This window comes from Kineococcus gypseus (genome assembly GCF_050871305.1).
GTDB lineage: Bacteria > Actinomycetota > Actinomycetes > Actinomycetales > Kineococcaceae > Kineococcus > Kineococcus gypseus.
Map to the genome: position 1 here is coordinate 1 of NZ_JBJLRD010000033.1, position 48,164 is coordinate 48,164.

Consider the following 48,164-nt stretch of genomic DNA (forward strand, 5'->3'; position numbering starts at 1 on the left):
GTGAGCGCCTGGAGGTGAGCGAGCGCTGGCCGATCCACCGCAAGGCGCCCAGCTTCGATCAGCTGGAGTCCAAGACGCAGATGTTCGAGACCGGCATCAAGGTCATCGACCTGCTGACCCCGTACGTGCAGGGCGGCAAGATCGGCCTGTTCGGCGGGGCCGGGGTGGGCAAGACGGTGCTGATCCAGGAGATGATCCAGCGCGTGGCGCAGAACCACGGCGGTGTCTCCGTCTTCGCCGGCGTCGGCGAGCGCACCCGGGAGGGCAACGACCTGATCGCCGAGATGGCCGAGGCCGGTGTCTTCGACAAGACCGCGCTGGTCTTCGGGCAGATGGACGAGCCGCCGGGCACGCGCCTGCGCGTGGCGCTGTCCGCGTTGACGATGGCGGAGTACTTCCGCGACGTGCAGAAGCAGGACGTGCTGCTGTTCATCGACAACATCTTCCGCTTCACCCAGGCCGGTTCGGAGGTCTCCACGCTGCTGGGGCGCATGCCCTCGGCGGTGGGTTACCAGCCCACCCTGGCCGATGAGATGGGCGTGCTGCAGGAGCGCATCACCTCCACCCGCGGCCACTCGATCACCTCGCTGCAGGCGATCTACGTGCCGGCCGACGACTACACCGACCCCGCGCCGGCCACGACGTTCGCGCACCTGGACGCGACCACGGAGCTCTCCCGCGAGATCGCCTCGCGGGGCCTGTACCCGGCGGTGGACCCGCTGGCCTCCACCAGCCGGATCCTGGACCCGCTGTACATCTCGCGCGATCACTACGAGACCGCGGTGCGCGTGAAGCAGATCCTGCAGCGCAACAAGGAGCTGCAGGACATCATCGCGATCCTGGGTGTGGACGAGCTGAGCGAGGAGGACAAGCTGACCGTCTCGCGGGCGCGGCGCATCCAGCAGTTCCTGTCGCAGAACACGTACATGGCCGAGAAGTTCACCGGGGTGGCCGGCTCGACGGTGCCGTTGAAGGAGACGATCGAGGGCTTCTCGAAGATCGCCGACGGGGAGCTGGACCACGTGGCGGAGCAGGCGTTCTTCAACGTCGGTGGCCTGGAGGACGTCGAGCGCAACTGGGCCCGCATCCAGAAGGAGACCGGCAACTGACGTCCCCGCGGCGCCAGCGGTCCCGGTAGTCCACGACAGCAGCAGAACAGGAGCGCGACGTGCCCTTGCAGGTCGATCTGGTGGCCGCCGACCGGACCGTGTGGTCCGGGGAGGCGACGCTGGTGCGCGCCCGCACCAGCGACGGCGACATCGGCATCATGGCCGGGCACCAGCCGGTGCTGGCCGTCCTGGCCGACGGCGAGGTGTCCGTCACCGGCACCGGCGGTGACGGCGTCACCGTGCGGGTGGACGGCGGGTTCTTCTCCGTCGACTCCGACCGGGTGACGATCGTGGCCGAGACGGTGCACGAGGGCACCGGCCCGGCCGGCGGCACCCGCTGACCGAGCGGGTCGGGGGGGCCTGACCGCGTGCGCGAGCTGCTGCTGTCGCTGGAGGTCGCGGGCGCCTGCGCCCTCGTGGCGCTGCTCCTGCTGCTGCTGCTCGTGCTGCGCCGGCGCCGCCTGACTGGGCGCCTGGGCACCTTCGACTGCTCGCTGCGCCACCCCGGGTCCCGCCGCTGGGCCCTCGGGGTGGCGCGGTACGAGACCGACCGCCTCGACTGGTACCGCACCTTCTCGCTGTCGCCACGCCCCTCGCGCACCTTCGCGCGGGGGGCGCTCGACGTCACGCGCCGGCGCGACGCCGAGGGTTCCGAGCGCCTGGCCGTGCAGCCCGGCGCGCTCGTCGTGGAGTGCCGGCACGCCGGCGACCCGCTGGAGCTGGCCATGGGCGCGGACGCCTACACCGGCTTCGCCTCCTGGCTGGAGTCCGCCCCGCCCGGTCAGAACGTCAACGTGGCCTGAGCGCGGCGCACCCGCGTCCCGGCGGTTCGCCGGGCCGTCGGCGGGGTCAGCGGTTAGCGTGACCGGGCCCGCCCAGGGGCGCCCCACCGACGGGTCGAGACCGACGGCCCGCCCCGAGCGACCGGAGCTCCCGTGACCGCACCCCGCCCCACGCCGCAGACGTCCCGCCGCGCCCTGCTGGGCGCCGGCGCCGGCCTGGCCGCCGGCGCCGGCCTGAGCGCCTGCAGCGGCTTCTCGACCGGCTCCGACGAGGCCCCCTCCGGCTCATCCGAGGAGCTGACCATGATCACCTGGGCGAGCGACGCCGAGCAGCCCGCCTTCCAGGCGCTCGTGGACAGCTTCGTCGCCCAGGGCGGGCCGCCGGTGCGGCTGCAGGTGGTGCCCTACTCGGAGGTGCTCACCGCCGTCGACACGGCCCTGCGCACCGACAGCCCGCCGGACCTCTTCCGCGTCAGCTACACCGACGTGGCCGCCTACCGCGCCCAGGGCGTGCTGGCCGACCTGCCCGACGCCGCCGCGCTGGAGCCGGCGTTCCTGCCGGCCTTCTGGAGCGCCGTCACCGACGAGGCGGGCACCTTCGGCATCCCGCACCACACCGACACCTCCATGGTGCTGCTCAACGACGAGGCCGTCGCCTCGGCCGGGCTGACCCTGCCCTCGCGCCTGGAGGACGCCTGGACGTGGGAGCAGTTCGCCGACGCGCTGCAGCGGGTGCGCCCGACGCGGGCGGACACCTACGCCGTGGCCGTGAACTGGCAGAACGCCGGCGCCTTCCGCTGGCTGAACTTCGTCGACCAGGCCGGCGGGCGCCTGCTCACCGAGGACCTCACCGGCGTCGTCGAGGACGACCCGGGGGCGCTGCGCGCCCTGACGTACACCCGCGACCTCTTCCGGGCGGGCCTGACCCCGCCGAACGCCAACGCCCGCGGGCAGGGCGCCAGCGACCTCTTCCTCAACCAGACCGTCGCCACGTGCTTCGCCGGCGACTTCCTGCTCACCGAGATCGAGGGCGGCGGCTTCCCCTACTCGGCCACCTTCCTGCCGCGCGACGTCAACGCCTCGGCCGACCTGGGCGGCAACGCGATCGTGGCGGTGCAGGACAGCAGCAGGCGCGCCGCCGCCCTGGACTTCCTGACGCACTGCGCGCAGGCCGAGCAGGTCGGCGCCTTCTGCGCGGCCGCCACCGTGCTGCCCACCCGCAACGACGTGGACGCGAGCTCCCTGCAGTGGAGCGTGCGCCCGGACCTGATGCAGCTGTACGTCGAGCAGGCGCGCGCCATCCGCACCCCGCTCGTCGAGCAGGTCGTCGTGCCCAGCTTCAGCGCCGTCAACGCGCAGCTGCGCGACCGCCTCGACGAGGCCTTCCTCGGCTCCGACGACGACCGCACGGCCCTGCGCCGCATCACCGACGGGGTGGCGTCGGTGGTCGGCGCGTGAGCGCCACCGGCACCACGACCGCCCGGGCGCCCTCGCGCCCCCCGGCGCGCGCCGCGCGCGCCCGCCGGCCCGTGCGCCGCTGGGCGACGTCGTACGCGCTGCTGGCCCCGGCGCTGGTGCTCTTCGGGGTGTTCGTGCTGTACCCGCTGGTGCAGGCGGTGCGCATCTCGCTGACGGACTCCACCGGCATCGGCCAGGCGCGCTTCACCGGCCTGGACAACTACGCGCGCATGCTCGCCGACCCGGTCTTCTGGCGCGCCGCGGGCAACACCGGCCTGCTGGCCCTGGTCTCCGTGCCCAGCAGCGTGGCCGCCGGCTTCGGCGTGGCCCTGCTGCTGCGCGACCGGCTGCCGGCCCGCGGCCTCTTCCGGGCCCTCTTCCTGGCCCCGTACGTGCTCTCCGGCGTCGTGGTCGCCATGGCCGGGCGGTGGATCTTCGACCAGAACGTCGGCGTCGTCGACCGCACCCTCACCTCGCTGGGGCTGCCCGCCCCCGACTGGCAGTCCGACGGGCCCGCCGCGGCCCTGGCGGTCTTCCTCGTGCTGTTCTGGGCCCGCACCGGCCTGGTGGTGGTGCTCTACCTCAGCGCGCTGCAGGGCATCGACCGCGACGTGCTGGAGGCCGCCGAGCTGGACGGCGCCTCGCGCGGGCAGCGGCTGCGGCACGTGACGTGGCCGCTGCTGCGCCCGACGACCTTCTTCGTCGTCGTGCTCATGGTGGTCGAGGTGTTCCAGACCTTCGACGTGGTGCGGGTGATGACCGGCGGCGGCCCGGCCGGCGCCACGGAGATCCTCGTGACCTACGCCTACGCGCAGGGCTTCCAGGCGCGCGCCGAGGGCTACGGCTCGGCCATCGGCGTGGTCGTCTTCGCCGTCATCCTCGTGGCGACGGTGCTCTCCTGGCGCGCCCAGCGCGCCGCGGAGGAGGTCGCGTGAGCGCCCCGGCGCGCGGCGCGGCACCCGGCGCCCCGCCCGCCCCGCCCGCCGCGCGCGGGCCGCGCCGCCCGCGCGGGCGGGCCCGGCTGCTGGTCGTGCTCGTGCTGGCGGCGGTGTGGGTCTTCCCGCTGTACTGGATGGTCGTCACCGCCCTGTCCTCGCGCGCGGACCTGGCCACCGGGCGGGTGGGCCTGGTGCCCACCGGCGTGGACCTGAGCGCCTTCCGGCGCGTGCTGGTGGACTTCCCGCTGCTGCAGTGGGTCTCGAACTCCGCGGCCATCGCGGTGGTGGCGGTGGTGCTCACCGTCGTCGTGGACGTGCTGGCCGGCTACGTGCTCGCCAAGCACCGCTTCCCGGGCCGCTCGGTGGTCTTCTTCTGCATCGTCGCCACGCTCATGATCCCGGTGCAGACGCTGCTCGTGCCGCAGTTCGACCTCGTCAACGACCTGGGCTGGATCAACTCGTACTGGGCGGTCATCGTGCCGCGCTCGGCCGAGGCGTTCGGCGTCTTCCTGGCCCGGCAGTACTTCCTGTCGCTGCCCGACGAGCTGATCGAGGCGGCCCAGCTCGACGGCGCCGGGCAGCTGCGCACCCTGGTGTCCATCGTGCTGCCGCTGGCGCGCCCGCTCGTGGCGGTGCTCGTGGTGATGACCTTCGTCTACCGCTGGAACGAGTTCGCCTGGCCGCTGGTGGCGCTGCGCGAGCCGGCGCTGTACACCCTGCCGGTGGGGCTGTCGTTCCTGCAGAGCCAGTACTCGACCGACTACCCGGCCCTCATGGCGGGGGCGCTGATCTCCGCCCTGCCGGTGCTGGTGCTCTTCGGCCTGGCGCAGCGGCAGTTCGTCGCGGGGCTCGCGCGCAGCGGCCTGCGCTGAGCGGGGCCCCGCGCCGGGCGGGCGGCTAGGGCAGGCGCTGCAGCACCGCGTTGGAGGTGACCAGCCGCACCCCCGCAGCGGCCACCGCCGCGTCGCCCGGGGCGCCCGGCTCGTGCGGCGTGCCGCCCAGCCACGCCCACGCCGCCGGGGTGCGCCCGCACACCCGCTCCAGGCGCGCCAGCGGCTCGAGCACCTCGCGCTCGACGTCGCCGGGCGTGCGCACGGCGGCGCTCGCGGCGTGCGTGGCGGTGTGCCCGCACACCTCGTGCACCTCGGCCAGCGCCGCGAGGTCGTCCCACGTCATCGCCAGCCGCTCGCCCTCGCGCGCGTCGAGCACGCCGTAGGAGTGGCGCACGGCGAAGTCGCGCTGGCCGGTGGCCGGGGCGTCCAGGAACGCCGTGGGCGGGTAGAACCAGCCCACCAGCCCCGTCTCGGCCAGCAGGGGGGCGGCCACGTCCACGGCCGAGGCGAAGCCGTCGTAGAAGGCCGGCACGATGCCGGGGCGCTCGCTGCGCCAGCGCCCGGTGTCCAGGAAGGCGTGCACGTCGTCGGCGGTGACCGGGTCGAAGCGCTCGGCGTACCAGGTCAGCTCCGCGCGCAGCTGCTCGCGCCCGGCGCGCGGGGTGTCGTGGTGGTTGACCACCCGCAGCAGCCGCCCGCCGGCCAGGGCGTCGTGCACCCGGCGGGCCTCGGCGCGCCGCTGCGGCCACGACGGGCGCACCCACCCGTCGGGGCGCCAGGCCGCCAGGGACGGTGCCGGCGCGCCCGGCGGCAGCGGCGGGGGCGCCGGCGCCGGCACGGGGCGCAGGTCCAGGTCGGCCAGGACCGCCAGCGCGTCCTGCACGGTCACGTCCGGGTCCGCGGCGGCCAGTACCTCCCAGCAGCGCGCCAGGCGCCGCGCCAGCAGCGCCGCGCCCGGCTCGGCGCCCGGTCGCGCGCCCGGTCGCGCTTCCGGCTCGCCCGCCGCCGCGCCGCGGCCCGGCGCGTCCTCCAGCGCCAGGACCATGCCCACCCCGGCGCGCTCCTCGTCCTCGGCGGCCAGGGCGCGCGCGGCGTCGACGACCTGCCGGGGGGTGGGCAGCGCGTCGTCCGGTGCCGTGCTCACGGGCGCCCGCCCGGCCCGGCGAGCAGCTGGCGCGCCAGCCCGGCCTCCTCGGGGAAGACCATCACGCGCGGGCCCTCCGTGGTGGGGGCCAGCGTGGCGCGGATGCCGGCGTCCTGCAGCGTGCGCCGCTGCACCTCCGCCTCCACGAACGTGGCCGGTGCGGAGACCACCTCCAGCAGGCCGTACTCGCTGCTGCTGCCGCTGGTGGGGCGCCGCTCCACCAGCGAGCGGCCGTGCGAGAACGTCCAGCGCAGCAGCAGCACCAGCACGCCCACGACGAGCAGCGCGACGACGGGTCCCACCGCGTAGTAGTAGCCGCTGAAGGTCACGCCCCCAGTGTCCCCGCCCTGTCCAGCACCTCCGGCCGGCACCCCCGGCCCGGCCGGTGCCCGGCAGGTCACCGTTCGGTGAAGGACGCGTCGACCCTCGCCGATCGACTGCGATGAGTGGCAGAGTCGGAACACAGGGTGTCCCGGACGATCGGAGCGCGGTGCAACCGGACGGCGGGCCCCTGCGTCCCAGCCGGTGACCACGACCGGCGTCCTCGGGGGAGGAACACATGGCGATCCAGGTCGCAGCGAGACCGGCGGTGCCCAGCGCCGCGGACGACGTGGCGGCGCGACGCGCCGCCCGGGCGGCACCACCGGGCGGTGCCAGCGCCGTCGAGGAGGAGCCCGGCAGGCTGGTGCGGGTCTCCGGCCGCCTCGACGTGCACTCCGTGCCGGAGGTGAGGGCGGCCCTGCACGGGGCCGTCGACCGCGGCAGCGGGGCCCTGGTGGTGAGCCTGGACGGGGTCGTCGTCGCCGACGCCACCGGCCTGGGCGTGCTGCTCGGGGCGCACCGGCGGGCCCAGCGCGCCGGGCGCGAGATGGTGCTGCGCGACGTGCCGCGCCCGGCGCTGCGGCTGGTGCGCGTCACGCGGCTGCACCGGGTGCTGCGCCTCGACGGCGAGCCGGCCCGGGCCGCGGCGCCGGGCGCGCCGCGGCGTCAGAACAGGCGCGCGGAGGAGTCGTCCACGCCCCGCAGGGCGTCGTAGTCCAGGGTCACGCAGCGGATGCCGCGGTCGGTGGCCAGCGTGCGCGCCTGGGGCTTGATCTCCTGGGCGGCCAGCACGCCGGCCACCGGCCGCAGCTGCGGGTCGCGGTTGAGCAGCTCTAGGTAGCGCGTCAGCTGCTCCACGCCGTCGATCTCCGCGCGGCGCTTGATCTCCACGGCGACGGCACCGCCGCCGGCGTCGCGCGCCAGGATGTCCACCGGCCCGATCGCCGTGGGGTACTCGCGCCGCACGAGGCGGTAGCCCTCGCCCAGGGTGCCGATCTGCTCGGCCAGCAGCTGCTGCAGGTGCGCCTCCACGCCGTCCTTGACCAGGCCGGGGTCCACGCCCAGCTCGTGGCTGGACTCGTGCAGCACCTCGTGCACGCGCACCACGAGCCGGTCGTCGCTCTTGAGGTGCTGCACCGTCCACGTCTCCACGACGCCGTCGGCGTCCCCGGCGCCCCCGGCGGCCGGCTCGACCGTCAGGCGCGCCGGCGGGCTCATCCAGTTCAGCGGCTTGTACGAGCCGCCGTCGGAGTGCACCAGCACGCTGCCGTCCGCCTTCACCAGCAGCAGCCGCGTCGCCAGCGGCAGGTGCGCGGACAGGCGCCCCGCGTAGTCGACGGAGCAGCGGGCGATCACCAGGCGCACACCGGGAGCTTACGTGCCGCACCCCACCGCCCGGTCCGCCCCGGCCCGTGCGCGCGTCCCCCGCAGGGGGGTCTGTAACGAAAAGCGCCCCCGCCACGGTTGAGGGGGTGCACCGGGCGCGCCACGGTGGTGTGGAGGGGACCCCACCGCGGCGGCGCCCGGTTCTGCCGCCCGGTCCCGGTGGCCGCCGCCGCGCTGGGAGACTGGGCGCGTGCCCCGAGCCAACCGCCGCCGCCCCGACCCGCCCCCGCGCGGTGCGCTCGGGCGCGGCGTGGACCGCACCGTGCACGCCGCGGACGGCTCCTGGGTGGTGCGCGAGCTGCGCGGGGACACCTCCACCAAGACGTACCGCTGCCCGGGCTGCGCGCAGGACATCCCGCCGGGCGTGCCGCACCTGGTGGTGTGGCCGTCGGTGGGCACCTTCAGCCCCGGCGACGGCGCCAGCGAGCGCCGGCACTGGCACGCCGCCTGCTTCGCCGCGCGCGGGCGGCGCGGTCCCCGCTGAGCCGGGCGCGGCGCGCGCGCACTACCGTCGCCGGGTGACCGGAACCGCCACCGACACCGCCGCCGAGCCCGCGCAGGACGCCCCGCGCCCGCGGCACGACCCCGCCGTGCGCGGCTTCGCCAGCGACAACGCCGCCGGCATGCACCCGCAGGTGCTGGCCGCCGTGGTGGCCGCCAACGGCGGCCACGTCGGCAGCTACGGCGCCGACCCGTACACCGCCGCCCTCGAGGAGGTGCTGCGCGCGCACTTCGGCGCGCAGGTGCGCTCGGCCGTGGTGCTCACCGGCACCGGCGCCAACGTCGTGGCCCTGCAGGCGCTGACGCGGCGCTGGGAGTCGGTGCTGTGCTCCACCGAGGCGCACGTCCTGCACGACGAGGGCGGGGCGCTGGAGCACGTCGGCGGCACCAAGCTCATCCAGCTGCCCACCGAGGACGGCCTGGTGGACCCGGCCGACCTGGAGCGGGCCGTGCGGCGCGCGCAGGGGCCGATGGCCGCCCCCGTCGGGGCGCTGACCCTGACGCAGAGCACCGAGCTGGGCACCGTCTACTCCGTCGAGCACCTGCGCGAGCTCGTCGACGTCGCCCACGGCCTGGGCGTGCGCGTGCACGTGGACGGCGCCCGCCTGGCCAACGCCGCCGTGGCGCTGGGCGCCGGGCTGGGGGAGCTGACCACCCGCCTGGGCGTGGACGCCGTCTCCCTGGGCGGCACCAAGAACGGCGGCGGGCTCGCCGAGGTCGTCGTGGTGCGCTCCGAGGAGGCCGCCCCCGGCGTGGACCGGCTGCGCAAGCAGTCCCTGCAGCTGGCCTCCAAGGCTCGCTTCGCCTCCGCGCAGCTGCTGGCGCTGCTCGAGGGGGACCTGTGGCTGCGCAACGCCGCGGCCGCCAACGCCGCGGCCGCCTCGCTGGCGCGCGGCGTGCAGGACCTCGGCTCGCGGGTGCGCCTGACGCGCCCGGTGCGCGCCAACGCCGTCTTCGCCGCCCTGCCCGCCGACGTCGCCGCGCGCGCGGCGGCCCGCACGCCGTTCCACGTGTGGGACCCCCACCACGGCCCCGACCGCGTCGAGGCGCGGTTCGTGGCCAGCTTCGACACCACCGGCGCGGACGTGCTGGCCCTGCTGGGCGTGCTGCGCGAGGAGCTGGCCCGGTGAGCGGCGCCCCGGGGCCCGGCGCGCCGGGGGAGGAGGGGCAGCCGGGGCAGCCGGTGCAGCCGGTGGAGGTCCGTTCCGACGTCGTGCTGCCCGCGCGGCGCGAGGACGTCGAGCTGTACACCGCCGACGGCCTGACGCTGGTGGGGGAGCTGGCGCTGCCCGCCGAGCGCGAGCCGGTGGCCACGCTGGTGACGCTGCACCCGCTGCCCACCGCCGGCGGGTTCATGGACAGCCACGTGCTGCGCAAGGCGTCCTACCGGCTGCCGGCGCTGGCCGACCTGGCCGTGCTGCGCTTCAACACGCGCGGCACCTCCAGCCCGCGCGGCACCAGCGGCGGCGCCTTCGACGGCGGGCGCGCGGAGCGCTTCGACGTGGCCGCGGCCCTGGAGCTGGTGGAGTTCCGCGAGCTGCCGCGCGTGTGGCTGCTGGGGTGGTCCTTCGGCACCGACCTGGCGCTGGTGCACGGGCGCGACCCGCTGGTGGAGGGGCTGCTGCTGCTGTCCCCGCCGCTGCGCTGGTCCACGCCGGAGGACCTGCGCGCCTGGGGCGAGCTGGGCAGGCCGGTCACGGCCCTGGTGCCCGAGCACGACGACTTCCTGCGCCCGGCCGAGGCGCGCGAGCGCTTCGCGGCGCTGCCGCAGGCGGAGGTCGTCGCGGTGGAGGGCGCCAAGCACCTGTGGGTGGGGGAGAGCTCGGTGCGCCGCGTGCTGGACGAGGTCGTCGCGCGCGTGAACCCCGCGCGCGCCCCGCTGCCGACCACCTGGCCGCCCGCCTGAGGCGGGCGGCCGGGCGGCGGGACGCACCGCGCGAGGGACGGCGCGAGGTGCCGCGCGAGGGACGGCGCGAGGTGCCGCGGGAGGGGCTCAGCCGACGGCGGTGGCCCGGTCGTCCTCGGTGCTGCGCCGCTCGCTGAGGTCGACGACCCCGGGCTCGGCGCCCGCCGCGCCGGGAGCCGGGGCCAGGCCCAGCAGGCCGCGCAGGTCGTCGAGGTGCTCGGTGATCTCGTCGCGCTGGTGCATGAGCTCGTCGACCTCCGCCTGCGCGGAGGTGCGGCTGCGCTCGGCCTGCTCGCGCGCGGTCTCCAGCATCCGCCGGGCGTGCTCGCGCGCCTCGGTGACCATCTCGTCGGCCTGCCGGCGGGCCTCCTCCGCGCGCAGCGCAGCCTGCGCCGAGGCCTCGGCGCGGATGGACTCGGCGGCCTCGGCGGCGTGCTGGGCGCGCTCCTCGGCCTCGGCGGCGCGCTGCTCGGCCTCGGCGATGCGCGCGGCGGTGCGCGCGGCGGCCACCTCCAGGCGCAGGCGGTCCTCCTCGGCGGCGCGCTCGCGGGCGGCGGCCAGGGCGAGCTCCTGCTCGCGCACCGCGGCCTCGGTGCCGGTGCGCAGCTCGAGGGTCTCGCGCTCGGCCTGCGCGCGCAGGGCCGCGGCGGTGCGCTCGGCGGCGGCGATCGCCTCGGACGTCTCGTGCTCGGCCTGCGCGCGCAGGTTGGCCGCGGCCCGCTCGGCGGCGGCGGTGGTCTCCGCGGCGGTGCGCCGGGCGGCCTCCACCAGCCCGTCGGCCTCGCCGCGGGCGCGCGCGACGATCTCCTCGGCGTCGCGGGTGGCGGCCCCGGTGCGCCGGTGGGCGTCCTCGTCGGCGCGCGAGCGCGTCTGCAGCGCCTCGGCCCGGGCCTCCTCGCGCAGCCGGTCCGCGTCGCGGCGCGCCGAGCGCAGGATCTCCCCGGACTGGTCCTCGGCCAGGCGCAGCAGCTTCTCCATGCGCGCGCCCAGCCCGGAGTAGGTCGGCTTGTCGTGCTCGCGCAGCTCCTTCTGGGCCTGGCTGAGCTCGGCGGCCACCCGCAGGGCGCGCGCGTCGCTCTCCTCCACGCGGGCCCGCGCCTCGCGCAGCGCCTCCTCGAGGTGCTGCAGGCGGGCGTCGACCTGGCTGCGCTCGTAACCGCGCACGACGATGCTGAACGCGTCGTGGGACTCGTGGGACACCGGGAGACCTCCGGGCGCTCGGGGACGGGCGCGGCCGGTGGGCGGCCGCGGGGCCCAGGGTAGTCGCGGGCCCCGCCGCCCCGCGGCCGCCGCGCGGGTGCGCGGGCCCGTGGCGGCACCTAGCGTGGGCGCGTGCTCGTCGCCTTCTCCGTCTCCCCCTCCGGCGGCCCGGCCCCCGCCGGGGAACCCGACTCGGTGAGCGCCGCCGTGGCCGACGCCGTGCTGGTCGTGCGCTCCTCGGGCCTGCCGCACCGCACCGACGCGATGTTCACCACCGTCGAGGGCGGCTGGGAGGAGTGCATGGACGTCGTGCGCCGCGCCTGCGAGGCGGTGGGCCGGCACGGCCCGCGCGTGTCCCTGGTGCTCAAGGCGGACATCCGCCCCGGCCGCGAGGGCGAGCTGACCGGCAAGCTGGAGCGGCTGGAGGCGGCCGTGGAGCGCGCGCAGGGTGAGGCCGGCCGCGGCCAGTGAGGCGCGGCCGGCGGTGGGCCCGCGCGTAGGCTGTCGAGCCGAACGGCCGACGGCGGCGCCCCCCGCGGCCGGTGCGGAGCGCGCGCGGGCGGCCGGGACGGACCGACCACACCCCCCGGAGGACCCGTGCGACGCGCGATCGCCTGGCTGCTGCTGCTGGCCGGCCTCGGCTGCGGCGTCGCCGGCGCGCTGCTGCTGACGGTCCTCGCCCCGCCGCGCACCCTGGCCGTCGCGGTGGAACCCGGACCCGGCTCCGCGGCCGTCGTCACCGCGCCGGGACTGCTCGACCTGACCGGCCCGTCCGCCACCGTGCGCGCCGACGCCGGCGGGGCGCCGGTGTTCGTCGGCGTGGCCACCGCCCAGGACGCGCGGGCGTGGGTGGACGGCGCCGGGCGCACCGAGGTCACGGGCGTGGCCGGCTCCCTGGCCGAGCCCACCGCCCGCACCGGCACCACCGGCTCCGGGCCCGCCGCGGACCCGCGCGCGGCCGACGTGTGGCTCGCCTCCGCCGACGGCGCCGGCGGTGCCCAGCTGACGTGGGACACCGCCTCGGACGCCGCGCTGGCCACCGCCGGCGGGGTCGTGGCGGTGGTGACCACCGACGGCACCGCCGCGGCGCCGCGGGTGCGCCTGTCGTGGCCGCTGGACGGCGCGGCGGCCCGGCACCCGGCCGCCGTGCCGCTGGCCGTCGGCGGGGCGGTCCTGGCCGTCCTCGGCCTGCTCGGCCTGCTGCTGCACCGCGGGCGCGGTCGCGGTGCGCGCCCGGCGCGGGGGACCTCGTGACGCCCCGCCCCGCCGCGCCCCGTCCCGCCGCGCGCCCCGCCGCGCGCCGCGCCGGCGCCCTGGCCGCCGCCTGCGCGGGCGTGCTGGCCCTGGGCGCCTGCGCGCAGCTGCCGCAGGCGCGCCCGCCCGCGCCGCCCGCCGCCGGCGAGCGCGCCCCGCTGGCGCTGCAGCCGGCGCAGGCCGAGGCCGTGGGGGGGGGGGCGGCCGCCCCCCCCCCCCCCCCCCCCCCCCCCCCCCCCCCCCGGCCGGGAGCGGCGCCGGTGCCCGGGGACGCTACCCGGACCGCTCCGCGCCGTGCCCGGAGTTTCAGGGGATCGGCCCACCGCGGGCCGCGGCGATGACTCTCCGCACCGGTTGCGTGACGCACCTGCTGCGCCGTCCGGTGGACGCTGCGGTACGACCAGCGCACGCTGCGCGTACGCTCGGGACGGGGCCGGCGGCAGCCCGCGCGAGGACCCCTCCCGCGCCCGCCGCTCCCGGTACATTGCTCCCGCCACCGCACACCCGAACCCGCCACGACGGCGCCCGGCCCCGCCGCGCCCGGGAGCGCCGGGGCCGGCACCCCTTGGAGACGCCCGTGACGACACCCGCCCCCCGCAGCGCGCCCGCCGAGGGGACCGGTGCCCCGCGCGTGGCCGTCGTGCTCGCCTCCGCGGGCCGGCCGGACCTGCTGGGCGAGGTGGCCACCGCGCTGCGGGAGCAGACGTGGCGCGACTTCACGCTCGTGCTCTCCGTGCCGGACGCGGCCAGCCTGCCTCCGCGGGTGCCGCAGGGTGCGCTCGTCGTGCACGACCGCGGCCTGCCCGCGCAGCGCAACGAAGGCCTGGACGCCGTGCCCGACGCGACCCACGTGTTCTTCTTCGACGACGACGCGGTGGTGCGCGAGGACTACCTCGAGCGCGCGATGGCGTTCTTCGCCGCCCACCCGGACGTCGTGGGCTTGACCGGGAGGGTGCTGCTCGACGGCGCCACCGGCGACGCGATCGCGCTCGACGAGGCGCTGGGCGCCTTGAGGAGCTCGTGGGACACCCCGCTCACCGGCGCCTGGCGGCCCGGCCGCGAGCTGTACGGCTGCAACTTCGCCTACCGCCGCACCGCCGCGCCCGCCGAGCGCTTCGACGAGCGCCTGCCGCTGTACGGGTGGCTGGAGGACCACGACTTCGCCCGCCGCCTGATGCGCCACGGCCGGCTGGCCCGCGTCGACGACTGCGTCGTGGTGCACCGCGGCGTGAAGTCCGGCGGGCGCACCGCCCACGAGCGCCTGGGCTACTCGCAGGTGATGAACCCCTCCTACCTGGCGCGCACCGGCAGCTTCCCGCTGTGGCTGGCCGCCTACGAGATCGGCCGGCCGCTGGCGAAGAACGTCGTGCGCTCCGCGGTCCACGCCGAGAAGGGGTGGCGGCGGGAGCGGTTGCGCGGCAACGCCCGTGCGTTCGGCGACGTGGTGCGCGGCCGGTTCACCCCCGAGCGCGTCCTCGACATCGCGGTGCGCCCGTGAAGCGCCTGAGCGTCGTCATCGCCAACTACAACTACGCCGACTACGTCGGGCGGGCCCTGGACAGCGCCCTCGCGCTGCGCTGGGACGACGTGGAGGTCGTGGTCGTCGACGACGGCTCGACCGACGCCTCGCGCGAGGTCATCGCCGGGTACGGCGACCGCGTGCGGGCGCTGCTCGTCGAGAACGGCGGCCAGCGCGTCGCGCTGAACCGCGGGTTCGCCGAGAGCACCGGTGACGTGGTGGTGTTCCTCGACGCCGACGACGTGCTGCCCCCGGACCTGCCGGTGCACCTGGCGCGCGCCTGGCGCGACGGCGTGAGCAAGGTGCAGTTCCGCATGCAGCGCATCGACCGCACCGGTGCGCCGATCGGCGCGCCCTTCCCCGCCTACGACCCCGTCCCCTCCCCGGTGGACGTGCGCCGCTGGGCCGCGACGACCTCGGCGTACCCCACGCCGCCCGCGTCGGGCAACGCCTACGCCCGCTGGTTCCTCGAGCGCGTCTTCCCCCAGGGGCCCGAGCTCGGCGACTTCGCCGACTCCGGCTGCCTGGCGGCCGCGCCCTTCCTCGGCGACGTCGTCACGGTGCCGGAGGTGGTCGTCGGCTACCGCCAGCACGGCGCCAACGACAGCGACCTCCTGGCCGACGACGGGCGGTTCTCGCGCGAGGTGCGCCGCGCCCGGGCGCGCTGGCGCTTCGCGCAGCGCCTCGCCGGCACCGGCGCCGGGGACGGCGCGCTGCGCCGCAGCCGCGAGCTGCTGCAGTTCCGGGTGGCCGCCGGCCGGGTGACGCCCGGGGCCGAGGGCCTGCCCGGCGACGGGCGCGCGCGCCAGCTGCTGGACGTGCTGCGCTCACCGCTGCAGCCGGGACCGGAGCCGTGGCGCGACCGCCTCGTCGTCGCCGGCTGGTGCCTGGGCGTGCTGGTGGTGCCGCGCCCGGTGGTGCGGCGCCTGCTGGTGCTGCGGTGGGGCCGCGTGCGCGGCGCCACCCCCGCGCCCGCCGCCGCTCAGGTGTAGAGGCGCACCCTCAGGTGTAGACGCGCACCCAGTCGACGTAGAGGTCGGTGGTGCCGCCCGTGGCCGACAGGTCCACCGGCCAGCCGCCGCCCAGCGCCAGGTCGAGCATGAAGTAGAACGGCTCCTCGTGCCGCCCCAGCCCGCGCAGGTCCGCCACCTCCACGCCGTCGACGTAGAACACCGCGCCGTCGGGCAGCACGCGCATGCCGTACGTGTGCCACGTCGTCGTCCAGTCGGAGAAGTCGCCCTCGGTCAGGCAGCGCCCCTCACCGCGCTGCCCGCCCTCGAAGGCGGTGTCGTAGTGGTGCAGGCCGTGGCAGCTGCCGACCGGGTCGTGCCCGTACAGCTCGACCACGTCGGCCTCGCCGCCCACGGCGTCGTCGCGCGTGGCGCTGCGGGTGTTCATCGTCCAGAACGCGGGCCAGGAACCTGGACCGGGGGCACCGGTCATGCGCGCCTCGAAGTAGCCGTACTGCGCGGCGAACCCCGAGGCCCCCACCCGCAGGGACGACACCATGCCGCCGAGGTACTGCTGGTCGTAGGGCGCCGCGGCGCTGCGGCCGGCGGTCGGCTCGGCGCGCAGGCGCAGGTACCCGTCGACCGTGGTCACCGTCCCCGCGCCCAGCGCGGGGTCGGCGAACGCTGCGTCGCCGAAGCTCTGCGTGCCGGTGGAGACGGGCTTGGCCGCGGCGTACACCGCGCCGCGACCGCTGGCCGAGACGGACAGCGGGTCGCTGAAGGTCTCCTCCCACTGCAGCGTCGCGCCGCCGGGTGCGAAGCCCGGGGAGGCCAGCGCCCGCCCGGCCCGGTTGAGCAGCTGCACCGGCACCTCGCGCTCCGCGGCGGCACCCGCGCCCCCGGCTCCCTCCTCGCCCGGCGCGTCCCCGGCGCCCCCGGCGCGCACCCGCACCGTGACGGGCCCGCGCGGCATCGCCGCGGTGTCCACGCTCAGCACCGCGCGCCCGTCGGCGCCGGCCGTGGTGCCCCCCACCTCGCGCACCACCGGCACCGTGCGGGCGCCGTCGAGCATCGGGGCCTCGGCGCGCAGCACGGTCCCCGGGGCCGCCGCCACCACGATCGTCGTCGGCCCGGCGGCGACCGACCCCGGGGCGGGGCACAGCAGCACCGGCCGGTCCGGCGGGGCGGGAGCCGCCGGTGCGGCCACGTCGTCGCCGCACCCGGCGGCGGGCGGCTCGGCGGTGTGGGTCTCGCCCGTGGCGGCCCAGCGCGGCGGGGTGGTGCCTGTGCCGTGGGCGCGGAACTCGCGCAGCGCGACCTGCGCGGTGGCCACCGAGCGCGCCAGCTCCAGGCGCACCGAGCGCGCCACGCGCGGCGCGAAGGCGATGGTCGTCGGCTGCGCGTCGCCGCCGGCGATGCCGGAGACGACCACCTCGCTGCCGTCGTCGAAGCGCAGCACGCCGCTGAGCGCGGCCGTGGCAGGGTGCACGGGGTCGACCGCGTCCACCGAGGGGCCGAGCACCTGCACGCTGGAGACCTCCACGGGGCGCCGCCAGCCCAGCTCCACCCACGGCGAGCCGTCGGACGCGTCGGCGCGCCACTCCGCGCCCGCGTCCGCCGCGGCCGCGTCGCCGTCCTGCAGGGCGGTGCCCGCGGGCGCGCCGCTGGAGGCCTGCACCGCGGCCGCGTCCCCGTCGCCGAGGGCGCGCACGTCGCCGTCGCCGTCCTCGACGGACAGCCCGGCCAGGGCCACCGAACCGGCTCCCGGCGCCGCCTCGGCCACGGTCAGGCGCACCGAGGACGTCGTGCGCTCGGGGAAGGTCACCTCCGCGTCGCCGTCGGGGCCCGTGGTGACGAGCAGCGAGGAACCGTCGTCGAAGCCGACCAGCAGCGAGCGCGGGGCCCGCTCGGGCTCGGCGGCGCGCAGGCGCACGGTGTCCACGCGCGTGGGCCGGCTCCACACCAGCGACAGCCACGCGCCGACGGCCTCGCCGTCGCTGGCCCAGACCGCCCGCCGCGCGCCCGGGGCGTCGGGCACCTCCCCGAGCAGGTCCTGCGCGCGGGTGCCGGCGGCGCTGGAGGACGCCGACACCGCCGCTGCGGGGTCGGCGCGGTGCGCGAGCACGGTGGTGGCCGTGCCGAGCAGCACGGCGGCGACGACCACCGCGGTCAGGCGGCGGCGCCCGGGCCGGCGCGCGAGCAGGGGCCGCCGGCGCGGCGCGGGGTGCGTGGTGATTGGGCCCTCCGGGTGAGCTCTCCAGCCCCAGGGGTCTCGTGCGTCCCGAGACCGTCCGGGGTGCCGGTTCCGCCCGTAATATCGCATGGTCGACGACGGGCCGTGCCCCTCCCGCGCAGGGCCCGGTGCCCGCAGCGGCGCGGGCCGGCGAACCGCGCACCCGGGGAGGGACGCATCACCACCTTGACGCTGGTCACCGCCGTCGTCGTCCTCTTCGGCGTCCTCAACGCGCGCGGCTACGGCCTCGCGCTCGCCCTGGGCGGTGCCACCCCGATCGGCGCGGCCGCCGTGGCCGGCGCGGTGGCGGTGCCCACCTTCTACGCCGTCGCGATCGGCGCCGCCGCGGGCGTGGCGCTGCGCGTGCTGCAGCGCGCCCGCTGGGCCCCCGGCGCGGTGGTGGCCCCCGTGCCCGGGGTGCGCCCGCTGGTGCTGCTGTGCGTCGTCGCGGTCCTCGTCACGCTGCTCGCGCCGATGCTCTTCGACGGCCTGCCGGTGCTGTCCCCCGCGGGCGGGGACGTGCGGCTGGCGGCGGGCGTGCTGACCAAGTCGAACATCGCCCAGATCACCTACCTGGTCCTGAGCGTGTGCGTCGTGGTGTTCCTGGCCCGCTCGCGCTGGGCCGGTCCGCAGGTGGTGGGGACCGCCGCGCTCCTGGCCACCCTGCTGTCGCTGTGGGCGTGGGCCGGCGGGTACGGCATGCCTTACCCGCGGGGCGTGTTCGACAACTCCCCGGGGTTCACGATCCAGGAGACCCTGCCCGGGGGGCTGCCCAGGGTCCGCGGGATCTTCTCGGAGCCGGCGGGGCTGGCGGGCTCCTCCCTCATCACCGTCGCCTACGCCGCGTCCCGCTCCCTGGCGGTGGGCGGCCTGCACCGCCTGGGGCTGCTCCTCGTCGCGGGCGTGGCGCTGTTCCTGGGCGCGATCTCCACCTCCGCAACGTTCTTCGTGGCCGGCGCGGCGCTCGCGGTGATCGCCGTCGCCGCCGGTGCGGCGCGGTTCCTGCTGCGCCGCGGACCCTTGAGCGGCGCGGCGGTGGCCCTGGTGTGCGCCGCGACGATCGCGGCGCTGTGGGTGCTGCCCTGGCTGACCAACCTGGTCGGCGCCGTCGTCGACGACAAGGTCGACTCCGCCTCCTACACCGAGCGCTCGGGCGCCGACGACTACTCCTTCGGCCTGGTCGTGGACACCTTCGGCCTCGGGGTGGGCGTCGGCTCGAACCGCGCCTCCTCCTTCGCGGCCTCGCTGCTGAGCACCGTCGGGGTGCTGGGCACCGCGCTGCTCGTCGCGGCCGTGTGGGTGCTCGTGCGCGAGACCGCGCACGTGCGCGCGGTGCGCCCGGTCACCTGGGCCCTCGTGGCGCTGCTGCTCACCAAGGTCGTCTCGGGCCCGGACCTGGCGGACACCAACGGCATCCTGTGGATGGGGCTCGGCGTGCTCGCCCACGCCGCCCTGAGCTCCCCGCGCGCGGGCGCGCACCCGTCCGCCGCGCGGGACCCCGAGGGGTCGCGTGGACGGCCCCGCGCCGGTGCGGAAGGACGGTCGACCCCGTGAAGGTCAGCACTCCCGCGGACCGCGTCCGCGTCGCCTACTTCGTGCCGCCGTCGGCCCACTTCGCGGGCGTCGAGCGGGTCGTCCACGACATCGCCACCGGGCTCGCCCAGGGGCACGGCGACGTCCTCGACGTCCACGTCGTGTTCGCCAGCCGCTACGACGAGCGCGTGCTCGACGCGACCGCCTACACCAAGCACGTCCTGGGCGTGGACCGCCTGCGCCTCCTGCTGCCCGCGCTGCGCGCGTGCGCCGCCGCGCAGCGCTTCGACGTCCTGGTGTGCCCGCAGGTGGAACCCTCCGTCGTGGCGTGGCTGGCCACGCGCGGTCTGCGCCTGCCGGTGTTCCTGCCGCACCTGCACGGCAACCCCCGCCTGGAGGAGTCCGACGGCTCCCGCCGCACCCGCCTGGCCTTCGCCCTGTTCCGGCACCTCGTCGTGCGGCGCAGCACCGCGGTCCTCGCCGTCTCGCCGTCCCTGGCCGCCTACGCCGTCGCCGCCCTGGCGCGGGGCGTGCCGGTGCACTACGTGGAGAACCCCGTGCGGGCCCTGCCCGGCGAGGCGGGCGCGCCGGTGCCCGGGCGCCTGCGGCTGGTCAACGTCGCGCGCCTGTCGCGCCAGAAGGGCCAGGACCTGCTGCTGGAGGCGCTCGCCGCCGCCCGCGACCGGCTGCCCGCCGTCACCCTCACGCTGGTGGGCTCCGGGCCCGAGGAGGAGGCGCTGCGGCGCTCCTCGACGCGGCTGGGCCTGGACGACGTCGTGGTCTTCGCCGGCTACGACACCGACCCGGCCCGGCACCTGCGCGAGGCGGACCTTTTCGTGCTGCCCTCGCGCTGGGAGGGCTTCGGCGTCGCCCTCGTCGAGGCCCTCTCGGTGGGACTGCCCGTCCTGGCGGCGGACTGCGAGTTCGGGCCCGGCGACGTCGTCTCCGACCCGCGCACCGGCGAGCTCGTGCCGCCCGAGGACGTGCCGGCCCTGGCCGAGGCCCTCGTGCGGGCCGCGGCGCGCCCGTGGAGCGCGCAGGACGCCGCGCACCGCCGCGAGGCCGCGCGCGCCTGGTCGCAGGAGGCCGCCACGGCCGCCCACTACCGCCTGCTGCAGCGCGTCTGCGCCACCCGGCTGGACCGCTCCGACCGCCTCGCCGTCCTGGTGAGCTCCCCGTGACCACCCCCACCCACGACCACCAGGAGGTAGCGCAGTGACGCTGCGCGAGTACGTCAGGCTCTTCCGTCGAGGCTGGTTGGCCGTCCTCGTGCTCACGGCGCTGGGGGTGGGCGCCGCCAACCTGCTCACCTTCGTGCTGCCGTCGACGTACACCTCCACCGCCTCCGTGCTCGTCTCGCTGCGCAGCGACGGCACCGCCGGCTCGCTGCAGCAGGCCGTGGCCACCACGCAGGAGCGCGCGCCCACCTACGCGAGCCTGGCCACCTCCACGCTGGTGCTGGAGGACGCCGCCGGCGTGGCGGGCGTCGACGTCAACGAGCTGCGCGCGGGGACGTCCGCGGCGGTCCGCGAGGGCCAGGCGTTCATCGACGTCACCGTCCGGGCCGGCAGCGCCCAGGCGGCGCAGTCGGGGGCGCAGGCGGTGGCCGAGGCGCTCGGCCGCCAGGCCCCCGCCAGCGACGCCCCCGCCAGCGACGCCCCCGGCGCCGGCACCCCGCTGGCCCTGGAGGTCGTCACGCCGGCCGTGCTGCCCGACGCGCCCGTGTCCCCGCGCCCGCGCAACAACACCTTCTTCGGGGCCGTGATCGGCCTGGCGCTGGGCATCGGCCTGGTGGTCGTCGCCCACTCGCTCGACGACCGCATCCGGGTGGCCTCGGACCTGCCGCGCGGCCTGGCGCTGGCCACGGTCACCTCGCTGCCCCTCTCGCGCTCGCGCTCGGCGCGCGGCGCCGACGTGCGGCTGGAGTCCTTCCGCCACCTGCGCGCCAACCTGCAGTTCGGCACCCGCGCCGGCGGGGTGATCGCGGTGGCCGGCGTCACCTCGGACTCCACCGCCGACGAGGTCGCCGCGCAGCTCGCCGCCGTGCTGGGGGAGATCCGCCTGGGCGTGGTCGTCGTCGACGCCGACCTGCGCACCCGCCCCGCCGACGCTCGCGGCGCCGCGGCCCCCGCGCCGCCGGCGCCGGGCGTGGCGGACGTCCTGGCGGGTTCCGCCACGCTGCAGGAGGTGCTGCGCCCCGGCAGCGCCGAGGGCGTGTGGTCGGTCCCGGCCGGCACGGTGGAAGGGGCCTCGGCGCAGCAGCTGAGCACCGCCCCCATGCGCGCGCTGCTGCAGGAGCTCGAGGCGCGCTTCGACTACGTGCTGCTCTCGTGCCCGCCGGTGGTGGAGCGCTCCGAGACCTCGGTGGTCGCGGCCCTGAGCCGCAGCAGCCTGCTGGTCGTGGAGTCGGGCTCCACCACGCGCACCGAGCTGCTGCACGCCCTGGAGCTGCTCGGCGGCGTCGGGGCCACCTCCGTCAGCGTGGCGCTGGACCACGTCCGCGGCGCCGAGGTGGGCAGCGCCGCGCTGCCCAAGCCCGCTGAGGCTCCCGGGCCGGTCCCCGCCCCCGGGCCCGTCGAGTCGAGGTCCGCTGAGGTCCGCTGAGGTCCGTGCGGCACCACCCCGGCACGCGGGGGTTCGACGAGCTCACCGGCGCCGACGCGCAGCGCCACTGCCGGCGCTCCGCCGCGCAGCGCACTCGCCGCCGGTCCGGCCGACCACCTGGATCGACCGGGCCGGCGGACCGGCTGGACGCCACCCGGGCCGGCCGCGCGGGGCGGTCAGTCGTGCTGCTCGCCGGCGGCGACGGGGACCGCCCGACCCGGCCGGCGCAGCACGCGGCGCACCAGCCCCCAGCCCTCGCGCCACGCCAGCGCCACGTCGCTGCCGCGCAGGACCAGGAAGTCGCGCACGGGGCGCTGCACGGTGCGGGAGGCGGCCAGGACCATGAAGCCGGACATCGCCACGTTGCCGACGATGCTCGCCCAGCAGGCGCCGACGACGCCCAGGGTGGGCACCAGGAGCACGAAGCACGCCAGGTTCACCGCGAAGGTGAAGGCGAAGCCGGTGCTGCGCAGGCCCGGGCGGCCGAAGGCGGCCAGCCCGGCGCCGGCCATCAGGCCCGGGACGTAGGCGACCGCCGAGGCGAAGAGCATGAGGCTGGGGACCACCGCCGCCTGGAACTCCGCGCCGAAGAGCGGCACGATCCACAGCGGTGCGCTGGCGCCCAGGACGAGGCAGCTCGCCGACGTCAGCAGCAGGGCCAGGCGCGTGGTCAGCACCACCTGGTCGGGGTCGTTGGAGCGGCTGCCGACGCCCTGCAGGGCGCCGGAGACCGCGAGCGCGACGACGATGGGCACGTCGGAGACCGTCACCGCCACGGTGTAGAGACCGAGGTCCTCCGCGCTGGACAGCGGCACCATCAGCACCTGGTCCATGCGCGCCACGAGCATGCTCGCCACCGACCCGAACCACACCATGCCGCCGTAGCGCAGCAGGAACCGCACGGTTCCCGCGCCGACAGGCGCGCTCTCACCGGGTTCCCCGGCCCGCACGGGTCCGCTCCGGGCCTCCGGCTCCCCGCCGGGGGCTTCCGCGGCGCGCGCCCAGGTCCTGCGGCGCAGGAGCGGCAGGTAGACCAGTCCGGCCGCCGCCGGCGCGAGGAAGGCGACCAGCAGGGCGGTCAGCACGGTCAGCTCGCCCAGCACCCACAGGCCGACGAAACCGGCGATGCGCAGGCCGGCGTTGACGACGCCCTCCACGGCCACGGCCGTCCACATCTGGTGACCGCGCGCCGCGCCGCGCAGCGCGCCGACGACGAGCAGCGGGACCCCCATGCCCATGCACAGCACGATGAGCGGCGCGAGGTCCACGTCCCCGCCGGCGAGCACGGGGGCCAGCGGGAGCGTGACCAGGACGCAGAGGAGGCCCATGACGGCCGAGAGCAGCACGGACCAGCCGAGCGCGGCGCGGCCCGAGCGCGGGAACCTCGCGGCCAGGTAGGTCAGCGCGTCGGGCAGCCCGAGGGTGGCGACGGAACTGGCCAGCACCGCCGGCGCGACCGCGGCCGCCATCTCGCCGCGCCCGGTCGCGCCGAGGGCGCGCGCGAGCACGGGCTGGGTGAGCAACCCGACCGCGGGGACCAGGAAGCTCGACGCGGTCATCAGGGCGACGGCCCGTCGCAGGTTGGTGGTCGCCACCCCGCCAGGGTAGGGCGTGGGCCGTTCCCGGGGGCGCGGTCGCGGCAGCACCTGCCCGCTGCGCGCGCCCGGCGGCGCCCCGACCTGCGGGAACCGCCCGGGGGCGGCGCGGGGTTCACCCGGAGGAACCTCACCCGGACGGGTCACCGGGAACCCGCGTAGGGTCGGGTCCCTCGGTTACGATGGGTGCAGCAGGGCCGATCGGCCCCGGAGCGTCGGCGGCCGTCGGCGCCGCGAACACCTCGGGAACGCCGCACGACCGCACCGCCTGCGCCGCAGCGCGGTCGGTGGCGAGCGCCGCGACCGGTGGCGCGACGGACGGAGGAGCGCGGTGACGGATCACGGGGCGGGCCCCGCCGGGGCGGGTGCCAGGACGTCGGTCCTGGTCTTCCTCGGGCACGGCCAGGACGACGAGGGCTGGGAGGAGCGCGTCCGGCGCGGTGAGGCGAACAACCCCGGCCCCTACGGCTACGCGTACGCCCGCGACCGCGTGGACGTCGCCTACGCCACGAGCCGGCCCGAGGGGCCGCTGGGACGCACCGTGCGCGCGGGGCTGAAGTACCTGGTCGGTTTCGACCTCGTGCACGCCTGGGACAACCGCCGCGCCGTGCGCGACGCCGACGTCGTGTGGACGCACACCGAGAAGGAGCACCTGGCGCTCAGCGCGCTCAAGCTCCTCGGCGTCCTGCCCACCGGCAAGCCCGTCGTCGCGCAGTCGGTGTGGTTGTGGGGCTGGCTGCCGGCCGCCCGCGGCCCCCGGCGCGCCCTCACCCTGCGGCTGCTGCGCCTGAACCAGGTGCACACCGTCCTGGCCGAGGACGGCGCCCGCATCGGCACCCGCGTGCTGGGCCGGCCCGTGCACGTGGTCCCCTACGGCGTCACCCCCGCCGAGCCCGCCGGCCCGCGCACCCCCCGCCCGCGACCCGTCGTCATCGCTCCCGGCAACGACAAGGACCGCGACTGGGAGACGCTCGGGCGCGCGGCCCGGCTGTGCCCCGAGGTCGACTTCGTCGTGCTCTCCCGCCGCGCCGCGGCGCAGCACCTGGCGTCGCTGCCCAACGTGCAGGTGCGTCAGGCGGCCGACCACAGCGCCATGGAGCGCGAGTACGCCGCCTGCGACGCGGTGGTGGTGCCCGTGCGACCCAACCCCCACGCCTCCGGCGCGACGACGGTGCTGCAGGCCATCGGCATCGAGCGGCCGGTCGTGGCCACCCGCGTCGGCGGCATCGAGCTCTACGGCGGCGAGACGGCGTTCTACTGCGCCACGGGGGACGCGGAGTCCCTGGCCTCGGCCGTGCGCGAGGCGCTGGAGCGCGGCGACGTGGAGCACTGCCGCCGCGGGCGCGAGGACATGCTCGCCCGCGGGCTCACCGAGGAGGACTACGCCCTGCGGCACGTCCTGCTCACCGAGGACCTGCTGGCCGGGCGCCCGCCGCGCGCCGCCGTGACCGAGGACGTGCGGCCCCGCGCGACGCGCTGAGGGGCCGCCCCGCGGCGCTCAGCGCGCCGCGAACTCGCGCAGCCGGCGGTTCTGCGCCGGCACGCGGCCGGCGACGTCGCGCAGGACCTCGACGTGCATCTCGCTGGCCTCTGCGCGCCCGTAGGAGGCGGCCGTCGCGCGGCGGAACGCCTCGGCCGCCGGGTCGGGGGCCCGGTGCGCGGCGCGGACCATCCCGTCCGCCAGGGCCTGCGGGTCCTCGACCGGAACGAGCTCACCGATGCGCGGGTCCGTGATCAGGTCCGACGGCCCGAAGTCGCAGTCCGCGGCGAGCAGGGGCAGGCCGAAGCGCAGCGCCTCCAGCAGCACGAGCGGGAAACCCTCCCACCGCGACGACAGCACGAAGCAGTCCGCCTCCCGGAAGGCCGCGGACGGGTCCGGTGCGTACCCGGCGAAGACCACCCGGTCGTCGACGCCCAGGCGGCGGCTGAGGGCCTTCAGCTCCGCCTCGTCGGGGCCGGTGCCCACGACGGTCAAGCTCGAGGGCGGCAGGTGGGGACGCGCCAGCGCGAAGGCGTGCAGCAGGACGTCCAGGCCCTTCTGCCGGTCGAGCCGCGCCACGTCCACCATGCGGAAGACGCCGGTCGGGGCGGTGCGCCGCGTCTCGCCGCCCAGTTCCCTCGCGGGGTTCTTGGCGAACACCACGGGGGCGTGCGCGGTCACCGAGCGCTGCGCGTACTCGCGCAGGGTGGGGGAGACGCTCAGCACCGCCGCGTTGCGGCGCGACAGGACGTGGCGGAACGCGGCGAACGCCCAGCGGGTGCGCCGCGAACCGTCGCGCTCCTCCACGCGCGGGTTCCCGTGCAGGTGCGTGATGAACACCGGCACGCGCAGCCCGACCAGGGCGATGCGGGCCATCACGGACGGTTCGACCTGGGGGCAGACGAAGACGTCGAAACCCTCCCGGGCGACGACCTCGCGCAGCGGGCCCGCCAGGTTCCGCAGCCGGTCGACGCCCAGCTGGTGCAGCGTGTACGGCGTCTCCTCGAGCAACGCGTCGTCGTAGCGCGTCGAGAACAGCACGTGCACGTCGAGCTCGTCGCCGTGGGCCTGCGCGACCCCCGAGGCGATCTCGTGCACCACGCGCTCCACCCCCGCGAAGTGCTCCGAGGGCGGCACGAAGTAGGCGACGCGGACTCGGGTGTCCAGGTCTGTCACGGCGGCGGCCTCCTCGGGGCGCTGCGCGGGGTGGTTCCGGTGGCCGGCTGAGGTGCCGCCACCGAGCGCGAACCTACCGACGTCGTCCGGCTGCGGCGACGAGGGGGTCGGGGTCTGTCGGGGTCCTGCACCGGACGTCGCCCAGGGTGTTCAGGCAGTTGCTGCGAGCGCTGTCGCGCTCGGTTCCCCGGTCACCGCCGCAGCACGCCGGCGACCGTGTCCGCGGCCACGTCGTCCCAGGTGCGGGCGCGGCGGGGGGTGCGGCGGGAACCGTCGCGCGCGACGGCCAGGTGGTCGGCGGCGCTCTCCGCCCAGGCGGTGACGTCGTGCGCCGGCAGGTGCTCGGCGTGCGCGCCGCTGGCCTCGACGAGCGCGGCGTCCAGCGAGGTCACCAGCGGCGCGCCGAGGTCGAGCGCCTCGACGGCCGGCAGGCCGAAACCCTCCGCCAGGCTCGGGGCCAGCACCACGGCGGCGTTCTCGTAGCACCAGCGCAGCGTCCCGTCGTCGATGCCCGTCAGCTGCAGCACGTGCCCGGAGGCGGTCAGCGCCGGGTACCCCGGCCCGTAGGACTCCCGACCCCACGCCGGCGGCCCGACGAGCACGAGCAGCGCGTCGGGGTGCGCCTGCACCACGCGCTGCCAGGCGGACACGACCGTGGCGACGTTCTTGCGCGGCTGGCTGTCGCCGACGACCAGCGCGAACGGGCGCCCGGCCACGGCCGCCACGGGCGTGGCGGGGGTGCTCAGCAGCGCCGAGCCGGTGGCCAGCGGCGCCACGACGGTCCGGCCCGCCAGGCGCGGGGACCACTCCAGCACCCGCCGTTCGGTGGCGGCGCTGACGCACGCGAGCACGTCGGCGCCGCGCAGCGAGGCGGCGTAGGGCTGGCGCAGCAGGTGGCGCTTGGCCGTGGGGAAGTCCTGCGGCCGGTCGAACAGCAGCATGTCGTGCACCGTCAGCACCGACCGGGCGGCCACCCCGCGCGGCAGCAGGTGCTTGGTGCCCTGCACGACGTCGAAACCGCGCAGGCGCCGGCCCAGCAGGTAGCGCTCCACCGCGGGCACGAGGGCGCCGGGCACGCGGGGGACGGCCACCGTGCGGCCGTGGCAGCCCAGCAGGTCCGCCAGGGGCTGCTCGGCCTCCGGGGAGGTCAGCAGGTGCAGCTCCACGTCGTCGCGGCGCTCCAGGGCGCGCGCGAGCTCCACCGTGTAGCGCACGATGCCGCCGAGGCTGCCGCTGGGCGGCACGTGGCTGGCCATCAGCAGCCAGCGGACGGGCTTCACCCGCCGGCCCTGGTGAGGACCTGCGTGGTGGTGCGCAGGATGATCTTGATGTCGAGCCACAGCGACCAGTTCTCGATGTAGTAGTTGTCGAACTGCGCGCGGTCCTCGATCGAGGTGTCGCCGCGCAGGCCGTTGACCTGCGCCCAGCCGGTCAGGCCGCTGGGCACGCGGTGCCGCCAGGTGTAGCGGGGGATGAGGCCGCTGAACTCGTCGACGAAGTGGGGGCGCTCCGGGCGCGGGCCGACGATGCTCATGTCGCCGCGCAGGATGTTCCACAGCTGCGGCAGCTCGTCCAGGGAGGTCTGCCGCAGGAAGCGGCCCACCGGGCCGAGCCGGTCGTCGTGCTTGATGTTCCAGTTCGTCGCCGACTCGGTCTCGTCGACCGGCTTGAGGGAACGGAACTTCAGGACGTCGAAACCGCGGCCGTCCAGGCCCACGCGCTGCTGGCGGAAGATGATGCCGGGGCCGCCCTCCCAGCGCACGGCCGCGGCGCACGCCGCCATCACCGGGGCCAGCGCCACGAGCGCGACGCCGGAGAACAGCACGTCGAAGGCGCGCTTGAGGCGCCACCCGGGGGTGCGGAACGGCGCGCGCCGCACCCGCACGAGCGGGATGCCGCGCAGCAGGTCGGTGTCGCTGGTCGTGGGGTGCACCTCGTACAGGCGCGGGACGATGATGATCTCGCAGCGCAGGCGGTCGCAGGTGCGCAGCACCTCGACGAGCTCGGCCTCGCGCATGGCGCCGAAGGCGACGATGACCACCTTGACCGCGAAGTCCTGGATCTGGGTGGCGAGGTCGTCGTACCCGCTGAGCACCGGGGCCGGCAGCTCCTCGTCGCCCTCGACGCGCGGGCTGGAGTCGACGAAGCCGACGGGGTCCAGCCCGTGCTCGGGGTGCTCGCGCAGGACGTTGCCGATGCGGATGCCGAGGTGGCCGGCGCCGACGATGAGGGCGGTGTGCCGGACCCGGCCGCTGCGCCGCGCCCAGCGCATCGTCGCGTAGGCCGCGCTGCGCGCGAGCAGCACCGAGAGCAGCAGCACCAGGGCCTGCGCCAGGAGCGCGGCGCGCGGGGCGGTGCCCGGCATCAGGCCGTGCACGCCGATGTGCACGGCCACCGCGGCGGCCACGCCGCCCAGCAGGCGCGGTGCGTCGTCCAGCAGGGACACCGACAGCCGCGAGCGGTACAGCCCGGCGACGTGCAGGCACGTGAGCAGCACGCCCAGGACGACGAGGTCGGCCGGCCCCACCTGCGGGACGACGACGCGCGAGAGGGCGAAGGCCGCCAGGTCGGTGGCGAGCAGGTAGGGCGGTGCGGGCCAGCGCAGCAGCGACGGGCGCAGCCGCCGCGGCTCGAAGGCGGGACCGGTCTCCTCGAACGCGTCGAACCGGTCGGCACCGGCGGGCAGCACGGCCGCGCCGGCCTCCCCGGCGCCGGCGGGCGCCGTGCCCGCCCCGGCGGTGCGGGCGGGTGAACCCGCCCGGGTCGCCGGCACGGCGGAGCGGGCGTGCACCCGCTGCCGCGGTGGCACGGGCACCACCGCGAGCCCCTGCTGCGCGTGCGTCCCCGCTGTCGTGCTCGTGCTTCGGTCCTGCACCTGGCCCCCCCAGTTGCTCCGCAGTCGTTGAAATGGGTACCACGTCGTGCGGGTCTCGCCAGAGGTCCGGAGGGGAAGTACGCTCGCCTGGCCGAGCCGTTACCGAATCGTGATGAAGTTTCTCACGGCAAGTACTCAACCTGTGACGAGGTGTGCCGATGAGGGTGTTCGTGCAGCTGAGCCGAGGTCCGCTCCGAGAACTCGACGCCCAGGGCCGTGAGCACCCGGACGGTTCCCCGCAGAACGCCGCGGGCCGTTCCCCGCTGCGCCGCAACGCCCTCGGGGTCGCGCTGGGTGCCTTCCTCGTCGCCGTGAGCAGCGTGCTGCCGGCGTCCCCGGCGGGGGCCACCGGCACGGTGGCCGACCCGGCCGCACCCGTCGTCACGACGTCGAGCGCGCTGAGCGGTTCGAGCCCGGCGGACCTGCGCGACGGTTCCTTCGCCACGGGCGTCGAGGGTCGCCAGTGGACGGCCGGCACCACCGACCAGGCGCCCTGGGTGCGCCTGAAGTGGTCCTCGCCGCGCCGCGTGGCGAGCCTGCAGGTCCTCGGGCCCGCCCAGGCGGCGCCCGCGTCGGCGACCCCGGAGGCCGCGCCCCTGCACGGGCGCCTGTACTTCTCCGACGGCACCAGCGTCGTCGTCTCCGGCATCGCCGCCGGCGGCAGCGACCCCACGACCGTCGCCTTCGCCCCGCGCACGGTCACCTCCGTGCGCCTGGAGCTGCGGCGGCAGGTGCCCGGCACGGTGCTCGGCCTGCGCGAGATCGCCGTCCACGACGCCGCCACGACCCCGCCGCGCTGGCCCAAGCGCAGCGCGGGGTACTCCAGCACCCCGGTGCCCGCCTCGTGCGGCGCCACCTCGCCCGCGGTCTCCCCGCGCCCGGCCACCGGCCTGGGGCTGGTGTGCCCCGCCGTCGGCTCCTCGGTCGGCACGAGCGCCACGGTCGTGGTGTGGGCGCCGCCGGGCACGTCGGTCACCGCCCGCGGCTGGCGCCTGGACCAGGGCACCGCGGGCGTCGGCTCCCTGTACCCCGTGGCCACCGCGACCGCCGGCGCCGACGGGCGCGCGGTGCTGAAGGTGGACACCACCACCCTGCCCAAGGGGCCCACCGCGCTGCGGGTCACCCGCACCGACGGCACCGGCCCGGCGCTGCACGTGCAGGTGGTCAACACCTCCGGCCGGGCCGTGCCCGCGCCGGTCACCGCCCCCGCCGGGATGGTCCTGCGCTACGCCGACGAGTTCGACGCGCCGCTGTCGGTCAGCCAGACCGGCACCGGCGCCCTGTACGGCGCCGCCAAGCCCGAGCCGTGGGGCAGCTCGCAGTTCGGCATGGGCGTGTTCGCCGACCCGGCCCGGGGCACGGGCACGATGAGCACCGTCCCCGGCGGTTACCTGCGCCTGCGCGCCGAGGCCATCGGCGCGCGCGACATCCGCGCCGACTGGGGCCAGCGGCACGTCTCCGGCCTGCTCTCCTCCGCGCGGGTGGGCGGCAGCGGCTTCAGCGCCCAGCGCGGCTACTTCGAGGCCAGGGTGCTCGGCGCCCCCGGCCCCGGCGCGTGGCCGGCGTTCTGGATGGTCAACACCGAGGCCGCCACCCCGCGCAACACCCAGAGCAGCGGTGCCGAGGTCGACGCGGTGGAGCTGTACGGGCACGACACCAGCTGGAGCTGCCACACCTCCCACTCGTGGTTCGGCGGCAGCGACGTCGGCGTCGGCACCGCGGGCCCGTGCGTGCAGGCCGTGCGGCCCGCCGACTGGGCGGCGTCGTGGCACACCTACGGCGCGCGCGTCACCGCCGGTGGGGCCGTCTTCACCGTCGACGGCGTCGAGGTCGCCCGGGTGAGCGGCCTGACGCGCACCGACGAGCCGTTCTTCTTCATGCTCAACCTGGCGCTGGGCGGCGGCTGGCCCGTGGACCTCTCCCGCACGGGGGAGACCACCGACATGTACGTCGACTGGGTGCGCGTCTACACCTGACCGCTGCACCCGACCGCCCGCCGGGCCGCGGCGGGCGGGGTCACGAACCGCCGAGCACCCCGTGCACCACGCCCGCCATCGCCGCGCGGAAGCGCGCCCGGGAGAAGCCCTCGGCGTGCGCGCGCACGGCGGCGGCGTCGTAGCGGGAGGGCTCGAAGCCGCCGAGCGCCGCGGCCCAGGCGCCCACCTCGTCGCCGCCCGGGGGCACCAGCTCGCCGGTGCGGCCCGGCAGCACGGTGTCCAGCGTCCCGCCGGCGCCGACGGCCACGACGGGTGCGCCGCACGCCTGCGCCTCGACGGGGACGATGCCGAAGTCCTCCACGCCCGGCATGAGCAGCGCGCGGCAGCGGCGGAACAGGTCGCGCAGGCCCTCGTCGTCCACCCGCCCGACGAAGCGGGTGTTCGGGCCCGCCACGGCCTCCAGCTGCGCGCGCATCCTGCCGTCGCCGGCGACGACGAGGGGCACACCGGCGCGCTCGGCGGCGCGCACGGCCAGGTCGGGGCGCTTGTACGGCACGAGGCGGCCGGCCACGAGGAAGAAGTCCTCGCGCGGGACGTCGGCGGGGGAGTAGAAGCCGGTGTCCACCGGGGGGTGCACGACGGTGGAGGCCCGTCCCCACCACCGCTCGATCCGCTCGGCCACGGCGGAGGAGTTCGCCACGAGGGTGTGCACCCGCTGCGCCGCGGCGCGGTCCACGGGCCGGTAGGCGGCCGAGAACGCCGCCAGCCCGGCGGCGCCGACGCGGCCGGCCTCGCCGACGCGCATGGAGGGGTCCCACACCCACCGCGCCGGGGTGTGCACGTACGCGACGACGGGCGCGCTGCTGCGCACGGCCACCTGGGCGGCGAAGGCGTGGTGCGAGGCGACGACGACGTCGGCCGGCGGCAGGGGCATCGTGCGCATCGCCACCGGCAGCGCGGGCAGCAGGTGCGCGTACGTCGTCCCGCGCAGCAGGCGGCTCAGGGGCGTCGAGCGCACCCTGGCCTGGAGGTCGGGCGGCAGCACGCCGGCGCGCGCGATCGGCGCGAGGATCGGCGCGTCGGGCCACTCGCGGGCCAGCTGCTCGACCACGGCCTCGGAACCCGCGTACTCGGTGAACCGCTCGTGGACGAGGACGACCCGGGGACCTGCGCTCACACCAGCTCCTGTTCGACGGCCCGGCGCTGTCGCGGGCGGCAGCCCCCGAAGCTACCGCCCGGCGGCGCCCGCCCGGAGCCGGTCCGCGGCGGTGCGACCGGTCCGGCGCAGCGCGACCGCCCGGGCGGGCGAACGCCCCGCCCACCGCGGCCCCCGCCCGGGGCGGTCCGCGGCGCGCGGGGCGCCCGGCCCCGCCGCGCTCAGGCGGACGCGCTGGTCCCGGCCATCTCCGGCAGGACGACCTGCGCGTGCGGGAGCGGGCCCGCGAGGGCGACCCGCCCGTCGGCGGCCGGCGCGGCCGCCGACGCCTCCTGCTGCCCGGCGCCCCGCACCCGGGCCACCAGCTCGCTGCGGTCCTCGTCGGTGAGCCTGGCGACCCAGTCCACCACCCGCAGGACGTCCTCGTGCTCCTGAGACATCTCCGGCTCTCCCCCTGTCGCCCTTCCGTGGAGCACCAACGCTACTGGTTGCACAGGGAACGCACCGGTCGTCCACGGGAACTCGTCAGGGCGCTGCACGCCGCCGCGGCGCGGTGGTCGGCGCAGCGTCGCCGACCGGCTGCGGCGCGTGGTTCCCGACTGCTCAGCGGAGCCCCTCACCACGCGCGGTGACCGCCGGGGCGACCTTCGCCGGCACCCGCGTCCCCGGGCGCAGCACCAGGTCGAGCACCCGGTCGGCGGCGCGGCCGTCCTCGGCGTGGCAGAAGCGCTCGCGGAAGCGCGCGTAGCGCCCGGCGAACCGCGCGCGCAGCGCCCCCGGGTCGGCCACCGCGTCGAGGACCTCCTCGGACCCGCGCACCACCGGCCCGGCGGCGATCTCGTACGGGTCGAAGTAGAACCCGCGCAGCACGTCGCGGTAGTGCTCGAAGTCGTACACGAACGACACGATCGGCTTGCCGGTGATCGCGAAGTCGAACATCGCCGAGGAGTAGTCGGTCACGAGCACGTCGGCGGCCAGGTAGAGGTCGTTGACGTCCGGGTGGCGCGAGACGTCCAGCACGCCGGGCACGTCCACCCCGCGCAGCGCGTCGGGCACCAGGTAGTGCAGGCGCAGCAGCAGCGCGTGGCTGGCGCCCAGGCGCTGCGAGAAGCGCTGCAGGTCCAGGGCCAGGCGGAAGTCCGGGCCGTCGCCGAAGCGGTCGTCGTCGCGCCACGTCGGCGCGTACAGCACGGCGGTGCGGCCCTCCTCCAGGCCCAGCGCGGCGCGCACCTCGGCGCGGCGGGCCGCCGCGGCGGGGGAGGACAGGACGTCGTTGCGCGGGTAGCCGGTCACCGGCACCGGCCCGTCGAAGCGGAACGCCGCGCGCAGCGGGACCGCGGCGGCCGCGCTGGGCGCCAGCAGCAGGTCCCAGCGGGTGACGTCGTCGTCCAGGCGCGCCATGACCTCCTCGCCCTCGGGCTGGGTGGAGAGGGCGTCGCGGTGGATGCGCTTCAGGGGCGTGCCGTGCCACGTCTGCAGGTACGTGGTGCCCGGGCGCTTGCGCCACGCGGGCAGGTGGTTGTCGGCCACGACGAGGTCGGCCGACTCCAGCGCGGACAGGGCCTGCGGGGTGCCCAGGGCGGCCGTGGCGGTGCCCGCGGGGAAGGTGCCGGCGTGCCCGGGCCCGGCCAGCCACACGTGCTCGGCGTCGACGTCGCCGCGGGCCAGCATGCGCTGGTGCAGGGCCCGCGGGTTGTCGGCGTAGCGCCCCCCGAAGCTGTAGTAGGCGACCTTCACGCCGTCCGCTCCCGTCGCTCGTGCCCGCGCGGACCGACGCCCGGTCCGCGCCGGGCGCAGCCGTCCATGATGCACGCCCCGCGCACCCGCCGGGGCCCCGCGCACCCCGCGCTCCCCCGTGCGGCTCCCGCGCGGCGGGCCGGGCGGGCCGGGCGGGCCGGGCGGGCCGGGCGGCGCGCAAAGCCCCGCGGGCGCGCGCCGGCGCGGCTACGGTTCCCGCACCGGAGCACCGGACCGCTCGAGGGGGAGCACCGTGAGGACACCGCACCGCACCGCCACCCGCACCGCCGCCCGCACCGCCGCAGTCGGCCTGGTCGCGGCGCTCGCCGCGGGGGCGGCACCGCCGTCCGCCACCGCCGCGGAGCCGGCGCTCAGCGGCGCCACGGCCGTGCCCACCTGCGTGTGGGGCGCGCCGGGCGCGCGGGTGGAGGTCGAGCACCGCGACATGCCGCCGTACAGCCGCATCAGCGTGCGCCGCGCCGGCCGGGAGGTCGGCTTCGCGCGCGTGATCGGCTCCGGGCGCGCGGGGGCGGACGTGCTCCTGCCGCCCGGTCGCGAGCCGGTCGTGCTGGAGGTCACCGCCGGCCCCGGGCCGGCGAGCACCAGCGTCCCCGTGCGGGTGGGCACCTGCGACCTGTGGGCGGGCGTGGCCGACCACAACGCCACCTCGAACCTGCCGATCGGGCCGGTCGACGAGCGCGTCGCGGTGACGGTGCGCACGGGCGTGGCCCACCGCGGCCCGCTGGGGTGGCTGTACTCCACGCCCCTGGGCGTGCACGCGGTCGGCGGCGCGATCGGCGACGCCTACGAGGGGGAGCTGCGCGGCACGCACGGCGAGCTGGGGCGCCCGACCACCTCGGAGTTCGGCGTCCCGGGCGACCCCGCGGTGCGCTACAACGGCTTCGAGCACGGCAACGTGTACTGGTCGCCGGCCACCGGTGCCCACGAGGTGCACGGCGCGGTCTTCGCCCGCTACGCCGAGCTGGGCCACGAGCGCTCGGCGCTGGGCCTGCCGGTGACCCACGAGCGCCCCACGCCGGTGCGCCCGGGCGCCTACAACCACTTCCGGGGCGGCTCGCTGTACTGGTCGCCGGCCACCGGCGCCCACGAGGTGCTCGGCGCGATCCGCGACGAGTGGGCCCGGCGCGGCTGGGAGGCCTCCGCGCTCGGCTTCCCGGTGACCGGCGAGCGCGACTGGGGCGGGTACCGGCGCAGTGACTTCGAGGGCGGCTACCTGCTGTGGTCGCCTGCCGGCGGGGTGAGCGCCCACCGCCTGGACGGCTCGCCGCTGTGAGGCCCGCTCCCTCGCTGGCCGCCCGCCCGCGCCAGGTGGCAGGGTGCACGCGTGCCCCGCGGAGATGAGCTTCCCGACGTCGACGAGCTGCGCGAGCTGGGCGGGCGGGTCCTGCAGGACCTGCGCGAGCCCCTGGAGGACTGGTTGCGCCGGCACGCGGTGGTGGACGAGGGCGTCGGCGCCGACGGGGTCGTCGACGCCCTGGCCGTGTCCGTCGGCGGCCTGCGCGCGCTGCGCCCGGGCGCCGGCGGGGCGGGCGCGACGCGCTTCGCCCCCGAGGACGTCGAGGTCCTCACCGCGCGCGTGCTGCCCGCGCTGGCCGCCGGGGCGGGCGTGGAGGACGCCGAGGAGCTCGAGGAGGACCTCCGCGCCGTCTGGTACCGGTTCCTGACGTTCCTGGAGCGGACCGGCCGCTGGGCGGGCGCCCCCGGGCACCTGGAGACCTGCCTGGCGCTGCTGGACCCCGGCGAGGTGGACGTGGCCGAGCTGCTCGTCGCGGCGGCCGAGCAGGTGGGCGCGCAGGAGGAGGACGCCACCGTGCTGGCCTCCTTCCCGGTGCGCGCGGCCGCGCAGGTGCTCGCCCGCGTGGGCGCGGGCCTGCCCGTGCCCGAGGACGAGGAGCTGGCCCCGGCCGACGTGGCGGCCGTCCTGGCCGCCCTCGGCCTCCCCGCCGCGGACGGGCCGGACGGCCCGGACGCGCGGGCCGGCGGGGGCGGGCCGCACCTGGAGGACGTGCCGTGGCTGCACCAGCTCGTGCTCGCCATGCTCGACCTGGAGCTGCTGGACGGCGAGGACGAGGCGCTGCTGGCGCCGGGTCCGCGGGCGGCGACGTGGCGCGCGGACGAGGAGGGGGCGCGCGAGCTGCGCCGGGACCTGGTCGGCCGGTTCGTGCTCGACGACCCCGCCACGCTCGGGGGCGGGTTCTCCGTGGCCGAGGCGGTGCTGCCGACGGTGCTGGCCTCGGCGGTGGCGGGCGAGCCCTTCGACGAGGCGGCGCTGGAGGAGCTGCTCGAGGACGTCGCCGACCTGGGGCCCGCCGCCGGCGCCGCGCTGGAGGAGGTGCGCGAGCGCCTGGCGGACCTGGCCGGGTTCGGCGTGGTCAGCGAGCGCTCGCCGTGGACGGTGCCGCGCGGCTTCTGGCCGGCGTTGGCCTCGGGCATCGCGCAGGAGGGCGAGGAGGGCGTCGGCGGGCTCTTCGGCGAGGAGGGCGAGCCGCACTGGTTCGAGTCAGTGGCCGACAGCCTGGGCCTGGGCGACGCGCAGAAGCAGCGGATCAGGGACGTGCTCGGGGGCGGCTGAACGGGGGCGGGGCCCGCGCCGGGCCGCGCCGCGCGGCGCGGGCGCCCGTGCGCGGGACCTGTGGACGACCGGCTTGACCGCGGTGCGGTGCGGGTGGTGCACTCCAGGTCTTCCGGAAGCGCTTCCGGAAGGGATCAAGAGCACTGTCGCCCGCACGATCCACCCCGAGGGGAACCCGCACGATGAAGCAGCGCACCCTGCGTACCGCCGCCGTCGCCTCAGGCCTGCTGGCCGGCATCGGCGTGCTGGCCGTCCCGCCCGCCTCCGCGGCCACGGCCACCACCGGCACCACCCAGGCCGTCCAGGCCCTCCCCGCCCTGACCTCCACGTTCGACACCGGCCTGGACGGCTGGGGCCCGCGCGGCGACGCGAGGGTCGAGCAGGTCGCCGGCATCGGCCGCGGCGGCACCGGCGCCCTGCGGGTGACCAACCGCCTGCAGAACTGGCAGGGCCCGACGATCGACGTCACGCAGAACCTGGCCGTCGGGCAGGCGGTCTCGGTCTCGTTCTGGGCGAAGCTGACCCCCGGGCAGGCCCCCACGTCGCTGAACGCGACCGTGCAGCTCACCGCCAACGGCACCGACGCCTACAACGGCGTCGCCGGCGCCGCCGCCACCGTCACCGCCGACACGTGGACGCAGCTGCGCGGCACCTTCACCCTCGGCTCGCCCGTGACCCGCGCGCAGCTGTACGTCGAGGGTCCCGCGAACGTCAGCTTCCTCCTCGACGACGTGCGCGTCGCCCCCATCGTCGAGACGCCGATCCAGGACGTGCCGGGCCTGAAGGACGTCCTGGGCGCGCAGGGCTTCGAGCGCGTGGGTGTCGCCATCGACCCGCGCGAGACCGTCGGGCGCGCCTCGCAGCTCATCCAGAAGCACTTCAACGCGTTCACCCCCGAGAACGACGGCAAGCCCGAGGTCGTGCAGCCCACGCCCGGCACCTTCAACTTCAGCCGCCTCGACACCCTGCTGGACTACGCCGACCGCACCGGCACCAAGGTGTACGGGCACGTGTTCGTGTGGCACTCGCAGACTCCCGCGTGGTTCTTCCAGCGCGCCGACGGCACGCCCCTGACGAACTCCGCGGCGGACCAGGCGATCCTGCGCGAGCGCATGAGGACCCACATCAAGGCCATCGCCGACCACATGAAGGCGCGCTACCCCGACGGGAACTACCCGATCTGGGCGTGGGACGTCGTCAACGAGGTCGTGGCCGACGGCGACAACGCCAACCCGCACGACATGCGCGACAGCCGCTGGTTCCAGGTGCTCGGCGAGCGCTTCGTCGACGACGCCTTCCGCTACGCGGACGAGTACTTCCCGCAGCAGAAGCTGTTCATCAACGACTACAACTCCGAGATGCCGGAGAAGCGCGCCGACTACGTCGAGCTCGTCGGCGCCCTCATCGACCGGGGTGTGCCGATCGACGGCGTGGGCCACCAGGTGCACGTCGACTTCGGCCGTCCGGTGCAGTGGCTGGACGACTCCCTCACGGCGGTCGAGAAGCTCAGCGCCCAGAAGGGCAAGCCGCTGCTGCAGGTCATCACCGAGCTGGACGTCAGCACGTCCAAGGAGGTCGTCTCCGCCGACGTCGGCGGCGGCGGGCGCCCGGCGCGCGCCACCGAGGACGACGCGGCGGCCGCGGCGGAGAACGGGTACTACTACCGCGACCTGTTCGACGTCCTGGAGAAGCACTCGCGCTCCATCGAGTCGGTGACGTTCTGGGGCATCAGCAACGCCCGCACCTGGCTGCGGACCTGGCCGATCGCCCGCCCGTGGGAGCAGCCGCTGCCCTTCGACGACGACCTGCAGGTCACCCCGGCGTACTGGGGCATCGTCGACCCGTCGAAGCTGCCGGCGCGCCCGGCCGACTTCCTCGCCCCGCGCATCGCCGCCAAGGACCCGGTCCGGGTGTTCTCCACCAGCCCCGCCGGCGCGCAGGTCGACTACGCGCTGCCGGTCGCCGGCGACACCCGCGACGGCGCGCTGACGCCGAACTGCGCCCCCGCCCCGGGCACGCAGTTCGCCATCGGCACCACGAAGGTGACCTGCTCGGTGTCCGACGCCGCCGGGAACGCCGCCACGCCCGTCTCCTTCGACGTCGTGGTCACCCCGCCGCCCACCACGACGAACCTGTACCAGCAGGTCAACAACGGCCCGGTGGTGCGCGCCAACGCCAACCAGACCGTCCAGGTCGTCGTGCAGCTCGGCAACAAGGGCACCGGCAAGCTGCTGGGCAGCTCGTTCTCCTACAGCTGCACGCCGGTCGGCGACGCGCCGTTCGCCCTGGAGCTGGCGCCGGGCTCGGCCCAGCAGGTCGCCAACCGCGACTACCCGGCCGGGCAGAACGCGAACTTCACGCTGCGGGCGCGTCCCACGGCCACCGGCCAGGCCGTGTTCGACTGCACCGTCAAGATGGTCGACGCGTTCGGGGCGCCCGTCAGCGCCACCACCCGCGTCACCATCGACGTCCGCAAGTGAGCCACCCGTCCCCGGGCCGCCACGGCCCGGGGACGGGCCGGCTCGCCCGGTGACCAGCGCGCCGGCACCCCTCGGGGTGCCGGCGCGCTGCGCGTGGTGGTGGCAGGGACCTGCCGCAGCGCGCCCGCGACGGCGACAGCACCCCGGGCGCACCGGTAGAACTCGCGGACGAACGGCCCGCCGGGCCGCGGCACGGACGGGTCCGCCCTGCGAGAACCGGAGGCACCATGACCGCGACCACCGACGGCTCGGGGGGCACCGACCTGCCCGTGCGCGCCGCCCGGCTGCTGGAGCTGGCCGAGCGCAGCGCCGAGGCCGTGCTGGCCGACGCGCGCCGACGCGCCGACGGCATCGTCGCCGCCGCCGAGGAGCGCGCCGCCGCGCGCGAGGAGGCCGCCCGCGAGGCGCTGCTGGCCGCGCGCGTGGACAGCCGTCGCCTGCGCCAGGAGGCCGAGGCGTCCGTGGCCGCCCTCCTCGACGGCGTGCGCGACGCCCGCGCGCAGGTGCGCGCCCTGGCCGGCCGGCTCGTGGACCTCGCCGACGGCGGCACCGGCGCGGCCGCGGGCACCGCGGGCACCGCGGGCCCCCGGGACGACGACGCCCCCGCCGGCTGAGCAGCCGGCGGGGGCGTCGTCGTGCGGGCAGCCCCGGGGCCCAGGCGGTGACCCGGGCCCCGGCGCCGCGGGGGGTCCTCAGGCCCGGTGCACCTGCACCACGCTGGGGCGCGGGGTGCGGGTGGTGTCGCCGTAGGGGAACAGGGAGACCGGGGCGTCCACGGCCGCGCCGTCCACCTCGCCGGGGTGCTGCACGTTAACGAACACCGAGCCGTCCTCGGAGTCGATCCACGGGCCGCACGTCTCCGCGCCCACCGGCACGGCCAGGAACTGCTGCACGTGGCCGCGCTCCTCGCCGTCCACGGGCACGTGGTGCAGGGCGTCGTTGAAGCCGATCGAGCCGGGCTGCCCGTCGGTGGAGACCCACAGCGCGCCGCTCGCGTCGAAGGTGACGTTGTCCGGGCACGAGATGGGCGAGACGAGCTCGCGCGGGTACCCGGCAAAGTACGTCGACTCGTCCTCCGGGTCGCCGCAGACCAGCACGAGCTTCCAGCCGAACGTCGTGGCCGCGGCGTCGTCCCCGGCCTCGGTGATCTCCACGACGTGGCCCCAGCGGTTCGCCGGGCGCGGGTTGGCCGGGTCCGGCGCCTCGCGCCCGGAGTTGTTGGTGCACGCCACGTACACGCGGCCGTTGACGGGGTTGCGCTCGACGTCCTCGGGGCGGTCCATCGGGGTGGCGCCGACGGCCGCGGCGGCGGCGCGCGTGAAGACGAGCACCTCCTCCAGGCTCATGCCCGGCACGGCGGAGTCGCCGTCCTTCGTCAGCGCGATCCACTCGCCGGTGCCGTCGAAGTCCTCGGCCGGGTCGCCCTCGGCGGAGAAGCGCGCGACGTACAGGTCGCCCTCGTGCAGCAGGGCCGAGGCCCGGCGGCGGAAGCGGTCGTCCCAGCCGCCGTCGCGCCCCGGCCAGCCGCGGTGCCCGCCCCAGCGGCCGCCGCGCCCGCCCCCGCCGGGCAGGCGGTCGCGGGAGACGAACTTGTACAGGTGCTGGTCGGCGGTGTCGTCGCCCATGTAGACGACGACGCGGCCGTCCTCGGCCAGGCTGGTCGTGGCGCCCTCGTGCTTGAAGCGCCCCAGCGCCGTGTGCTTGACGGGGGTCGAGTCGGGGTCGTGGGGGTCGACCTCGACGATCCAGCCGAAGCGGTTGATCTCGTTCGGCTCGGCGAAGACGTCGAAGCGGTCGTCGACCTTGTACCAGAACCGCCCGTCGCCGGGGTTGCCCTCGTCGTCGACGAGGCCGTAGGTGTCGCGGTTGCGCGGGTCGCCCAGGGGGTCGCCGCGGAAGTACTGGTCGAAGTTCTCCTCGCCGGAGAGCACGGTGCCCCACGGGGTGGTGCCGCCGGCGCAGTTGTTCAGGGTGCCGATGACGGTGCGCCCCTGCGGGTCGGCGCTGGTGCGCACCAGCTCGTCGCCGGCCACCGGGCCGGTCAGCGCGAAGCGGGTGCTCAGCGCGGTGAAGCGCCGGCCGTACTCGGAGGGCTGCACGCGCCAGCGCGGGTCGCGGCCGTCGCGGCGCAGCTGCACCACGGACATGCCGTGCGCGGCCATGGAGGTGCGCAGCTGCTCGACGGTGAGGGACTCCTCGTCGACGAAGCCGGGGTACATGATGTTCTCGTTGGTGTACTCGTGGTTGGCCACGAGCAGGGCCCGCGAGCGCCCCTGCGGCAGGATCGCCAGGTAGTCGTTGTTGTAGCCGAACTGCTGCTCCTGCGCCTCGGGGCTCTGCGCGTCGAGGTCGAACTCCGGCGCGCCGGCCACCACCGGGTCGCCCCAGCGGATGATCGTGTGCCAGGCGTACCCGGCCGGCACGGTGAACGCGTCGACGTCGTTCGGCACCGGCTCGATGGGGGTGAAGGCGAGGCCGCGACCGGGCCGGGCGGGCCCACGCCCGCGCTCGCCGGCGGCCGCGGGCAGCGCGCTGAAGGCCGAGCCGGCGCCGGCGGCCAGGGCGGCCGCCCCGACGCCGAGGACGTTGCGCCGCGAGACCGCGGCCCGCGCCACGTCGGCGAAGCGCGGGGAGGTGGACGTGCTGGACTCGTGGCGCAGGCACGCGTCGCCGCACTTGAAGTGGCACGTGGCGGCGGAGCGGTTGCCCTTGGTGTGCCCGGTCATGGGGAGCAGCGCGCGCCGCTCGGGGGTCTGGGTCATGACGGCAGTGCCTCCGGGGAGGGGGTGGGTCCGGTGTTGCGAACGGTCCTCACCCGCGGCGAGGGCGGCGTGGACTCCCGGTGGACGTCGGGCGAACGCTGTGTGCCGCCTGGGCGACATCGGTGAGGCTTGCCTCACCCGGACCCGTTGCGGGGCACCCGGTTCAGGGCGTGAGCACGACCTTGCCGCGCCGGCCGCGCTCCTCGGCCGCCCGGTGCGCGTCCGCGGCCCGCTCCAGCGGGAAGGTGCCCGACACGCGGGTGCGCAGCCGCCCCTCGGCCACCTCGGCGACCAGCTGCACGAGCTGCGGCAGGTCCAGCTCCACGAGGAGCCAGTCCTGGGCGATGCCCGCCGCCGCGGGCGCGGGCGGCACCGGGCGCGTGGAGAGCACCGTGCCGCCGCGCGCGACGGCGGGGAAGAGGGCCTCGCCCACCGGCACGGCGTCGACCACGGAGCCGAAGGGGCCGGCGGTGGAGACGTCGGTGTCGCGGCCGAGCACGACGTGCGCGCCGAGCCCGCGCACCCACTCCTCGTCGCCGGTGCCGGCGACCGCGGTGACGCGGTGCCCGGCGCGCACCGCCAGCTGCACGGCGTACCCGCCCACGGCGCCGCTGGCGCCGGTGACCAGGACCTCCGCGCCCGGGGGAGGGGCCAGCCGGTCGAGCAGCTGGGCGGCCGTGAGGGCGTTGAGGGGGATCGTGGCGGCCTCCACCGCGCTCAGCCCCGCGGGCCGGGGCAGCACCCACTCCTCGGGCACGGCGACCTGCTCGGCGTAGGCGCCCACGCGCCCGTGCTCGGCGTACCAGGGGATCATCCCGACCACGGCCTCACCGGTGCTCAGGCGCTGCACGCCCGGGCCCGTCGCGCGCACGGTGCCGGCGAGGTCCCAGCCCAGCACGTAGGGCGGGCGCGCGGAGTCGCCGACCGTGAACCCCTGCCGGGCGGCGAGGTCGGTGGGGTTCACGCCCGCCGCCTCGACGTCGACCAGCACCTCGCCGGGTCCGGGTGCGGGAGCGGGGCGCTGCACCACCCGCAGCACCTCGGGACCACCGGGCTCACGGACCTCGACGACGCGCACCAGGCGTTCCTACGCGCTGCGCGCCCGCCGCGCACCCCGGCGCCGCCCGCCCCGCGCCGCGGGGGACCGGGTGAGGGGGTCAGCGCCGGGCGGCCACGTCGTGCAGGGCCCGCCGCTTGACCGCCTCGCCGAAGAGGGAGAGCCCGGCGTTCAGGCCGAGGAGGCCCGCGGTGCCCTCCGCCACCCAGGCGCCGGTGCCGGCGCCGCCGGCGCGGCGGGTGGCGGCGTCGGTGACGACGCACACCCCGGCGCCGACGAGGAGCAGGCCGAGCGGGGCCAGGCGCTGCCAGGCGCGGTAGTCGTCCACGCGCCCAGCCTCCCACCGGGCCCCGCCGGGTGCAGAGCGGCGGCAGCGCGGCGGCAGCGCGGCGGCAGCGCGGCGGCAGCGCGGCGGCGCGGCGGCGCGGCAGCGCCCCGCCCGGCGGTGCCGGACGGGGCGCTGGTGGGGCGGGTCGTGCGGGTCGTGCGGTGGTGCGGGTCGTCCCGGCCGGGTGGTCAGGACGCGCAGAGGCCCTTCGGGTCGCTGCTCGTGCAGGTGTTGTCCTCGACGACGATGTTCTCGCCGGGCGCGCGCAGGGGGCTGCCGGGGATGGCCCGGGTGATCCACACGTCCTGCGGCTTGTTCCCCGAGAGCACGTTGTTCCAGACGCGCACGTCCTCCACGGTGCCGGGGTCGACGGCGCCGGCCGGGTTGGTGCCGGGCGGGGAGGCGAAGCCGATGAGGGAGATGCCGCCGCCGGGGAAGTTGATCGGGTCCTGGCCGGCGGGCACCTTCGGCACGTGGTTCTTGATGGTGTTGCCCTCGACGTAGACGTTGTCGGCGTTGGTCACGGCGATGCCGACGCCGGAGACGCGCTGGGTGCCGTCGCGGCCGACCTTGCAGTAGCGGTTGTTGGCGGTGGCGCGGTTGCCCACGACCCACCAGTCGCCGCCCTCGACGTGGCGGGTGGTGTCCGGCACCTCGGTGGCGGAGTCGTCGAAGACGAGCACGCCGACGCAGCCGTCCGTCAGCGTGTTGCCCTGGATGGTCCCGCCGCGCGACTCCTTGGCGAAGACGCCCAGGTTGTAGCCCCTGACCTGGTTGCGCGTGATGGTGGCCGACGCGCCGTCGGAGTCGCCCACGGAGATGCCGGCGGTGCCCGAGCCCCACGGGTCGCCGCGGTCCAGGCCGACCTCGACGTTGTCCTTGATGAGGATGTGGTGCGAGTCGGCGGCCAGGACGCCGTAGCGCTCGTGCGCCACGCCCCTGGTGTTGTGGACGGTCACGCCCCAGCCGCCCCAGGTGACGATGCCGTTGGCGGGGTGGTTCTTGGTGCCGAGGTCCTGCACCCGCACCGGCGAGTTCGGGCCGTAGAAGAACAGCGCCGAGACGTCGTCGGCCAGCGTGGTGCCGTCGTCCTCCTCGTCGGCGCGCTCCTGCGCCTCCCAGCACGGGGTGGCCTTCACCTTCGGCAGGGCCTTGCCCTCGCCCCACTCCGGCCAGGTGATCGTGGTCTTCTCGCGGCCGGCGCCCTTGATGGTCAGGCCCTTGCCGACGATGCAGACGGCCTCCTGGAAGGTGCCCGCCGCGATCTTGATGGTGTCGCCGGAGCTGGCCTTGTCGACGGCGGCCTGGATGGACTGCCCCTTGGCGACCGTCCAGGTCTTGTGGCCGGCCGCGGAGGCGGAGCCGGCGGGGACCGCGGCCAGCAGCGCGCCGCACACCCCCGCGACGGCCAGCCTGCCGAGCGTCCCGATCCGCGCGGTACGCCCCCTCGTTGCTGCTGTGCGCATGTCGCCTTCCTCAGTGCTCCCTCGCGACGTCTCCGCGAGTCTGCTGTCGGCAGCGCGGGAGCGCTGCGCGACGACGACCGCCGGTGCCCCCCGGGTGCCGCCGGGGAGGAGGCTGGCAGTCGCGGCACCCCCCGGCGAGGGTCCGCGGGTGTCGGTGCAGGTTCCTGACGACTCGCGGCAGGCTCTACCCCTCCGGCGTGCGCGGTCGGTAACATCGTCTTAACAACCGGTTGCCCTGAGACACTGGACCCCTGGCGAACGGTGTGTTTCGCTGAGCGCACAGTCCACGGACCCGTGCAGGACGAGCTGCGCGGGTCCGGTGCTCGCCGTAGCCGAGAGGAAGTTCGTGCGCCGTCCCGCCCTGCGCGCGGCCGGTGGCCTGGCCACCGCCGCGCTGCTCTCCCTGTCCCTGCCCGGCGCCGCCACCGCGGCGCCCGCCGCGGCGCCCGCCGCACCGCCCGCCGACGCGCCGGCAGCGGCCCCCGCGGCCGACGACCGCCCCGACCAGGCCGCCGAGGCCCGCCGCGAGCTGAACCGCCGCGGCCTCGAGCTGGTCCTGAAGGGCGAGCGCCGCCCCGAGACCCGCGGCGGCTCGAAGGCCGTGCGGGTGGCCCCCGGCCAGTGGGCCCAGTACGGCCTGGAGTCCAGCGACCGCCTGCTGACCTTCCTGGTGCAGTTCGGCGACCAGCGCGACCCGCGCTTCCCCGACGCCCCGGCCGGCCCGCTGCACGGCAGCATCCCGCAGCCGGACCGCTCGCAGGACAACAGCACGTACTGGACGCCCGACTTCAGCCGCGAGCACTTCCAGGACATGTTCTTCGGCACCGACGGGGAGTCCTTCGCGGACTTCTACGAGGAGCAGTCCAGCGGCCGCTACACCGTCACCGGCGACGTCAGCGACTGGGTGACGGTGCCGCACAACGAGGCCAGCTACGGCGAGACCGAGTCCCAGGCCGACATGACGCGCTTCGTCCAGGACAGCGCGAACGCCTGGTACGCCGCGGAGAAGGCGAAGGGGCGCACCGACGAGCAGGTGCGCGAGTACCTCGCCAGCTTCGACGAGTGGGACCGCTACGACTACGACGCCGACGGGGTGTTCGACGAGCCGGACGGCTACATCGACCACTTCCAGGCCGTGCACGCCGGCGAGGACGAGTCCGCCGGCGCGCCGAGCTGGGCGATCTGGGCGCACCGCTGGTCCGTCGGGCAGGCCGGGCGCGGCACCACCGGCCCGTCGTACAACAAGTACGGCGGCGTGCAGATCGGGAACACCGGCCTCTGGATCCGCGACTACACCACCGAGCCGGAGAACGGCGGGCTGGGTGTCTTCGCGCACGAGTACGGCCACGACCTGGGCCTGCCCGACCTGTACGACACCAGCGGCGGCGAGAACGGCACCGGTTTCTGGACCCTCATGAGCTCCGGGTCCTGGATGGGCCACGGGGACGGCGCCATCGGCACCACCCCGAACCACATGGGCGCCTGGGAGAAGCTGCAGCTGGGCTGGCTGGACCACGTCGTCGTCCCCGCCGACGCGCGGGGCACCTACGCGCTCGGCCCCGCCGAGCACGCCACCAAGCGCCCGCAGGCGCTCGTCGTGGAGCTGCCCGACGACGCGGCGGGCAACGGCCGCTTCTACATCGCCGAGAGCCGGCGCTACCTCGGCTACGACACGACCCTGCAGCAGGGCCCGTACAACTTCGGCTGGAGCGTCAGCGCGCCGGACCGCGTCGAGCACTTCCCGTACCAGGACGGGCTGCTGATCTCCTACTGGAACACCGCGCAGCGCAACAACAACACCCGCCAGCACCCCGGTGCGGGCCTGGTGCTGCCCGTGGACGCCCGGCCGCAGGCCCTGCGCTGGAGCGACGGGGTGGTCGCGCGCAACCGGATCCAGAGCTTCGACGCCACGTTCGGCACCGAGGCCACCGACCCGATCTCCCTGCACCGCGAGACCGCGACCGGGGCGACCACCCTCGCGGCCCCCTCGCGCCCGGCCGTGCCGGTCTTCGACGACTCCGACCCGAACGCCTACTACGACGCCGCCAACCCGCAGGGCAGCGTGCAGGTCGCCGGCACCGGCACCACGATCCGCGTCGTGCAGAGCGGCTCCCAGGGGATGACGACCGTCCAGGTCCGCTGAATACCGCCCCCCGCCGCGGGGCCGGGCCGTCCCCGGCCCGGTCCCGCGCGCACGCCCGCCCCACCCCCGAACGAGGAGCACCATGCCCGTCCGCACCCCGCGCACCACCGCGCGCGGCCGCACCCTGGCCGCCGGCGCCGCCCTGAGCGCGCTCGTCGGCCTCACCGTCCTGGCCCCCCAGGGCGCCACCGCGGCACCGGCCGCCGGCACCGGCGCCGCGGCCACCACCGCCGCCGCGGCCACCGCGCCGGGCGAGACGATGGTCTACGCCGTCAACGCCCGGCAGGCCAACCGCGGCCAGACGCTGAAGGTCGAGCGCGCCGTCACCGCCGCCGGCGGCAGCGTCGTCACGTCGTGGGCCGAGATCGGCGTCGTCATCGCCCGCTCCACCGACCCCGGCTTCGCCGCCGCGCTGCGCCGCGACGCGGCCGTGGAGTCCGTCGGTGCCACCCGCACCGCCGCCGTGGCCGCCACGGACCCCACCACCGGCGTCGGCGACCCGCTGGCGGAGGGGGAGTCCGGCAACGGGCCGAGGACGAAGGCCGCCGCCGCGCAGCGCGCCGCCGACGTCGAGGCCACCACCACCGCCGCGCTCGACCCGCGCGAGGGCGAGCAGTGGGACCTGGCGGCCATCGGCGCCGACGAGGCGCACGAGATCACCGACGGCAGCCGCGACGTGCTCGTGGCCGTCCTCGACTCCGGCATCGAGGGCACCCACCCCGACCTCGCGCCGAACATCGACGCCGCCGCCTCCGCCGGCTGCCTCGGCGGCGTGCCGGACACCCGCTACGCCGCCTGGCAGCCCACCACCAGCGACCACGGCACCCACGTGGCCGGCACCATCGCCGCCGCGCGCAACGGCGTCGGCATCGTCGGCGTGGCCCCCGGCGTGCGCATGTCCTCGGTGAAGGTCGTCAACGACGACGGGTTCATCTACCCCGAGGCCGCGATCTGCGGGTTCATGCACGCCGCCCTGACCGGCGCGGACGTCACCAACAACAGCTACTACGTCGACCCGTGGCAGTTCTGGTGCGACGACGACGCCGACCAGCGCGCCGTCAAGACCGCCGTGGACCGCGCCGTGCAGTTCTCCCGGGGCCGGGGCGTGGCCAACGTCGCCGCCGCGGGGAACTCCAACGTCGACCTCGCGCACAAGACGACCGACTCCTCCAGCCCGAACGACACCACCCCGGTGACGCGGCCGATCGACGGGGGCTGCGAGGACATCCCCGCCGAGCTCGACGGCGTGGTGACCGTCTCCTCCACCGACCGCAACGGCGCGAAGTCGTCGTTCTCCAACTACGGCGAGGGCGTCATCGACGTCGCCGCCCCCGGCCGCGGCATCCTGTCCGCGGTCACCGGCGGCGGGTACGGGCTCAAGAGCGGCACCTCGATGGCGTCCCCGCACGCCGCCGGCGTGCTGGCCCTGATCAAGTCCGCCCACCCCGAGCTGTCCGGCGACGCCCTCGTGCAGCGCCTGGAGCAGCAGGCGGACGACACCCCCTGCCCGGCCACCGCCCCCACCGGCGGCGCGCTGTGCACCGGCACCGCCGCCGACAACGGCTTCTTCGGCGAGGGCCTCGTGGACGCCCTGGACGCCGTGCGCTGACGGGCACCGGCGGGGGGGCCCCCCCCCCCCCCCCCCCCCCCCCCCCCCCCCCCCCCCCCCCCCCCCCCCCCCCCCCCCCCCCCCCCCCCCCCCCCCCCC

General features: G+C 76.7%; 41 protein-coding genes. 25 read left to right on the plus strand and 16 right to left on the minus strand.

The window, feature by feature from the left end; all coding sequences use genetic code 11:
• The 6 genes from atpD to ACRYMN_RS13345 form a co-directional block, all read left to right on the plus strand.
• A partial coding sequence (gene atpD, locus ACRYMN_RS13320; RefSeq protein WP_432495861.1) for a F0F1 ATP synthase subunit beta occupies positions 1-1,109 on the plus strand: 1,109 nt, incomplete at its 5' end.
• 59 nt (positions 1,110-1,168) lie between these two features.
• Positions 1,169-1,450, plus strand: coding sequence for a F0F1 ATP synthase subunit epsilon (locus tag ACRYMN_RS13325; RefSeq protein WP_432495863.1), 282 nt, complete (start codon positions 1,169-1,171; stop codon positions 1,448-1,450).
• A 36-nt stretch (positions 1,451-1,486) separates the two neighbouring features.
• On the plus strand, positions 1,487-1,912 hold the full coding sequence (locus ACRYMN_RS13330) for a DUF2550 domain-containing protein (RefSeq protein ID WP_432495955.1): 426 nt from the start codon (positions 1,487-1,489) through the stop codon (positions 1,910-1,912).
• Positions 1,913-2,044: 132 nt separating this feature from the next.
• Entirely contained in the window at positions 2,045-3,349 is a 1,305-nt protein-coding gene (locus ACRYMN_RS13335; RefSeq protein WP_432495865.1) for an extracellular solute-binding protein, read from the plus strand.
• Positions 3,346-4,284 carry a carbohydrate ABC transporter permease gene (locus tag ACRYMN_RS13340; RefSeq protein ID WP_432495868.1) on the plus strand — a complete coding sequence of 313 codons (939 nt, stop codon included), beginning with the start codon at positions 3,346-3,348 and terminating at the stop codon, positions 4,282-4,284. The genes ACRYMN_RS13335 and ACRYMN_RS13340 overlap by 4 nt, the downstream gene beginning before the upstream one ends.
• Positions 4,281-5,159 carry a carbohydrate ABC transporter permease gene (locus ACRYMN_RS13345; protein ID WP_432495870.1) on the plus strand — a complete coding sequence of 293 codons (879 nt, stop codon included), beginning with the start codon at positions 4,281-4,283 and terminating at the stop codon, positions 5,157-5,159. Before ACRYMN_RS13340 ends, ACRYMN_RS13345 begins: the two co-directional genes overlap by 4 nt.
• A 25-nt stretch (positions 5,160-5,184) precedes the next feature.
• On the opposite strand, the gene ACRYMN_RS13350 is transcribed toward ACRYMN_RS13345, so the two are convergent.
• Positions 5,185-6,264 carry a polysaccharide deacetylase family protein gene (locus ACRYMN_RS13350; protein WP_432495873.1) on the minus strand — a complete coding sequence of 360 codons (1,080 nt, stop codon included), beginning with the start codon at positions 6,262-6,264 and terminating at the stop codon, positions 5,185-5,187.
• A complete protein-coding gene (locus tag ACRYMN_RS13355; RefSeq protein WP_432495876.1) occupies positions 6,261-6,593 on the minus strand; it encodes a hypothetical protein in 333 nt (110 codons plus the stop codon). The genes ACRYMN_RS13350 and ACRYMN_RS13355 overlap by 4 nt, the downstream gene beginning before the upstream one ends.
• Before the next feature lie 353 nt (positions 6,594-6,946).
• Here ACRYMN_RS13355 and ACRYMN_RS13360 point away from each other — a divergent pair, with 353 nt between their 5' ends.
• Entirely contained in the window at positions 6,947-7,300 is a 354-nt protein-coding gene (locus ACRYMN_RS13360) for an STAS domain-containing protein (RefSeq protein WP_432495957.1), read from the plus strand.
• Here the strand turns inward: ACRYMN_RS13360 and nucS are convergent.
• Positions 7,252-7,950, minus strand: coding sequence for an endonuclease NucS (gene nucS, locus ACRYMN_RS13365; RefSeq protein WP_432495878.1), 699 nt, complete (start codon positions 7,948-7,950; stop codon positions 7,252-7,254). The genes ACRYMN_RS13360 and nucS overlap by 49 nt on opposite strands.
• A 211-nt stretch (positions 7,951-8,161) precedes the next feature.
• Between nucS and ACRYMN_RS13370 the strand changes: the two genes are divergently transcribed.
• From ACRYMN_RS13370 to ACRYMN_RS13380, 3 genes are read left to right on the plus strand one after another with little or no spacing between them, the layout of a single operon-like run.
• A complete protein-coding gene (locus ACRYMN_RS13370) occupies positions 8,162-8,455 on the plus strand; it encodes an Rv1322 family protein (RefSeq protein WP_432495881.1) in 294 nt (97 codons plus the stop codon).
• A 34-nt stretch (positions 8,456-8,489) separates the two neighbouring features.
• Positions 8,490-9,602: a threonine aldolase family protein gene (locus ACRYMN_RS13375; RefSeq protein WP_432495883.1), complete on the plus strand. Its 1,113-nt coding sequence runs from the start codon at positions 8,490-8,492 to the stop codon at positions 9,600-9,602.
• On the plus strand, positions 9,599-10,378 hold the full coding sequence (locus tag ACRYMN_RS13380; protein ID WP_432495885.1) for an alpha/beta hydrolase: 780 nt from the start codon (positions 9,599-9,601) through the stop codon (positions 10,376-10,378). The genes ACRYMN_RS13375 and ACRYMN_RS13380 overlap by 4 nt, the downstream gene beginning before the upstream one ends.
• An 87-nt stretch (positions 10,379-10,465) precedes the next feature.
• Here ACRYMN_RS13380 and ACRYMN_RS13385 read toward each other — a convergent pair whose 3' ends face one another.
• The gene (locus tag ACRYMN_RS13385; RefSeq protein WP_432495887.1) at positions 10,466-11,578 is read right to left on the minus strand and encodes a coiled-coil domain-containing protein; all 1,113 of its coding nucleotides are present in this window, start codon (positions 11,576-11,578) and stop codon (positions 10,466-10,468) included.
• A gap of 132 nt (positions 11,579-11,710) precedes the next feature.
• On the opposite strand from ACRYMN_RS13385, the gene ACRYMN_RS13390 reads away from it, so the two are divergent.
• The 4 genes from ACRYMN_RS13390 (at position 11,711) to ACRYMN_RS13405 (ending at position 15,343) form a co-directional block, all read left to right on the plus strand.
• Positions 11,711-12,049, plus strand: a complete 339-nt coding sequence (locus tag ACRYMN_RS13390) for a thiamine-binding protein (protein ID WP_432495889.1) — start codon at positions 11,711-11,713, stop codon at positions 12,047-12,049.
• Positions 12,050-12,175: 126 nt separating this feature from the next.
• Positions 12,176-12,832 (plus strand): hypothetical protein, encoded by a 657-nt coding sequence (locus ACRYMN_RS13395; RefSeq protein WP_432495892.1) that lies wholly within the window; start codon positions 12,176-12,178, stop codon positions 12,830-12,832.
• A gap of 577 nt (positions 12,833-13,409) precedes the next feature.
• A complete protein-coding gene (locus ACRYMN_RS13400) occupies positions 13,410-14,330 on the plus strand; it encodes a glycosyltransferase family 2 protein (RefSeq protein WP_432495895.1) in 921 nt (306 codons plus the stop codon).
• A complete protein-coding gene (locus tag ACRYMN_RS13405; RefSeq protein ID WP_432495897.1) occupies positions 14,327-15,343 on the plus strand; it encodes a glycosyltransferase family 2 protein in 1,017 nt (338 codons plus the stop codon). The genes ACRYMN_RS13400 and ACRYMN_RS13405 overlap by 4 nt, the downstream gene beginning before the upstream one ends.
• A gap of 10 nt (positions 15,344-15,353) precedes the next feature.
• On the opposite strand, the gene ACRYMN_RS13410 is transcribed toward ACRYMN_RS13405, so the two are convergent.
• Positions 15,354-17,465: a DUF7402 domain-containing protein gene (locus ACRYMN_RS13410; RefSeq protein ID WP_432495900.1), complete on the minus strand. Its 2,112-nt coding sequence runs from the start codon at positions 17,463-17,465 to the stop codon at positions 15,354-15,356.
• 255 nt (positions 17,466-17,720) lie between these two features.
• Here ACRYMN_RS13410 and ACRYMN_RS13415 point away from each other — a divergent pair, with 255 nt between their 5' ends.
• The 3 genes from ACRYMN_RS13415 to ACRYMN_RS13425 are packed head-to-tail and all read left to right on the plus strand — an operon-like array spanning position 17,721 to position 21,671.
• Positions 17,721-19,088 (plus strand): hypothetical protein, encoded by a 1,368-nt coding sequence (locus tag ACRYMN_RS13415; RefSeq protein ID WP_432495902.1) that lies wholly within the window; start codon positions 17,721-17,723, stop codon positions 19,086-19,088.
• Positions 19,085-20,248, plus strand: coding sequence for a glycosyltransferase (locus tag ACRYMN_RS13420; RefSeq protein WP_432495904.1), 1,164 nt, complete (start codon positions 19,085-19,087; stop codon positions 20,246-20,248). The genes ACRYMN_RS13415 and ACRYMN_RS13420 overlap by 4 nt, the downstream gene beginning before the upstream one ends.
• Positions 20,249-20,282: 34 nt before the next feature.
• Positions 20,283-21,671, plus strand: a complete 1,389-nt coding sequence (locus ACRYMN_RS13425; RefSeq protein ID WP_432495906.1) for a Wzz/FepE/Etk N-terminal domain-containing protein — start codon at positions 20,283-20,285, stop codon at positions 21,669-21,671.
• Between the two features lie 176 nt (positions 21,672-21,847).
• Here ACRYMN_RS13425 and ACRYMN_RS13430 read toward each other — a convergent pair whose 3' ends face one another.
• Positions 21,848-23,266 (minus strand): lipopolysaccharide biosynthesis protein, encoded by a 1,419-nt coding sequence (locus tag ACRYMN_RS13430; RefSeq protein WP_432495908.1) that lies wholly within the window; start codon positions 23,264-23,266, stop codon positions 21,848-21,850.
• A 331-nt stretch (positions 23,267-23,597) separates the two neighbouring features.
• Between ACRYMN_RS13430 and ACRYMN_RS13435 the strand changes: the two genes are divergently transcribed.
• The gene (locus tag ACRYMN_RS13435) at positions 23,598-24,746 is read left to right on the plus strand and encodes a glycosyltransferase (protein ID WP_432495911.1); all 1,149 of its coding nucleotides are present in this window, start codon (positions 23,598-23,600) and stop codon (positions 24,744-24,746) included.
• 18 nt (positions 24,747-24,764) lie between these two features.
• On the opposite strand, the gene ACRYMN_RS13440 is transcribed toward ACRYMN_RS13435, so the two are convergent.
• The 3 genes from ACRYMN_RS13440 to ACRYMN_RS13450 form a co-directional block, all read right to left on the minus strand.
• Positions 24,765-25,922 carry a glycosyltransferase gene (locus ACRYMN_RS13440; RefSeq protein WP_432495914.1) on the minus strand — a complete coding sequence of 386 codons (1,158 nt, stop codon included), beginning with the start codon at positions 25,920-25,922 and terminating at the stop codon, positions 24,765-24,767.
• 191 nt (positions 25,923-26,113) lie between these two features.
• Positions 26,114-27,202, minus strand: a complete 1,089-nt coding sequence (locus ACRYMN_RS13445; RefSeq protein WP_432495916.1) for a glycosyltransferase family 4 protein — start codon at positions 27,200-27,202, stop codon at positions 26,114-26,116.
• Complete coding sequence (locus tag ACRYMN_RS13450; protein ID WP_432495918.1) at positions 27,199-28,740, minus strand: sugar transferase; 1,542 nt, start codon at positions 28,738-28,740, stop codon at positions 27,199-27,201. The genes ACRYMN_RS13445 and ACRYMN_RS13450 overlap by 4 nt, the downstream gene beginning before the upstream one ends.
• A gap of 215 nt (positions 28,741-28,955) precedes the next feature.
• Between ACRYMN_RS13450 and ACRYMN_RS13455 the strand changes: the two genes are divergently transcribed.
• Complete coding sequence (locus ACRYMN_RS13455) at positions 28,956-30,773, plus strand: DUF7402 domain-containing protein (RefSeq protein WP_432495920.1); 1,818 nt, start codon at positions 28,956-28,958, stop codon at positions 30,771-30,773.
• Between the two features lie 40 nt (positions 30,774-30,813).
• Here ACRYMN_RS13455 and ACRYMN_RS13460 read toward each other — a convergent pair whose 3' ends face one another.
• From ACRYMN_RS13460 to ACRYMN_RS13470, 3 genes are all read right to left on the minus strand, one after another.
• A complete protein-coding gene (locus ACRYMN_RS13460; protein WP_432495922.1) occupies positions 30,814-31,911 on the minus strand; it encodes a glycosyltransferase in 1,098 nt (365 codons plus the stop codon).
• Between the two features lie 200 nt (positions 31,912-32,111).
• Positions 32,112-32,330 (minus strand): hypothetical protein, encoded by a 219-nt coding sequence (locus tag ACRYMN_RS13465; RefSeq protein ID WP_432495924.1) that lies wholly within the window; start codon positions 32,328-32,330, stop codon positions 32,112-32,114.
• Positions 32,331-32,493: 163 nt separating this feature from the next.
• A complete protein-coding gene (locus tag ACRYMN_RS13470) occupies positions 32,494-33,627 on the minus strand; it encodes a CDP-glycerol glycerophosphotransferase family protein (RefSeq protein ID WP_432495926.1) in 1,134 nt (377 codons plus the stop codon).
• Between the two features lie 253 nt (positions 33,628-33,880).
• On the opposite strand from ACRYMN_RS13470, the gene ACRYMN_RS13475 reads away from it, so the two are divergent.
• From ACRYMN_RS13475 to ACRYMN_RS13490, 4 genes are all read left to right on the plus strand, one after another.
• Complete coding sequence (locus tag ACRYMN_RS13475; protein WP_432495928.1) at positions 33,881-34,921, plus strand: LGFP repeat-containing protein; 1,041 nt, start codon at positions 33,881-33,883, stop codon at positions 34,919-34,921.
• 51 nt (positions 34,922-34,972) lie between these two features.
• Positions 34,973-36,220 (plus strand): hypothetical protein, encoded by a 1,248-nt coding sequence (locus ACRYMN_RS13480; protein ID WP_432495930.1) that lies wholly within the window; start codon positions 34,973-34,975, stop codon positions 36,218-36,220.
• A gap of 182 nt (positions 36,221-36,402) precedes the next feature.
• Positions 36,403-38,700 (plus strand): endo-1,4-beta-xylanase, encoded by a 2,298-nt coding sequence (locus ACRYMN_RS13485; protein ID WP_432495933.1) that lies wholly within the window; start codon positions 36,403-36,405, stop codon positions 38,698-38,700.
• 227 nt (positions 38,701-38,927) lie between these two features.
• Positions 38,928-39,314: a hypothetical protein gene (locus ACRYMN_RS13490; RefSeq protein ID WP_432495936.1), complete on the plus strand. Its 387-nt coding sequence runs from the start codon at positions 38,928-38,930 to the stop codon at positions 39,312-39,314.
• A gap of 78 nt (positions 39,315-39,392) precedes the next feature.
• Here ACRYMN_RS13490 and ACRYMN_RS13495 read toward each other — a convergent pair whose 3' ends face one another.
• The 4 genes from ACRYMN_RS13495 to ACRYMN_RS13510 form a co-directional block, all read right to left on the minus strand.
• Positions 39,393-41,462, minus strand: a complete 2,070-nt coding sequence (locus tag ACRYMN_RS13495; RefSeq protein WP_432495939.1) for a PhoX family protein — start codon at positions 41,460-41,462, stop codon at positions 39,393-39,395.
• Between the two features lie 163 nt (positions 41,463-41,625).
• Positions 41,626-42,540 carry an NADP-dependent oxidoreductase gene (locus ACRYMN_RS13500; RefSeq protein ID WP_432495942.1) on the minus strand — a complete coding sequence of 305 codons (915 nt, stop codon included), beginning with the start codon at positions 42,538-42,540 and terminating at the stop codon, positions 41,626-41,628.
• 79 nt (positions 42,541-42,619) lie between these two features.
• Entirely contained in the window at positions 42,620-42,847 is a 228-nt protein-coding gene (locus ACRYMN_RS13505) for a hypothetical protein (protein ID WP_432495945.1), read from the minus strand.
• 188 nt (positions 42,848-43,035) lie between these two features.
• Positions 43,036-44,313: a right-handed parallel beta-helix repeat-containing protein gene (locus ACRYMN_RS13510; protein ID WP_432495947.1), complete on the minus strand. Its 1,278-nt coding sequence runs from the start codon at positions 44,311-44,313 to the stop codon at positions 43,036-43,038.
• A gap of 346 nt (positions 44,314-44,659) precedes the next feature.
• Here ACRYMN_RS13510 and ACRYMN_RS13515 point away from each other — a divergent pair, with 346 nt between their 5' ends.
• A complete protein-coding gene (locus ACRYMN_RS13515) occupies positions 44,660-46,456 on the plus strand; it encodes an immune inhibitor A domain-containing protein (RefSeq protein WP_432495950.1) in 1,797 nt (598 codons plus the stop codon).
• An 82-nt stretch (positions 46,457-46,538) separates the two neighbouring features.
• Positions 46,539-48,065 carry a S8 family serine peptidase gene (locus tag ACRYMN_RS13520; protein WP_432495953.1) on the plus strand — a complete coding sequence of 509 codons (1,527 nt, stop codon included), beginning with the start codon at positions 46,539-46,541 and terminating at the stop codon, positions 48,063-48,065.
• Positions 48,066-48,164: the final 99 nt, after the last annotated feature.

Bases quoted from the DNA above. Each gene is read 5' to 3' on its own strand.
- ACRYMN_RS13510 (WP_432495947.1), bottom strand. From the start codon at position 44,313: ATGCGCACAGCAGCAACGAGGGGGCGTACCGCGCGGATCGGGACGCTC.
- ACRYMN_RS13490 (WP_432495936.1), top strand. From the start codon at position 38,928: ATGACCGCGACCACCGACGGCTCGGGGGGCACCGACCTGCCCGTGCGC.
- ACRYMN_RS13520 (WP_432495953.1), top strand. From the start codon at position 46,539: ATGCCCGTCCGCACCCCGCGCACCACCGCGCGCGGCCGCACCCTGGCC.
- ACRYMN_RS13495 (WP_432495939.1), bottom strand. From the start codon at position 41,462: ATGACCCAGACCCCCGAGCGGCGCGCGCTGCTCCCCATGACCGGGCAC.
- ACRYMN_RS13455 (WP_432495920.1), top strand. From the start codon at position 28,956: ATGAGGGTGTTCGTGCAGCTGAGCCGAGGTCCGCTCCGAGAACTCGAC.
- ACRYMN_RS13465 (WP_432495924.1), bottom strand. From the start codon at position 32,330: ATGTCTCAGGAGCACGAGGACGTCCTGCGGGTGGTGGACTGGGTCGCC.
- ACRYMN_RS13485 (WP_432495933.1), top strand. From the start codon at position 36,403: ATGAAGCAGCGCACCCTGCGTACCGCCGCCGTCGCCTCAGGCCTGCTG.